We start from the raw sequence: 56,419 nt of genomic DNA on the forward strand, positions 1-56,419 counted from the left end.
GAAGAACAGCAATCTCCACTCTTAACTCCAATGTTAGCATCGGCAGCTCGCTTAAAACTGCCAGTTTTACCCATGGTGGGTCCATTTTACATTGGCATGTGGGTCATTTTTACATCGGCGCTAACAGATAAACAATGCAACGACTTCTGGAGCATATCGGCATCATGCCGTTCTTGCCCCAGATAACAGTCGTTTTATTTCAGGCAGGCATTACGTCGGTAATCAGAGATTGATGGTGCCGAATGAGAAGTCTACGTTTTTGAAAACGGTGATGATTTTGTTAATCAGTTTCATAGTGGCAGTCCCCAGAGAGTTATTAATAGTGTGATTCACGTCACACAAATAGGCTACACCTGGCCGCCAAATCGATCAAGTATTTTGTGATGTACCTCACAAAAATATTAAACCAGCGTTTTATTTTATCGCGAGTCGTTTTATCGAGCGGCTTTATCTTGGCAAACCCTGCGAAATTTCAACCTGCCTCCTTTTGTCCTTTATGGGCATGCCTGTTGTCGTCAGTTTGAGACATTTAACCTAATGATTTTAATCAATAAAAAAGACTTCTCATTAACCCGTCGTTTTAAGGCGACAGGATCTGTAGAGGGGCAAATAGCGGCGAACAGGCGGGAAAAATCAGAGGGGTTAATGAAGATAATTTTAAATCGTTTAAATTCAATATGATGATTTTATTTTTTGTTTGTTGGCACTCAGTAGTCAAAAGTTGGCACGCCAAGTGCAATATCTCTATCGTAGATGCTCATTCCACTTCTTATGTTCGCCTTAGGCCTCATAAACCCAGGAATGATGCAGAGCCGATTTTAGGGTGCCTATTGCCCACCTGAACGATGAAAGGGTTGCTTGCAACGGCTTCATCACACTCCGGGCAAAACGTTGAGTGAGGCACCACCCCAGTTGTCCTAGACCTGATTGCTTCTTTTATACACTTGTCTCGCGGCAAGTGTTTTTTTTTGCCCCAAGGAAAGTTTCAGGCAAAAAAAGGGCCCAGCACGGCATGCTGAGCCCTGACAAGCCAACCGGGGAGGTTACTCGCCGTTTTGCTTAAGCGTTAACATCAGCCCTTCACGGCGCATCTGTGTGGCTTCGTCGCTGCGGTGCAGCTTATCCAACGCATCTGCCAACCAGGCGTAGTCGTAGGCATCTGGCCGCTGTTGCAGTGCTGCATGGAACGCATCACTGGCTTGCTGCCATTCACCGTGCTTCATCAGTAACTGACCCAGCGTGCTGTTAAGCAACGGCGTCGCGCCATGCTGCTTGATCTGTTGGCGTAACGCTTTTTCCAACTGTTCCGGGTTGCCAGACTTGATACGTGGGATCAACAACACCAACCGTTCGTCGTATTGGCGCTTCAGACCGTCCAGCACAATGCTTTGTGCCAGTTCATGGTCATTACACTCAATAAGATGTTCCACCATCGCTACCTGTAGCGGGATTTCGTGGCGGATTTTACGGCTCTGATCTTTCCACCAGCGTTTTAATCCTTCACTGCCTTCATCGACCATGGCCTGATTCATCAGGCCGATATAGGCCTGTTGCTGTAAAGCCTGTAGCTCTTCTTCGCTGTGCAGGTTGATTTTGCTCATCGAAGGCAGAATTTCCAGCAGTGAGGCATAAGCTCCGGTGCGCAGATAGGCCTGCTCCGCCAGCCGCAGCACTTCCGGGTGACGCGGTGCCTGATTCAGCAAGCTATCGACGCCGTGCCGTGCCGCATGGGCTTCACCCTGAGCTAACTGAATACGCACGCGGGTAATGTCTACCGGCAACTGATCGGTATCGGCAGCCTCTGCGGCACGCTCCAGATACTGATTGGTGCGGAAGCCATCGCCACGTTGCTGCGCAGCTTCCGCCGCCAGCAGGTAGTTCACCACCGGTTGCTCGGCATGATCGGCATTGCGGGTCAGCAGTTTCTCTACCTGCTTGTAATCCCCTTCCGCCAGTTTGATCAGCGCCGCTTTGGTTTGTTTACGGGCGCGGCTGCGTTTGCGGCCAAGGAACCAGCCACGGGTGCGCGCGCCAGTGCGGAAGACGCGGCGCAGGATCCATTCGATGACAAACAGCGCCAGGAACAGCAGCACCGCCATAATCACCAGACCGGTGACGCTGGTTTCGACGTTGTAATTGTCGGTCTGGATCAGCACATAGCCTTGGTGCCCGGCCAGCATCGGCCCCAGCACCAGGCTGGCAATCAGCACCAGAAACAGGAATAACACGCGTAACATGGCTTATCCCTCCTGGTGAGTGGCAGGGGCCTGGGCCAACAGATTACGCACCCGGGTCTGCATCAGTTTTTCCAGCATCGGCTGGCTTTTCAGCTGGCCCGGTACGTCCATGGAGATCGATTGCTGGCTCAGGTTGTCCAACTCTTCCAGGAACGCCTTGGTAGCCGGATCGGTGGTATCGAAGTAGGCGCGTACCCAGGTCGAAACCGTTTCCAGCGACTGTTTATACACTTCGTTCTGATGGCGAGGGATAGCCTGTGCGGCAACCAGCAGGCGCGAACGGATATTCTCACGCAGGTAGACATCCTGATTCGGCGCCAGCAGCGGTTCGGCACTGCTATCGCGACGGCGGACGGTAATAAAGTCCGCCATAAAGTTGTGCCAGCTCTTGGTCAGGTTTTGACGCCATTCGCTCAACGAACTGGACAGCTCGCCGTCGTCTTCATCCATTGGCCGTTCATCACGGTTGTTATCCGCCAGACGCAGGTCGTCGACCTGATTGGACAGCTGGTTGACCTTCAGGATGATGCCGTCAAAATCTATCTGCGCCACGGCGGAAAGGGTACCGACATCTTCGGTGATGGCGCGGCGAATATCGATCAGGCTCGGATCGTTCATCTCTGCCAGGCTGGCGTCGGCGCTTTTCAGCAGCGCAGCCGCGGTGGTGACATCCTGATCGCTCCACAGTTTACGGCCTGCCATTTTCACCAGGAAGTCCGCCTGTGCCAGCAGCCAGGTTTTGGCATCGCTGCCGGAAATGGTGGCAACCTTATCTTGCAGTTCATTGAGCTGACGCACCAGCGAAGTTTGCTCGCGATCGGTGGCCTCCAGCGTTTTACCCTGCTGTTGCAGCAAGCCTTCCAGTGCGCTCTTTCCCTGCTGCTGGCTCTGCTTCAGTTCTGCCAACTGTTGTTGTAAAGCCTGGTTGGCGGCAATCAATGTCTGCGCCTGCTGGTGCGTGTGATAATAGCCGCCAGCACCCAGAGCGATGACGAGCACGATGGCAATCGCACCTAATACCGGGCCGGTGTTCTTGCCTTTCCGGTGGTCAGCGGCTGGCTGCTGGGGGCTCTCAACCGCTGGGTTTGATTCTTCAACCGCGGCGGATGGAGTGTTTTGTTCCGTCATAGTGGCACATCCCATAGTCAGGTTATTGTAGCGCGCGGATCAGCGCGTCATTATCTGCGTTTTCAGCTACCCGAATCGTGCTCCAACCCAGCTCCTGGGCAAGGGTAGCAAGACGTTCACTGACCACTATCAGGCGGCAACGTAACAGCCAGGAAGAGCGATAGTAATCAGGAACTAAAGTATAGAGCTGTTGTAACATTTCACCGCTGGTCACTACCAGCGTATCGATACCGGCGCGTTGCCAATGGGCACTTTGCTCACTGCCATCATAATGCACCGGGCTGCGTTGATAACATTCATAATAGCTTACCACTGCCCCTCGCTCAGCCAGCGTCTCGCCTAGCAGCTCGCGGCCGCCGTTACCTCGCATGACCAACGCTCGTTTACCGGTGAGCTGTTGCAACGCGGGTAGCAGCAAAAGCATTTCGCTGATTTCACGTTCACGCGGATAGTCTACCGGCAGGCTGCTGATGCGATGCATTGCCAGTGCGGTGGTGCGGCCAATAGCATAATAGGATAACTGGCCAGGCCATTGAAGCCCGGCACGATTGATGACCGAACTGGCATAGCTGACGGCGTGCTGCGACAGGGCAAACACCAGATCGCCCGCCTGCAACTCTGCCAGCCCCTGAGGTAAGCGGACAAGATCGTTACCGGGGGCGAAGTCGATCAGCGGCGCGTGAAAGGCAACCCGGCCAAGTGCGCGCAGGCGGCTCACCAGTTGTTCCCCGGCGGGAGAAGGGCGGGTTACCAGAATGGTCATGCCGGAGGATTTCCCTGATAAACGTCATGCAGGATCTCACGGGCACCGGCAGCCAACAGTTCTTCTGCCAGTTCTATACCCATTTGCTCAGCCTGTGCCGACGGGCCACGGCGTTCACCGCAGACCATCTGGCTGCCGTCGGGGGCACCGACCAGCGCACGTAACCACAGCTCATCGCCTGTCAGTTCGGCATAGCTGCCGATGGGAACCTGGCAGCCCCCTTCCAGGCGGGTGTTCATCGCCCGTTCTGCGCGGACACGAATTTCGGTTTCGCGATGGTTGAGAGGGGCCAGCAAAGCTCGGGTGACGTCATCGTCAAGGCGGCACTCGATACCGACTGCGCCCTGGCCGACGGCGGGCAAGGATTCTTCCGCGCTCAGCGGGCAGCGGATACGCTGTTCCAGACCCAGACGTTTTAGCCCGGCCACGGCCAGAATAATGGCGTCGTAATCGCCGTTATCCAGTTTACCCAACCTTGTGCCGACGTTGCCACGCAGATCGCGCACGATCAGATCCGGGCGACGGCGACGCAGCTGGCATTGACGGCGCAGGCTGGAGGTACCGACCACGCTGCCTAGCGGCAGTTGATCGAGCGAGGCAAAGTTATTGGAGACGAAAGCGTCACGCGGGTCGTCACGTTCACAGATGGTGACCAGCCCCAAGCCTGCGGGGAAGTCGACGGGGACGTCTTTCATCGAGTGCACGGCAATGTCTGCCCGGCCTTCCAGCAGAGCCAGCTCAAGTTCTTTGACGAACAGGCCCTTACCGCCAACCTTGGCCAGCGGCGTATCCAGAATGATGTCGCCGCGCGTGACCATAGGCACCAGTTCCACCTGCAGGCCAGGGTGGCTAGCCATCAGACGCTGCTGAACATAGTGTGCTTGCCATAGGGCAAGTGGGCTCTGACGGGTGGCAATTCGAATAATTTTGTCTAACATGCTGGTTACCGTTTTTATAATTCGCCGTCCATCCTACCACTGAGGATCAAAACTGTCAGTGCAAGAAGCCACAGGCGGAGAAAGGACAACGGAATCAAAGGGGCGTGAGGAGAAGTTGGCGGCAGTTCACACTGCGGGTAAATCATTTATAGAAGTGCTAGGATAAGTGTGTCGCTTTACCTCCTTTACGGTCAATCAGCAAGGTGTTAGATTGATCACGTTTCCAGCAATAAGTCGTCAAAAATTCTTCTAAACTAAAGACGCAGCGGGAATACGGGTTTTTTTCAAGCATCGGGATAATCAGGCGAGACGTCTTGTACCTCTACATCGAGACACTGAAACAAAGACTGGATGCGATCAACCAACTACGTGTCGATCGTGCCCTGGCGGCCATGAAGCCCGCGTTCCAACGGGTCTACAGTCTGCTGCCTACCTTATTGCACCACCATCATCCACTGATGCCGGGCTACCTCAACGGTAACGTTCCCCATGGCATCTGTATCTACACGCCTGATGAAACCCAACAAGCCTATCTCAATGATCTAGAAGACAAATGGGGTAGCCCGTTTGAAAAAATGGCCACGGGTGAACTGCCGATTACGGCGCTTTATTCCATGGGCAGCACCTCCTCGATCGGCCAGAGCTGCACTTCGGATCTGGATATCTGGGTCTGCCACCAATCTTGGCTAGACAACGAAGAACGCAGCCGCCTGCAGCAAAAATGCAGCCTGCTGGAGAAATGGGCGGCCTCGATGGGGGTGGAAGTCAGCTTCTTCCTGATCGACGAAAACCGTTTCCGCCATAACGAAAGCGGCAGCCTGGGCGGAGAAGACTGCGGCTCGACCCAACATATTCTGTTGCTCGATGAGTTCTACCGCACGGCCGTGCGTCTGGCAGGGAAACGTATCCTGTGGAACATGGTGCCGGGCGAAGAGGAAGCGCATTACGATGAATATGTGCTTTCGCTCTATTCCCAGGGGGTACTAACCCCGAATGAGTGGCTGGATCTCGGCGGATTGAGCACGCTCTCCGCTGAAGAGTACTTCGGTGCCAGCCTGTGGCAGCTGTATAAGAGCATTGATTCGCCCTACAAGGCGGTGCTGAAAACGCTGCTGCTTGAAGCCTATTCATGGGAATATCCGAAAACTCAGTTGCTGGCGATGGGGATCAAACATCGTCTGCACCAGGGGGAGATCGTCTGCTTTGGCCTTGATGCCTATTGCATGATGCTGGAGCGCGTCACCCACTATCTGACTGAAATCAACGATACCACCCGCCTTGACCTGGTTCGCCGCTGCTTCTATCTGAAGGTCTGCGAGAAGCTGTCGCAGTCCAACAACGCCACTATCGGCTGGCGGCGGGAAATCCTCAGCCAACTGGTCAGTGAGTGGGGCTGGGACGAAGAGCGGTTGGAGATCCTCGATAATCGGGCTAACTGGAAGATCGAACGGGTGCGCGAAGCCCACAACGAACTGCTGGATGCGATGATGCAAAGCTATCGCAACCTGATCCGCTTCGCTCGCCGCAACAACCTCAGCGTCAGTGCCAGCCCGCAGGATATCGGAGTGTTGACCCGTAAACTGTACGCGGCCTTTGAGGCACTGCCGGGTAAGGTGACGCTGGTGAACCCGCAGATTTCACCCGACCTGTCAGAAAACGACCTGACCTTTATTCACGTGCCGATTGGCCGCGCCAACCGCACCGGCTGGTATCTGTATAACCAGGCACCGGAGATGAGCTCGATCGTCAGCCATCAGCCGCTGGAATATAACCGCTATCTCAACAAGCTGGTGGCCTGGGCCTATTTCAACGGCCTGCTCACTTCGCGCACCCGCTTGCATATCAAGAGTGGCAATATCTGCGACACCGCCAAACTGCAGGAATTGGTTACCGACGTGTCGCACCATTTCCCGCTGCGCTTGGCCGCTCCGACGCCGAAAGCGCTCTACAGCCCGTGCGAAATCCGCCATCTGGCGATTATCGTCAACCTGGAAAACGACCCGACGGCGGCTTTCCGTAATCAGGTGGTGCATTTCGATTTCCGTAAGCTGGACGTGTTCAGCTTTGGCCAGCAGCAACAATGCCTGGTTGGCAGTATCGATCTGCTGTATCGCAACTCATGGAACGAAGTGCGTACCCTGCATTTCAGCGGTGAGCAGTCGGTGCTTGAAGCGTTGAAGACCATTCTGGGCAAGATGCATCAGGATGCGGCACCGCCGGAATCGGTGGAGGTGTTCTGTTACAGCCAGCACTTACGTGGCCTGATCCGTACCCGCATTCAACAACTGGTTTCCGAGTGTATCGAGCTGCGTCTTTCCAGCACTCGCCTGGAGCCGGGCCGGTTTAAAGCGGTGCGTGTGGCCGGGCAAACCTGGGGCCTGTTCTTCGAACGCCTGAGCGTGTCGGTGCAGAAGCTGGAAAACGCCGTGGAGTTCTACGGGGCGATCTCCAACAACAAACTGCATGGCCTGTCGATCAAGGTGGAAACCGATCAGGTGCATTTGCCACCGGTGGTTGATGGTTTTGCCAGCGAGGGGATCATCCAGTTCTTCTTTGAAGACACCACGGATGATAAAGGCTTCAACATTTACATTCTGGATGAGTCGAACCGGGTTGAGGTTTATCACCATTGTGAAGGGAGCAAAGAGGAGTTGGTGCGCGACGTCAGCCGCTTCTATTCCTCCTCACACGATCGCTTTACCTACGGCTCCAGCTTTATCAACTTCAACCTGCCGCAGTTCTATCAGATTGTGCATATCGATGGCCGTACCCAGGTGATCCCATTCCGCAGCAATGCGCTGTCGAACCTGTGTATCTCGGTCGCCGACGGCAATGCCGCACAGCCTCTGAAGCAACAGTTCCAGCTGCATTAATGCTTGAGGGCGCAGTTCATTGCTTGCGCCCCTCTGCAAAACTCAGCTAAAACTGACCGTCTCGCCGGACTGTGTGCTGGCCGCCTCACTCAGCAACTCATAAAATTCCCGGCCGCTGCGATCGCAATGCCAGCTCTCGTCACGATAGCTAAAGTGATAGCCACCGGCCTTGGTGGCCAGCCACACCTGGTGCAACGGCTCCTGACGGTTGATCACAATCTTGCTGCCGTTTTCGAAGCTTAGCGTCATCACCCCGCCGTTAGTTTCGTAATCGATATCCGCATCACCATCAAAATCGTCCAGGGTCTGTTCAATATTCAGCATCAGTTGGTCGGCCAACTGGTGAAACTCGCTATCGTTCATATTCGATTCCTATTGCTTTTCATGATCCACCTGCGATTATAGTGAGCTTGGACGCATGAATTACAGGCATTAATGCAAATGAAAAAACAACTACGCTATGCGCTGATGGCCGTTTTGCTGGCTGGGCTCTCTGGCTGTGGCCTGAAGGGCCCGCTGTATTTTCCACCGCAGGACAAACCGGCAGAGCAACCGGTAACCAGTGCTGGCACCGTTAGCAAAAACCAACAAGAACCCGCTGGCACTCAGCAGCAACCGTCGATGAGCAATCAGTAATGAGCCTTTATGGTGGTTGATGCCACCATAAATATCAGACGGTACGTCGTCCAGATAGCGGAGTATGATATGCAGTTCTCCAAAATGCACGGTTTAGGCAACGACTTTATGGTGGTCGATGCCGTTACACAGAACGTCTATTTTTCACCTGAGCTGATCCGCCGTCTGGCCGACCGGCATTTGGGCGTGGGTTTTGACCAGATGCTGGTGGTAGAACCGCCGTACGATCCCGAACTCGATTTCCATTACCGTATTTTCAATGCTGACGGTAGCGAAGTGGCCCAGTGTGGCAACGGCGCCCGCTGTTTTGCCCGCTTTGTGCGCTTGAAAGGCTTGACCAACAAACGTGATATCCGCGTCAGCACCCAGACCGGGCGTATGATCCTGAGCGTTACCGATGATGACCTGGTGTGCGTCAATATGGGTGAACCGAATTTCGATCCGCAGATCGTGCCGTTTCGCGCCACCAAAGCGGAAAAGACCTACATTATGCGCGCGGCGGAACATACGGTGCTGTGCGGCGTAGTCTCAATGGGTAACCCACACTGTGTGTTGCAGGTGGACGACGTGAAAACGGCCAAGGTGGAGCTGTTGGGACCGGTGCTGGAAGGACACGATCGCTTCCCGGAACGTGCCAACATCGGCTTTATGCAGGTTGTGAACCGTGAGCACATCAAACTGCGGGTTTATGAGCGTGGTGCCGGTGAAACGCAGGCCTGTGGCAGTGGTGCCTGTGCTGCCGTGGCGGTGGGCATTCAACAAGAGCTACTGGCGGAAGAGGTGCATGTCGAACTGCCTGGCGGTAGCCTGCATATTCGCTGGAAGGGGCCAGGGGAGCCGTTATTCATGACCGGCCCGGCCACCCATGTTTATGACGGATTTATTCACTTATGAAGCAGGTTGACGATCGGATAGCCATGGGCGTTGAGCTTGATGATGACACGGTGATGCAATTTCTGATGCAGAATCCGGACTTCTTTATGCGCAATGCACGGCTGGTTGAACAGATGCGAGTGCCTCACCCGGTGCGGGGCACGGTATCTTTGGTGGAGTGGCATCTGGCGCGTCAGCGCAACCAGATCACCCAGTTGGAAGAAGAGATCACCTTGTTGATGGAGCAGGCCAGTGCCAACGAATCGCTGTTTGGCCGCCTGCTGCATCTACAGGCTGACCTGGCCACCGCCAGCAGCCTGCAGGATATGCTCAACCGCTTGCAGCGTTGGGCGCGCGGGTTTGGGCTGGCAGGGGCGAATATCCGCCTGTTTGCCGATCGCTGGAATATTGGCGCACCGTCGGATTTCACCCATCTTGGCCTGACGCGCTCGGCGTTTGAGCCGCTGCGTATTCAACGCCTGGGCGATCGCTATCACTACCTCGGCAACCTCAATGGCCCAGAACTGCTGCTGTTGCTGCCGCAGGCCAAACAGGTTGGCTCCGTGGCGCTGTCATTGCTGGGGGATCAGGGCGATCTTGGCATGGTGATCTTCAGCAGCCGCGATACTCAACATTATCAACAGGGGATGGGTACCGTGATGCTCGGCCAGTTGGCGCGTATGTTGCCAAAACTGTTGGAACGCTGGATAGAACGCGCATGACCGGCGTAGCGGCCAACCTGCAACCGCCGGTGGACGCTTTCCTGCGTTATTTAAAGGTGGAGCGGCAACTCAGCCCACTGACTCAGATCAGCTATTCGCGCCAGCTGCAGGCGTTGATCGCCATGGCAATCGAGCTGGGCATCAGCGAATGGCCGATGCTGGATGCCGCCAGAGTGCGTCAGCTGGCAGCCCGCAGTAAGCGCGCCGGATTGCAGTCTTCCAGCCTGGCGCTGCGCCTCTCCGCATTACGCAGTTTTCTGGACTGGCTGGTTGGCCAAGGTGTGATAAGCGCCAACCCCGCCAAAGGCATCCGCACGCCGCGCAGTGGCCGTCATTTGCCGAAGAATATCGACGTCGACGAAATGAACCAACTGCTGAATATCGATCTCAACGATCCGCTAGCGGTTCGCGATCGTGCGATGCTGGAAGTGATGTACGGGGCCGGGCTGCGTCTGGCCGAGCTGGTGGGGTTGGATTGCCGCCATGTCGATCTGGGCGGCGGTGAGATCTGGGTGCTGGGGAAAGGCAGCAAAGAACGTAAATTGCCGATAGGCCTTACGGCGGTTACCTGGCTGGAGCACTGGCTGGCGCTGCGCGATCTGTTTGCACCGCAGGATGATGCCATGTTCCTCTCCAATCAGGGCAAGCGCATCTCGGCGCGCAACGTGCAAAAACGTTTTGCCGAGTGGGGCGTCAAGCAGGGCGTCAACAGCCATATCCATCCGCACAAGCTGCGCCACTCTTTTGCCACCCATATGCTGGAATCGAGCGGCGATCTGCGCGCGGTGCAGGAGTTGCTGGGGCACGCCAACCTGACTACCACGCAAATTTATACCCACCTCGACTTTCAACATCTGGCGAACGTGTACGATGCCGCGCATCCACGCGCCAAACGAGGGAAATCCTGATGCACTTTTACCGTCCGTTACGCCCACTGGCCGCGCTGACTTTCGATCTGGACGACACGCTGTATGACAACCGCCCGGTGATCAAGCAGACCGAGCATGAGTCGGTGGCCTTTTTGCAGAACTACCATCCGGGATTAAGCCACTTTCAGTCGGCGGACTTCCACCGTTTGCGGCAGGAACTGCGTGAACAGGATCCGGAGATTTACCACGACGTTACCCAATGGCGCTGGCGGGCGGTCCACTTGGCGTTGAGCCGTCAGGGGCTGCGCGATGCTGAAGCGTCCATCGGTGCCGATGCCGCCATGCAGAACTTTGCCCTGTGGCGTAGCCGGATCGATGTGCCAGAAGCCACTCACGCGACCTTGCGGGCGCTGGGGCAACGTTATCCGCTGGTGGCGATCACCAATGGTAATGCCGATCCGGCCCAGTGCGGGTTGGAGCAATACTTCCAGTTTGTGCTGCGCTCCGGGCCAGATGGCCGCGCCAAGCCGTATCAGGATATGTATCAACTGGCGGTCGAAAGGTTGGGCGTGGCACCGGAACAAATCCTGCACGTCGGGGATGACCTGACCACCGACGTTGCCGGGGCGCTGCGTTCGGGCCTGCAAGCCTGTTGGATCAACGACCGTCAGCGGAGCCTGATGCAGGTAGCTGACAGCCGCCTGCTACCACATATTGAGATTTCGCAGTTGGCATCGCTGACAGCATTGTTATAATCCCAGCAGAACTCTGTATAAATTCCCAGTGGAAAGCGCGTGGAAGCGGGTTTTCCCTTTACCAATCAATGGTGCCTATGGACGTTTCCGACCTGCTCGACAGCATGAATGATAAACAACGTGAAGCCGTGGCTGCGCCACGCAGCAACCTGTTGGTGCTGGCCGGTGCAGGCAGCGGCAAAACCCGGGTGCTGGTGCATCGCATTGCCTGGCTACTGGCGGTGGAGAACTGCTCGCCGTACTCCATCATGGCGGTGACCTTCACCAACAAGGCGGCGGCAGAGATGCGCCACCGTATCGAACACCTGATTGGTACCAGCCAGGGCGGCATGTGGATCGGCACCTTCCACGGCTTAGCACACCGCCTGCTGCGCGCTCATCATATGGACGCCAACCTGCCACAGGACTTCCAGATCCTGGATAGTGAAGACCAGCTGCGCCTCCTGAAACGTATAGTGCGGGCGCTGAACATTGACGAGAAGCAATGGCCGCCGCGCCAGGCGATGTGGTACATCAACGGCAAGAAAGACGACGGCCTACGCCCACAGCATATCGAAAGCTACGGCAACCCGGTGGAAGCCACCTGGTTACGGATCTATCAGGCTTATCAAGAGGCTTGCGATCGTGCAGGGCTGGTCGATTTTGCCGAATTGCTGCTGCGCGCCCATGAGCTATGGCTGAACAAGCCACATATCCTCAATCATTATCGTGAGCGCTTCACCAATATCCTGGTGGACGAATTCCAGGACACCAACCGCATCCAGTACGCCTGGATCCACATGCTGGCCGGGGGGAAGGCCAACGTGATGATCGTGGGGGATGATGACCAGTCAATCTACGGCTGGCGTGGTGCGCAGGTGGAAAACATCCAGCGTTTCCTGAAGGATTTCCCCGGTGCGGAAACGGTGCGTCTGGAGCAGAACTACCGTTCGACCAGCACCATCCTGAAGGCTGCCAACACCCTGATCGCCAATAACGACGGGCGCATGGGCAAAAACCTGTGGACCGAAGGTGCCGAAGGTGAGCCGATCTCGATTTACTGTGCGTTCAACGAGCTGGATGAAGCCCGCTTTGTGGTTAACCGCATCAAGGCCTGGCAGGACAACGGCGGCGCGCTGAACGACTGTGCCATCCTGTATCGCAGCAACGCCCAATCGCGTGTGCTGGAAGAGGCCTTGTTGCAAACCGCCATGCCATACCGCATTTACGGCGGCATGCGCTTCTTCGAACGTCAGGAGATCAAGGATGCCCTGGCCTATCTGCGGTTGATCGCCAATCGTAACGATGATGCGGCCTTTGAGCGCGTTGTGAATACCCCAACGCGCGGCATTGGCGATCGTACCCTCGACGTAGTGCGCCAGGCGGCACGAGACCGCCAACTGACGCTGTGGCAGGCTACGCGTGCGCTGCTGCAAGATAAGGTGCTGGCGGGCCGTGCAGCGTCCTCCCTGCAGCGTTTTCTGGAGCTGGTGGACTCACTGGCCCACGAAACCGCCGAAATGCCACTGCATGTGCAAACCGACCGGGTGATCCGCGATTCCGGGCTGTTCATCATGTATGAGCAGGAAAAGGGCGAGAAGGGCCAGGCGCGTATCGAAAACCTTGAGGAACTGGTCACGGCCACGCGCCAATACAGCTACCAGGATGAAGATCAGGATCTGATGCCGTTGCAGGCCTTCCTGTCCCATGCCGCGCTGGAAGCGGGGGAAGGGCAGGCAGATGCCTATCAGGACGCGGTGCAACTGATGACCCTGCACTCGGCTAAAGGGTTGGAGTTCCGCCAGGTGTTTATCGTCGGCATGGAAGAGGGGATGTTCCCAAGCCAGATGTCGCTGGACGAAGGTGGCCGCCTGGAAGAGGAGCGCCGCCTGGCCTATGTTGGCCTGACCCGTGCAATGCAAAAGCTGACGCTGACCTATGCGGAAACCCGCCGCCTGTATGGTAAAGAGGTGTATCACCGGCCATCACGCTTTATCGGTGAGATCCCGGAAGACTGTGTGGAAGAGGTGCGCCTGCGGGCCAGCGTCTCCCGCTCGGTAAGCCACCGCAGGATGGGGACGCCGATCAGTGAAAACGACACTGGTTACAAGCTTGGACAGCGCGTGCGCCATGCCAAATTTGGTGAGGGCACCATCGTCAACCTGGAAGGCAGCGGTGAACACAGCCGGTTGCAGATCGCGTTTCAGGGTGAAGGCATCAAGTGGCTGGTAGCAGCCTACGCCAAGCTGGAAACGGTGTAACATCCCCTCACCCCAACCCTCTCCCACAGGGAGAGGGAGCTCAAAGTCCCTGCTCTGTTGGAAGCAAGAAGATAATCTCAGCAAAAATTGAGTTTACCTTCACCTAAGGTGAGTCAACAAAAGTCCATGATGTATCACCGTTTTTTCAGTCCAACTCGATCGGTCCCCTCGCCCTTTGGGAGAGGGAGCTGATAGCCCCTGCTCTGTTGGAAGTAAGAAGATAATCTCAGCAAAAATTGAGTTTACCTTCATCTAAGGTGAGTCAACAAAAGTCCATGATGTATCACCGTTTTTTCAGTCCAACTCGATCGGTTCCCTGTGGGAGAAGGTGAGGGGGCAATAATTTAGTGAGTGAAACGATCGCCCACTTTGGCCGTCGCATACCAGCGCATCACTGCTTCGATCCCCTCGCCACCTTCCGGTGGAGCCCAGTGCATACAGTCTTCCTCGCCGAGCGCCTGATAAGGGCCCTGCTTCACTTCAAACACCACGCCACCCGGATCGACAGACAGCACGGCGTGCCAGGTAAACGCCGGCATCTCCAGCACCTTGGTTTCTTCGCCTAGCAGGGTACGTTGGGTGACCACGCCTTCGTCATTGAACTGCAACACTACGAAACGGCCACGCAGCGGGGTGAGTAACTCCCAGGTCTGCGGGTGGCGGTGTGGGCGAATATAGGTGCCAGGCTCCATGGCAATTGCCAGGCGCTGCACCGTATCGCTCAGCTCTTCATGTAAGGTACGGTGGGCACGCAGGCGTGGCAGTGTGGCTGCCTGTTCGCTCATGGTCGTCAAGTCGTGGGCGGTAATCTGTTTCATTTCGTCAATCCGCAATATTTCTGTGCGCTAATCTTAGCAAGATTCGTGGCTGCGGTCAGAGATCGCGACGCGGTTTTCCTTCAGGCGTGGTCCAGGTTGCGGGAGTGTTACAAACTGGCCTCAAGCGTGCTGAATTGTTGCGCGATTATCCACCCTAACCGGTTGACAGGCTTTTTCTTCTCGGCGTAACATGCGCGCACGAATATCAATGAGGACACACGCCTTGGACACACCCAGTAGATACTGGCTCACAGACCTGGACACCAGGTACAACTTCTAAGGCTATCCCATTGCGCTGATACCCTTCGTGGTTGTCGGCGACCCTCCCCAGCGTCGCTCCGAGTCAGATCTCTTCATGGTCTGGAACGAGCCGGTATTGCATACTTCCCTCGCTTTCTGTGCTTCAATGCGTTGTCTACCCCGTTACCATTAGGGAGTTTTGGCACATGCTAAGCGCTTTTAAATTAGATAACAGCCGCTTATCCCGTCTGGAGTTGGATGACTCAGATGATTTGACCTCGTCGCTGTGGGTTGACCTGGTCGAGCCGGAGGAGGGCGAACGCGAGCGCGTGCAAAATGAGTTGGGCCAAAGCCTGGCGACACGCCCCGAACTGGATGATATCGAAGCCTCGGCCCGTTTCTTCGAAGACGATGACGGCCTGCATATCCACTCCTTTTTCTACTACGAAGACGCCGAAGATCACGCGGGCAACTCTACCGTGGCATTCACCATCCGCGATGGCCGCCTGTATACCCTGCGTGAACGCGAACTGCCCGCTTTCCGGCTTTACCGAATGCGTGCGCGCAGCCTAAGAATGGTGGACGGCAACGCCTACGAGCTGCTGCTGGATCTGTTTGAAACCAAAATTGAGCAGTTGGCCGACGAGATTGAAAACGTCTACAGCGATCTGGAAAAGCTCAGCCGGGTGATTATGGAAGGACACCAGGGCGACGAATATGATGAAGCGCTTTCCACCCTGGCGGAACTGGAAGATATCGGCTGGAAGGTACGCCTGTGTCTGATGGATACCCAACGCGCGCTGAATTTCCTGGTGCGCAAGGCGCGTTTGCCAACCAGCCAGCTGGAGCAGGCGCGGGAAGTGCTGCGCGATATCGAATCCCTGCTGCCGCATAACGAATCGCTGTTCCAGAAGGTCAACTTCCTGATGCAGGCGGCGATGGGCTTTATCAACATCGAACAGAACCGCATCATCAAGATCTTCTCGGTGGTATCGGTAGTGTTCCTGCCGCCGACGCTGGTGGCCTCAAGCTATGGGATGAACTTTGAGTTTATGCCTGAGCTGCGTTGGTCCTTCGGCTACCCGGGGGCGATTGCACTGATGATCGTGGCAGGGCTGGCACCTTATCTCTACTTCAAACGCAAGAACTGGCTTTAAATCCGGCTCTCGTACGCTTCGGGTGGTGGTCTACACCACCGCCCCATTTTATCTTCAATGATCCCCGCTTTCGCCCGTTAAACCGGGGTAGAATATCCCCACTGCTTATCGGCTCGTAAGGCATGCGTCTTAATGGAGAAGTTTCCACGCGTCATTCAATGGCTGATCCTGCTGCTGGCTTCGCTGGTGTTGGGGTTTGGTCTACAGGCCTTCCATGTTCCTGCCGCCTTGTTGCTTGGGCCGATGATTGTCGGCGTCGCGATGGGGCTGCTCGGCGCTTCGGTGCGCATCCCTGGCCCCCTATTTATTGCTGCACAGGCGATCCTGGGTTGTATGATCGCCCAAAGCCTTTCGCCCAATATTCTTACCCCCCTGTTGGATGATTGGCCGCTGGTATTGCTGGTGCTGATCGCGACGTTGTTGGCGAGCGGCGTTTCCGGCTGGTGCCTGGTGCGTTTCAGTGGTCTGCCTGGCCCTACCGGTGCCTGGGGATCTTCCCCTGGCGGCGCATCGGCGATGGTGGCGATGGCGGGAGATTTCGGCGCAGATGTGCGGCTGGTGGCGTTTATGCAGTATCTGCGCGTGCTGTTTGTCGCGACGGCAGCAGCGGTCGTGGCGCGTATCGGCCTGGGAGATGAAGCTGGGCATGGGAGCGCCGCTCTGGAGTGGTTCCCCGCCCTCGACTGGCGCTTTGCCGGTACTTTGGCCGTAGCCGTTATCGGCTCCTGGTTAGGACCGCGCCTGCGCATTCCTTCCGGTGCGCTGATGTTGCCAATGATCGCGGGGGCGGCATTACATTCCACTGGCACCATGATGTTACAAGTGCCCGAATGGCTGCTGGCGCTGGCCTACACGCTGATTGGCTGGAGCGTCGGGCTGCGTTTTACCCGGGCCATCTTCCTGCTGGCATTGCGCACCTTGCCGCAGATGGTGGTCTCGATTGTCGCGCTGATGCTGTTTTGCAGCGGGCTGGGGTGGATGTTGACCCTGTTCCTGCCGGTCGATCTGTTGACGGCCTATCTGGCCACCAGCCCCGGCGGATTGGATACCGTGGCGATCATCGCCGCAGGCAGCCGGGTTGATATGACCTTTGTGATGGCGATGCAGACGCTGCGGCTGTTTACTATTTTGCTGACCGGCCCGGCGATGGCCAGATTCATCTCTAACCATGCCCAGCCGGTACAATCAACGTAGCTTTCGTTGCTGGTATAAGGCATCCAACAGGAACAACACCAACGCCGCCCAGATAAAGCCAAAGGTCACCAGCTTATCCTGGCCGATGGTCTCACCGTAGAAGGTGACTGCCAGCAGGAACATCAACGTTGGCCCGAGGTATTGGAAGAACCCGAGCGTCGACAGGCGCAGACGGGTGGCCGCTGCGGTAAAGAACAGCAGTGGCACGGTGGTGACCACCCCGGCGGCAACCAGCAGTAAATTCAGCGACCAGGGGTTGGCGCTCAGATGGCTGGTTGGGCTATCGGCAATCAGGAACAGGTAGATGGCGGCCACCGGCAGCAGCCACAGGGTTTCGATCAGCATGCCGGTTTGTGCATCAATGGCAATCTTCTTGCGCAGCAGGCCGTAGAAGGCAAAGCTGAAGGCCAGGCCAAGCCCGATGATCGGCAGCGAACCAAACTGCCACAGCTGTACCAACACCCCGGTAAAGGCCAAGGCTACGGCCACCCACTGCATACGGCGGAAACGCTCGCCCAGGAACAGCATCCCCAGCAGCACGTTCACCAGTGGATTGATGAAATAGCCCAGGCTGGCCTCCAGCATATGGTGGTTATTCACCGCCCAGATAAACAGCAGCCAGTTCCCTCCCACCAGCAGCGCGGTAACGGCCAGCAGCAGTAGCCGCTTGCGGTTTTTACAAGCGGCCCGCACCTGCGGCCAATTGCGGCCCAATGACACCAGCCCCAGCATAAAGAAGAACGACCAGATCACCCGGTGGGTGAGGATTTCATCGGCAGGGACCTGTTGGATCAGCTTGAAATAGGCGGGGGCGATACCCCAAATAAAATAGGCGGCCAGAGCAAAGAAAATGCCCTGCCGCGTCTGTTGTGCGTCCATGACGGTTACCGGGTGGGAAAAGGAGATGCGGTGATTTTACTGAAGATAACCGGCCGTGTCCCACAATTGTGTGGTGTATGGATCACAACCGGCTGGCACCCTTAGCCCACCAGGTAGGTGGCGGTGGCGCTGGCGATGTGTAAGCCATCGTGGTTATGCAGCTCAACGCGTGCCACCGCCACTTTATTACCGCTGCGCAGTACGCTGGCGGAAGCAACAAAATGCTCGCCGCGGCCTGGGCGCAGATAGTCGACGCGCAGATCGATCGTCCCCATGCGCGATAAACGGGACGCCAGCTCTTCCTCGATCAGCGGGTCCTGACGCATCAGCACGCTGCCCACGCACGCTAGCCCGGCGGCAACATCCAGTACGGAAGCGATCACGCCGCCATGCAGGATTTTCTGGGCGGCATTGCCCACCAGCTTAGGTTGGTTAGTAAAGCTCAATTCAACGTAGTCATCCTCAAAGCGGCGAAGCTCCAGCCCCAATTCACGGTTAAACGGCATGTGATAGACGAAGATTTCGCCTATTTTCTGGCGGGCGGCCTCGAGGGTCAAAGTTGTGTGTGACATAGTTCCTTTCTTTATTTGAGTTCGGCCAGCCGATGTACTGGTCAGTCCAGGTTAATGACTTGTGGATTTTATGCTTATCTTTTGTTGCTTTCCAGGCCTGGCAGATAAATGTATTCACTAGTGCGGTAAAACCAGCAATGTGTGTAAAATAGCCTGCTTTTATTTCCGGGTTTTTCCTTATCTTTCGAGAGTGAAAAAATTATGCGCGTTCTGTCTGGGATTGTGATGGCGATGCTGTTTGCGCCAGTAGTGGTGCAGGCCGATGAGGCCACCGAGCAAAAGAATCTGAATAAACCGGCGGTTCGTGGCAGCATCATCGGTAACATGCTGCAACACTATGATAATCCGTTCACTCTGTATCCTTATGAAACGAACTACCTGATTTATACCGATACCAGCGATCTGAACAAAGAAGCGATCAAATCCTATAGCTGGGCGGAAAATGCCCGCAAGGATGAGGTAAAGTTCCAGCTCAGCCTGGCCTTCCCGATCTGGCGTGGCATTGCCGGTGAGAACTCGGTATTGGGAGCATCGTACACCCAACGTTCCTGGTGGCAGTTCTCCAACCATGACGAGTCCTCACCGTTTCGTGAAACCAACTACGAACCGCAAATTTTTGTCGGCTGGGCTACGGCGTATAAGTTTGCCGGCTGGACGTTGCGTGATATCGAAGTGGGTCTGAATCATGAGTCCAATGGCCGTGAAGATCCTACCTCACGCAGCTGGAACCGTGGCTATGCACGCCTGATGGCGCAGAACGGCGACTGGCAGGTCGAGGTCAAACCCTGGTTCCGCTTCTCGGAAAGCGACAGCAACGACGATAACCCGGATATCACCAAGTATATGGGCTATTACCGTCTGACGGTGGGCTATGCCTTGGGGGAAAGCGTGTTCAGTGCCGAAGGCCAGTACAACTGGAATAGCGGTTATGGCGGCGCGCAGGTGGGCTGGAGCTACCCAATTACCAGCCATGTTCGTTTCTATACCCAGGTGTTCAGCGGCTACGGCGAATCGATGATTGATTACAACTTCAAGCAGACACGGCTGGGTGTTGGTGTCATGCTTAACGATATTATGTAGTTTAGGTAATAACGGTGTCAGTCAGGCACCGTGATAGCGATAAATGGGGAAGTGTGTGTCAACCGCAGCAGTGATAAACAGAGAGTTGCTGGCAGAGCAGGTATTACGCGATACCTTCGGCTATCAGCAGTTCCGTCCGGGTCAACAAACGATTATCAACGCAATTATCGGCGGCCAGGATTGCCTGGTGGTGATGCCGACCGGCGGGGGTAAATCGCTGTGCTATCAAATCCCGGCGCTGGTGATGGATGGACTGACGCTGGTGGTATCCCCACTGATTTCCTTGATGAAAGATCAGGTCGATCAGCTCCTGGCCTATGGCGTTTCCGCCGCCTGCTATAACTCGACGCAAACGCGCGAGCAGCAGCTTGAGGTGATGGCAGGTTGCCGCAGCGGCCAGATCAAGATGCTGTATATCGCGCCTGAACGGCTGATGATGGACAGCTTCCTCGAACTATTGGATCACTGCCCGCCGGTGATGCTGGCGGTGGACGAGGCGCACTGTATTTCCCAGTGGGGCCACGACTTCCGCCCGGAATACCGCGCACTGGGCCAGTTGAAGCAACGTTTCCCGACCATGCCGGTAGTGGCATTGACGGCCACCGCCGATGAAGCCACGCGGGGGGATATCGTTCGCCTGTTGGCGCTAGACGAGCCGCTAATCCAGATCAGCAGTTTCGACCGCCCCAATATCCGCTACACGCTGGTGGAGAAGTTCAAGCCGCTCGACCAACTTTGGCGCTTCGTGCAGGACCAGCGCGGTAAAAGCGGCATTATTTACTGCAACAGCCGCGCCAAGGTGGAAGACACCACCGCACGTCTGCAAAGCCGTGGGTTGAGCGTTGGGGCCTATCACGCCGGGCTGGACAACGAACGCCGCTCCCAGGTGCAGGAGGCTTTCCAGCGTGATGATTTGCAGGTGGTGGTGGCTACCGTCGCCTTCGGTATGGGCATCAACAAACCTAACGTGCGTTTTGTGGTGCACTTCGATATTCCGCGCAACATAGAGTCCTATTATCAGGAGACTGGCCGTGCAGGGCGTGATGGCCTGCCAGCGGAAGCGTTCCTGCTGTATGACCCGGCGGATATGGCCTGGTTACGCCGTTGCCTGGAAGAGAAACCGGCAGGGCAGCAGTTGGATATCGAACGCCATAAGCTCAACGCCATGGGGGCATTTGCCGAAGCGCAAACCTGTCGCCGCCTGGTGCTGCTGAACTACTTCGGTGAAGGCAAGCAGCAGGCCTGTGGCAACTGCGATATCTGCCTCGATCCGCCCAAGCGTTATGACGGCCTGGAGGATGCCCGTAAGGCACTCTCGGCGATTGGCCGCGTTGGGCAACGCTTCGGCATTGGCTATGTGGTGGAGGTGCTACGCGGCTCCAATAACCAGCGTATCCGCGAGTTTGGTCATGAAAAGCTGCCGGTGTACGGCATTGGCCGCGATCAGACCACCGAACACTGGACCAGCGTGCTGCGCCAACTGATCCATCTGGGCTTTATCACCCAGAACATAGCGATGCATTCGGCACTGCAACTGACCGAGGCCGCGCGCCCGGTGCTGCGTGGCGAAGTGGTGTTACAGCTGGCGGTGCCGCGTATTCAGAGCTTCAAGGTACGCAGCAGCGCCAATCAGAAATCCTACGGCGGCAATTACGATCGCAAGCTGTTTGCCAAACTGCGCAAGCTGCGTAAATCGATTGCCGACGAAGAGAACATCCCCCCGTACGTGGTGTTCAACGACGCAACGCTGCTGGAGATGGCCGAACAGATGCCGATCAGGGCCAGCGAGTTGTTGAGCGTCAACGGCGTGGGGCAGCGTAAGCTGGAACGTTTTGGTGCGCCATTTATGGCGCTGATCCGCGCTCACCTCGACGGTGACGACGAATAAGGATAATCACTCATGCTGATGTTGTTTTTAACGGTGGCGATGGTGCATTTGATTGCGCTGATGAGCCCAGGGCCGGACTTCTTTTTTGTATCGCAAACCGCAGCCAGCCGCTCCCGTCGCGAGGCGATGATGGGCGTGGTGGGGATTTCCCTCGGCGTCATGGTCTGGGCCGGTGTGGCGCTGCTGGGGTTGAACCTGATCCTGCAAAAGATGGCCTGGCTGCACCAGGTCATCATGGTGGGCGGTGGCCTGTATCTGTGCTGGATGGGCTGGCAACTGCTGCGCTCCGCCCGTGGCCAGAATGCGCAAACTGCTCCGGCAGCAGAAGTGAAGGTGGCGTTACCCAAGCCGGGCCGCAGCTTTATCCGTGGCTTGCTCACCAACCTTTCCAATCCCAAGGCCGTTATCTACTTCGGTAGCGTGTTCTCGCTGTTTGTCGGCGAGGATGTAGGTGCCGGAGCGCGCTGGGGACTGTTCGCTCTGATCACCGGTGAAACCTTTATCTGGTTCACCCTGGTGGCGATCATCTTTGCGTTACCCGCTATGCGCCGGGGCTATCAGCGGATGGCGAAGTGGATCGATGGCCTGGCCGGGGTGTTGTTCACCGGTTTTGGCCTGCATCTGATCTTCACGCGTTAATGATTACCGGGCCGACCCCTGCGGCCCGGTAGATCATGCCTTTCTAGCCGTTGCCAGTAATCCCGCCACCAGAATAAACAGCGAGCCAAAAATCCGGTTTAACAACTGCATTTGGCGCGGGGTCTTTAACCAACCGGCAATGCGGGTGGCCAGCGTGGCATACCCAATCATCACCAGAATATCGATCACCACCGTGGTGACGCCGAGAATGACATACTGCTCGGCCTGGGGCTGGTTGGGCATGATAAACTGCGGGAACAGGGCTGCCAGAAACACGATGCTCTTGGGGTTGGTCAGATTCACCAGTACGGCGCGGCGAAACAGACGGCGCCGTGGCATGGTGCCTGCCAGAGTGTGCAGATCCAACGCGCCTGCGGCACGCCACTGCTGGATACCCAGCCACACCAGATAGGCCGCACCAAACCATTTCAGCAGTTCAAAGGCCAGCAGCGATTGGGAGACTACCGCGCCGAGGCCAATCCCCACCAGCACGATATGGATACTCAGGCCAACCTGGAGGCCTGCAATTGACGCTGCCGCTCCGCGATAGCCGTGGCTGATGCCGGTACTCATGGTGTTGATGGCACCGGAGCCGGGGGAAAGGCTGAGGATAAGGGTTGTCAGCAGATAGGTTAACCACCAGTCTAAGGTCATCGCAATGCTCCCTGAATACACCAATTTGTCACCAATTTGTGCCACAATACGCTAGTATGATTTCCCGTGCCAGAGATCACATTTACCTCTCTGAACATCCCGTTAAAAGGTAGGCCATGTCGTCATTCACCCATGATCCCGCGCAATGGTTAAACCGTGAAAAGCAGTTTTCTGCCTTCGCGACTGGGCCACTGCTGGATTTTTGGCGGAGACGTGAGGAAGGGGAGTTCATCGGCGTCGGAGGCGTACCGATCCGCTTTGTGCGCTTAGCTTCCCCGCTACACCAGCGGGTGGTGGTGATAAGCCCCGGGCGCATCGAAAGCTATATCAAGTACCCCGAAGTGGCGTACGATCTGTTTCACTGCGGCTATGACGTGATGATCATCGATCATCGTGGTCAGGGGTTATCCGGGCGGATGCTGGCAGATACGCACCGGGGGCATGTGGTAAACTTTGCCGACTACGTAGACGATTTTGCCCAGTTTTATCATCAGCAGGTTAAACCCTTGGGTTACCGGCAGCACGTCGCGCTGGCACACTCTATGGGGGGCGCGATACTGGCGCAGTTTTTGGCACGTGAGCCACAGTCGTTCGCCGCCGTCGCACTCTGCGCGCCGATGTTGGGCATTTATCTGCCGATGCCGGGCTGGATGGCCAACGGTATTTTGAGCTGGACGGAAAAACGCCCAGGGCTGCGTGACTATTACGCGGTGGGCACCGGGCATTGGCGTCCTTTACCCTTTGTGGTCAATACGTTGACCCACAGCCGCGAGCGTTATCGCCGCAACCTGCGTTATTACGCCGATCATCCCGAACTGCGGGTAGGTGGGCCAACCTATCACTGGGTCAAGGAAAGTATTCAGGCCGGGCAGCAGATCATCGCCCAGGCTGCTAACATCACTACGCCGATTTTATTATTGCAGGCCGGTGAGGATCGGGTGGTCGACAACCGTTCCCAGCGCGCTTTTTGTCAGGCACTGTCAGACGCGGGGCACCCTTGTGAAGGGGGAAAACCGTGGGTTATCAAAGGCGCTCGCCATGAGATCCTGTTCGAACGGGACGCGATGCGCGCCGAGGCACTGAACGCAATCCTGCGTTTCTTTGCTCAGCACTTAGGCGGTACTGCTGCCGCCGAAAATTCCACTAGAGGTTAGAACATATCGCTATGTATCACGTCGTTGCTTCCGATTTAGATGGCACTCTGCTGTCCCCTGAGCACACCCTGACACCGTACGCCAAAGAAACGCTGCAGCTGCTGACGCAGCAGGGCGTGCACTTTGTTTTCGCTACCGGCCGCCACCATATCGACGTTTCCCAGATCCGCGATAATCTCGGCATCAGTGCTTTTATGATCACCTCCAACGGTGCGCGGGTACATAACACCGCCGGTGAGCTGATCTTCAGCCACAACCTGGATGAGGATATCGCCCGCGATCTGTACAACATGATGCACGACAACCAGGAGATCCTGACCAACGTCTACCGCAACGACGACTGGTTCATGAACCGTGAAAGCCCGGAGCAGGAAGCCTTTTTCCAGGAATCGATCTTTAAATACCAGTTGTTTGAGCCGGGCTTGCTGGAAACCGATGGCGTGTGCAAGGTGTATTTCACCTGCGACGATCATGAGAAACTGCTGCCGCTGGAAGATGCCATCAACGCACGCTGGGGCGATCGGGTCAACGTCAGCTTCTCGTTCCCAACCTGCCTGGAAGTGATGGCCGGTGGCGTCTCGAAAGGCCATGCGTTGGAAGAAGTCGCCAAGATCATCGGCTATTCGCTCAAAGAGTGCATCGCCTTTGGCGACGGCATGAACGATCTGGAAATGCTGTCAATGGCGGGGAAAGGCTGCATCATGCAGGATGCCCAGCAGCGTCTGAAAGACAAGCTGCCGGAGCTGGAAGTGATTGGCTCCAACGTTGACGACGCGGTGCCTCATTACCTGCGTAAAATGTACTCGATTTAACTGATAGGGGCGCAGTCTTCACCGGCTGCGCCCGCCGAGCGACTCAGCTCACATTCCGTGCCACAAAACGATTTACCATTGGGTTCAGTGCTATGCACCTGAGATGGAAAACGTCTGTGTTGGTACCGACGCCATCCGACCGATCTGTGCCGGCTGTTGATAGCCACGGCATAAAGCACGGCTTATAGCAGAGCACTTGCGTTATGGAAACAGGAAGGCAAATGCCCTCCAGGCGTAGTGCACCGTCAGGTGAACGACGTTTACAGTCTCCAAGGGGTAGCCTAAGGGAACGTTTTCCCTAGCCCGAATCAAATCATTTGGCTAAAGTTCATTTGAGCCATCAGTTTGTAATTGTCAGCATAATCTACCGGGATCGCCACCACCACCGGCCCCTCAATTTCCATAGCCTTACGCAACATATACCGCAAATCCTCCACTGATTGCACTGCAAATCCGACGGCGCCGCATGCCTCTGCATAGGCTTTGAAATCAATCGGGCCAAACTCTACACCAGACTTGCGTTGATATTTACTCACCTCCTGCATCTCCACCATGTTGTAGGCATTATCCACCCAAATCACATGCACAATATTGGCTTTCAGCCGCACTGCGGTTTCCAACTCCATGCTTGACTGCATAAATCCCCCATCGCCGGAGATGGATAACACTTTGTCTCCTGGCCGGACCAACGCCGCACCAATGGCCCACGGCAGGGCAACCCCCATGGTCTGCTGGCCATTGGAGATCAGGAGTTGGCGGGCACGGAAGCAATACAAATAGCGAGCGATCCAGATATGGAAGCTCCCCATATCCACACATAGCGTCACGTCATCGCTGACGATATCCTGCAGTTCCTTGACGATGCGCAACGGATGAATCGGCATGCCGCCACGGCCTGCAGCACGCTCTGCCAGCTCTGCGCGCTGCAGGCCGAGATCGGATAAGATCAGTTCCACTTCGGCAGGCATACTGAGCACATTGCTGAAACCTTCGGTCAGCAAATTGATAGTGGCGTTGATATTGCCGATCAGCTCCACATCTGGGCGGTAACAGGTATCAATTTCGGCCGGTTGTACATCGATATGTACCAGCATCAACCGCCTTTGGCTGTTCCACATGCAGGGGTCGTATTCGATCGGGCTATAACCCACACTGACCACCAGATCGGCCTTTTGCAACAGTTGGTCGGCAGGCTGATTGTTGAATAACCCGACGCGGCCAGCAAAGCGGGAAAAATCATTAACATCAATCACTCCGGCGGCCTGATAGGTTCCTACCACCGGCATATGCGTACGCTGTAACAAATGGCGTATTGCGGCACTGTTTTCTGGGCGGCTGGCTTGCAGCCCCAGTAACAGTACCGGACATTTCGCCTGCTGGATCAGTTTAAGCGCCTCATGAATGTCTTCGGTTGAAGCGGCCCCCAGACGGGGTGAGCGGCATCCGGTCAGCACCGGTGCCGTAACCGGTTCATTGATGATATCCATCGGCAAGCTGATAAACGCAGCCCCAGGACGGCCAAATTCAGCACTGCGAAACGCATTGGCCATGACTTCTGAAATGGCGGAACCGGTATGTACCTCGGCACAATATTTGGTGACTGGCCGGAACATGCTGACGGTATCCATGCTCTGGTGTGTTTGTTTCAGATTGTCAGCACGTTTCACCGCTCCGCCCAAGGCCACCACCGCATCCCCTTCGGAGGTTGCGGTGGCCAGCCCGGTGATCAGGTTAGAGCTGCCCGGCCCGGAGGTCACCAGTGCGACCCCTGCCTTGCCGGTCAAGCGGCCAACTGCCGCTGCCATAAACGCCGCGTTGGCTTCGTGACGTACCACCACGGTTTTTATCTCAGGTTCATCTTCCAACGCATCGAATACGCGGTCTATTTTAGCTCCGGGGATACCAAATACCTGTTTCACACCCTGCGCGTGCAGATTTTTAACCACCAAATCTGCCCCACACCGCCAGTGATTGTCTGAACCAACCATAATCCACCTCCTGAAAAAACGACGCCGATTAACCCTCGGCAGAACGAATGGCGCAATCCAAATCCTCTGGACAGAGGTCGGCGCACAGGAAATCCGCATCGTGCGGCAATTGAAGATTGAGACGAGCGATCACGCCAAACTGCAGACGGCCATGATCGAGTTGATAATCCAATACATGACCCCCACCGATGCGATCGTCGGTGATAAAGTGTTCGTGGTAACCCGCAACACTGATGCCCTGCATATAATCAGGTGAGCGGAATCCCACCAATGTGCCGCTGCGTTGCTGAAATGCAAAGGTCGGCTGCGCTTCGATCGCTTCCAGCATCGGTTTGTAGGGCCGCTCTTGCCGCGGTACGGTCCGAGTTTCCACGTGGCTGAACAGACCATCAACCCGTAGCGCACAGAACAGATTAGGTGAAGCTACCTGCTGGTCGATGCACCGGTGCAGGTCGGCTTTGCAGATCGGTTTTTCCATCTTTAGCGTCACGCTAGGCTGAAAAAAAGTGACCACCGCGAACGGCGTTCTTTGTTGCAGACTGGCCGCGCGGGCGCTGCCATCTGCACGCAACTGATGTACTTCCCGATCAAAAGCGATCAGTTCACCATCAAGATGGTTGAAGGTCCCTAGACCGAAATTACCGTGTGTGAGCAATTCGGCGATAGTGACATCCCCTTCGTAAACGCCACCAAGCAAGGCGCTCATCAATGAGGTCTGATAAATTTCCCCCTGACCACAATCCAGCGCTTGCCTGGCAAAACCTTGCGCCAACTGCTGCGCACATGAACAGCCGTGATTTTCATTCATTACCACCTCCTCCACCCGCACGGCATCTAAAGTGCTATGCGTTTAAATGCTCAAGAGCATGAGCAAACCTGCCGCTGCCAAAGTGCTCACTTAGAACCCTTCACTGGCAGCGGCAAAAAACAGTGATACAAACAGGCAACGTGCCGGACTCAAGCAGAGTCTAGATAAAACAAAGACCTTCTAATGATTTTAACCGTGACACATCACGTTTACGGTTAATGCGGTATTAATTTGAAAATAAATTCAGCAGATTAATTCACTATTCCATATCAAATTTTAAGGTTTATAAAAATAAACTAAGGCATTTTATCTTGATAATTTAATATTTTCAGCGCGATATCGCTGCTTTACTCTGGGGGTAGAGTAACGTTAACTCAGCCGGTAGAGAACCGAGTATTCATAAGAAATGCTTTTGCATATAATGCAAAGATGAATGACGCACGCTATGCCGAACATTTGCCGATCTTTCTCGATGTTGCCCAATTGGGTAGTTTCTCTGCCGCCGCACGCAAACTGGGCATGGTGCCTTCTTCATTGGTGCGGCATATCGATACGCTGGAAGGTGAACTTGGCGTCATGCTGTTTGTGCGCTCAACTCGCGGCCTGGTGCTGACCGAAGCTGGTGAAATGCTGAAAAAGCGCGCCTCACAGTTGCTGACGCAAATCATCGATATCCGCGCCGAACTGGCAGCGCAAAACGAGACTCCGCAAGGCGTGCTGCGTATCAGTTGCTTGCCCACTTTCGGTAAAACCTATCTGTTGCCGCTCTTACCGGTGCTAATCCAGCGTTATCCAAGGTTGGTAGTTGAGTTGGATCTCACCGAACGCCAGACCGATCCGAAACAAGAAATGCTGGACGCCGCCATCCGTATCGGCGAGCAGAAAGACAGTTCACTGTACGCAAACCGCATCGCTACACAGCGCTGGTTCATGTGTGCCAGCCCGGACTATATCGTTCGCAATGGGAAACCGGCCAACCTACAGGAGTTACGTGATCATCAGTTGATCGCCCGCTATCACAAACAGCAACCCGCTTGCTGGGCGCAAATCCTCAGTGAACCTCTGATGAATCAGTGCAAGATGGTGCTGCGCTGTGATGATTTCTCGGCACAACGCCAAGCGGCATTACTCGGATTAGGCATCACTTTCTTGCCTAACTGGGTGGTGGGGCCGGATATTCAGGCAGGAAGTTTGTTGCCCCTGCTGGCAGATCCACGCGGCGAGGAACAAGGGATCTATCTATTGCGCCCAGCAGCCAGAATTTCGGCCAAATTGAGCGTTTTTATGAGTTTGCTCACTGAGCGTATTGGTCAACCTCCAAGCTGGCAATGAAGTGGCTCGATCGAGCTTTTCAATCCCGGTTCAGCCTCTGGCATAGGCATTTATGTGGTTGCTTTGCTGTTACGGCAGACTTGGTTCTGATCCCCACCGGGTAACCCGGTGGGGAGTTGTCGTTACTTATGTTGCCCCTGCTTTTGCAGGAACTGTACACCCTTGTCCGGGAAGTCGGTAAACACGCCGTCAACGCCCGCCTGATTGTAAATCGCGTCGAACAGCTGGTTCACGTCGGTGACGTATTTCGGCAGCTTATCGGCACGAATGGTGTAAGGGTGCACCGCCATATTGCTGGCATGAGCGTCCTTGACCATATCGGTCAACACAATCTGGTTCGGCTTGGATTTCTCTTCGACGATCAGCATGTGATAATCAGGCCCGATGCCGTCGGCATACTGGGCGATCTTTTTCATCGCGCCCGGTTTGAACATCCAGTCGTAGTCATAGTTGACCCACTTGCCGTCGGCCTTCTGCTCGTAGGTTTCGTTCCAGTCGGTGTAGGCAATCAGCTGTACCAGCTTCAGATCCATCCCCATCTTGGGTTCCAACTGATCCTTGATGCGTTTCAGCTCGTTGGCATCAAAACACTGCAGATAGACGTTGTCGCTCTTGCTGGTGTAGCCGTATTGCTTGAGGACTTCCAGCACCTTGGTGGAGATGTCTTTTCCTTCCTGCTGATGGAACCAGGGGGCCTTGATTTCCGGGTAGAGGCCGATGTTCTTGCCGGTTGAATGGTTGAGACCCTGCACGAACTCGATCTCTTCCTGGAAGGTGTGGACGCGGAAGTCGGATTTGCCCATCGGGAAGCGGCCAGGGTAGCTTTGCACCTGCTTACCGTCTTTGATATCAAAGCCTTCGGTGAACTTCAGTGATTTGATCTCAGGCAGCGTAAAGTCGATGGCGTAGTAGCGGCCATCTTTACGCGCCCGGTCCGGGAAACGTTCGGCAACGTCGGTGACGCGATCCAGATAATGGTCGTGCAACACTACCAGCTCGTTGTCTTTGGTCATCACCAGATCTTGCTCAAGGAAGTCGGCACCCTGCGCGTAGGCCATTGCCTTGGCCGGTAACGTATGCTCCGGCAGATAGCCGCTGGCACCGCGGTGAGCGATAACGACTTTATCCGCAGCCTGGGCGGCACTGAGCATTGAAGTGGCAAGAATGATCCCTGTCAGCAGGGCTTTGGTTTGAGTCCGCATTCTGTGTAGCTCCATGTTGTAGAGGTAAGAAAAAGGCCGCACAAGCGCGGCCTTAGATTAACGATAAAGGGTAGGGGCGCTGCATACTGCGCCCGCTTAGCTTTTAGCCGCGTTTAGCCGCGATTTCTGCGTGGTGTTTCTTCTCGCTGATCATGGTCAGCACCAGCAGGATCACCGCACCGATGCTGCCGCCGATCATCACCATAAAGCCGCCGTCCCAACCGAAGTAGTCAACGGTATAGCCGACGATGGCGCTGGCTGCGACCGAGCCGCCCAGGTAACCGAACAGACCGGTAAAGCCGGCGGCGGTACCTGCCGCTTTCTTCGGTGCCAGTTCCAGCGCGTGCAGGCCGATCAGCATGACTGGGCCATAGATCAGGAAGCCGATGGTGATCATACAGGCCATATCGATGCCAGGGTTACCCACCGGGTTCAGCCAGTAAACGATGGTGGCGATGGTTACCAGCACCATGAAGAACACCCCGGTGGCACCACGGTTGCCTTTAAACACCTTGTCCGACATCCAGCCGCACAGCAGGGTGCCTGGAATACCAGCGTATTCGTACAGGAAGTAGGCCCAGGAGGACTTATCCAGTGCGAAGTGTTTCACTTCTTTCAGGTAGGTTGGTGACCAGTCCAGGATGCCGTAGCGCAGCAGATACACGAACACGTTGGCGATCGCGATGTACCACAGCAGTTTGTTTGGCAACACGTACTGCATGAAGATCTGCTTGGCTGTCAGCTCTTCTTCTGCTTCTTCGGTATAATCATCCGGATAGTCGTTTTTGTATTCTTCAATCGGTGGCAGACCAACAGATTGCGGGGTGTCACGCATCAAGGCGAAGGCGATCAGGGCCACCAGGATCGCACCGAAGGCAGGCATATACAGCGCCGCATGCCAGTCGTTAAACCAGGCCATACCCAGCAGGAACAGCAGTGGAGGCAGGCCGCCACCGACGTTGTGCGCACAGTTCCATACCGAAACGATACCGCCACGCTCTTTCTGCGACCACCAGTGCACCATGGTACGGCCACAAGGCGGCCAGCCCATACCTTGGAACCAACCACACAGGAACAGCAGCACGAACATCACGGCAATGCTGGAGGTTGCCCAAGGCACGAAGCCCATAAACAGCATGACGGCAGCGGCCAGTATCAGGCCGGCGGGTAGAAATACGCGCGGGTTGGAGCGGTCTGAAACCGACCCCATGATGAACTTGGAGAAACCGTAGGCGATGGAAATCCCTGACAGCGCGAAGCCCAGGTCACCACGGCTGAAGCCCTGATCGATCAGATATGGCATCGCCAGGGTGAAGTTTTTACGCACCAGATAGTAGGCGGCGTAACCGAAAAAGATCCCCATAAAAATCTGCCAGCGCAGCTTACGGTAGAGCGGGTCTACCTTGTCGACTGGCACACGAGAAATGTGTGCGGCTGGCTTAAAAATACTCAACATGAGCGCCTCCGATGGCTTTATCTGTTTATTGCCTCAACAGGAAACGGCTGTCCTGAAGATGAGCTTGCGGATACCTGAAGTGTTGTTAAATGTTCCATAACGAGCGCAATGCTAGAGAAAACCCCCCGGTCTCACCGTGATGGATGGCTCATTTGTTACACTTTTATGAAACTGTGGCGAATTTTGAGTGATCGGTTAACATTTTGGAATGGCTAAATAGCACAAATACGTGATGTTTGTCACATTCATGGCTTTTTATGGCCATATTATTTTCGTTTTCTGTTCGTTATTGTTCCTTATCAAACAAAAACCCTACTGACTGTGGCTAAATAAAGCCATAACTACAGGCTCAGGGGGCGTGATGAGCAACAACTCACCAATCACCGAAACGGACGTGATCATCATTGGCGGCGGCGCTACCGGCGCGGGGATTGCCCGTGACTGTGCGCGGCGCGGTCTGCGTTGCGTTTTACTGGAAAGGCATGACATCGCCACTGGCGCTACTGGCCGCAACCACGGGTTGTTGCACAGCGGAGCGCGCTATTCGGTCACCGACGGCGAATCTGCACGCGAATGTATTGAAGAAAACCGCATTCTCAAGCGTATTGCCCACCACTGCATCGAACGTACCGACGGCCTGTTCATTACCTTGCCTCAGGACTCATTGGCCTTTCAGCAGCAGTTTATTGCCGCCTGTCGCAGCGCCGGGATCGAGGCCGAAGCCATTGACCCCGCGCTGGCATTACGCCTGGAGCCTGCGGCTAACCCGGCGCTGATCGGCGCAGTGCGGGTGCCGGATGGCACCGTCGATCCTTTCCGCTTAACGGCGGCCAACATGCTTGATGCGCGTGAACATGGCGCACAAATTCTCACCTATCATCAGGTTACCGGTTTGTTGCGTACTGGCGATCGCGTGACGGGCGTGCGCGTTTTCGATCACAAGGCCGCACAACAGTACGATATTCATGCTCAGGTGGTGGTCAACGCCGCCGGGATCTGGGGCCAGCAAATTGCCGAGTATGCCGATCTGCGCATCCGCATGTTCCCTGCCAAAGGGGCATTGCTGATCCTGGGCCATCGCATCAATAACATGGTGATTAACCGCTGCCGCAAACCGGCGGATGCCGACATTCTGGTGCCTGGCGACACCATCTCGCTGATTGGCACCACCTCTACCCATATCGATTACGACCAGATCGACAACATGGTCGTGACGCCACAGGAAGTGGATATATTAATCCGAGAAGGCACTCTGCTGGCGCCGAAATTGGCGCAAACGCGCATTCTGCGTGCCTATGCGGGCGTGCGGCCACTGGTCGCCAGCGACGACGATCCCTCCGGGCGTAACGTCAGCCGTGGCATCGTGCTGCTCGATCATGCGGCGCGCGATGGGTTGGAAGGCTTTATCACCATTACCGGCGGCAAATTGATGACTTACCGGCTGATGGCCGAATGGACCACCGACCTGGTCTGCGCCAAGCTGGGCATCGACAGCCCTTGCACCACGGCGGAAGCGGCGTTGCCCGGTTCCCGTCAGAGCGCCGAAGAAACGGTGCGCAGCGTGGTTTCACTGCCTGCCAGCATCCGGGGGTCGGCGGTGTACCGCCATGGCGATCGCGCCAGCCTGGTCCCTTCTGGTAACCGGCTGGACAACAGCCTGGTGTGTGAGTGTGAAGCAGTGACCGCCGGTGAGGTGCGATATGCGGTGGATTCTCTGACCGTCAACAATCTGGTCGATCTGCGCCGCCGTACCCGCGTGGGTATGGGGACCTGCCAGGGTGAGCTGTGCGCCTGCCGTGCCGCAGGTTTGTTGACGCGGTTTAACGTGGTAACGCCGCAGCAATCCATCACCCAACTGTCCCATTTCCTCAATGAACGCTGGAAAGGCGTGCGGCCTATCGCCTGGGGCGATGCCCTGCGGGAGAGCGAATTCACCAGTTGGGTATATCAAGGGTTATGTGGGTTAGATGCGCAAGGCGACCCTAAGCAGGAGGCGGATGATGCAATTTGATGCGGTGGTGATTGGTGGTGGCTTGGCTGGGATGAGCTGTGCTATCCGTTTAGCCGAGCATGGCAAACGCTGCGCGGTAGTCAGTTCCGGCCAAAGCGCGCTCTATTTTTCTTCCGGCTCGCTCGATCTGTTGGCCCATTTGCCCGATGGTACGCCGGTGGCATCGCCTCTGTCTGCCTTGCCCGAACTGGCGCAACAGGCTCCGCAGCATCCGTATAGCCTGATGGGAGCCACACAGGTGGCCGCGCTGGCAACGGAGGCTGAGCAATTGCTACAGCGTTGCGGGTGGCAGATGCAGGGTGATAGCAGCCAAAACCATCTACGCGTGACCCCTCTCGGGACCCGCCGTGCCACTTGGCTCAGCCCCCTAGCGATCCCTGTCTCTCTCTTGGGCAGCAAGTTGCCGTGGCAGAATATCGCCGTGCTGGGGATTGAAGGCTTCCTGGATTTCCAACCGCAGATGGCGGCCAGCTCATTGATGCAAGAGCAGGGTCTCAAGGCTGAGGTGGCATTTTTGCATCTGCCTGTTTTGGATCGTCTACGTAATAATCCCAGCGAGTTCCGCGCGGTGAATATCGCCCGCGTGCTGGATCTGCCAGAACATCTGACTCAGTTGGCGGAGGAGATCACGCGCCAGGCAGGAGAGGCTGAGGCCATCCTCCTGCCAGCCTGCCTGGGGTTAGAGGATGATGAACCGTTGATGACGTTGCGCCGGTTGGTCGGTAAGCCCGTTTATCTGTTACCCACGCTGCCGCCTTCCGTGCTCGGCATGCGGCTGCATCAGGCCTTGCGCCAGCGTTTGCAGCAACTGGGTGGGGTGTTTATGCCGGGGGATAGCGTGCTGCGTGCCAGCTTCGACGGGCAGCGCGTCACCGGTCTGTATACCCGCAATCACACCGATATTCCGCTGCGCGCGCAGCAGGTGATACTGGCCAGCGGCAGCTTCTTCAGCAACGGCCTGGTGGCTAGTTTTGACGGCATTCGTGAGCCGGTATTTGGCCTCGACGTTTACAGCAAAACCGAACGCGCCGACTGGAGCGATGCCAATCTGTTTGCTCCGCAGCCGTACCTGCAATTTGGGGTTCAGACCGATACCGCGCTACGGGCGTTAAAACAGGGGGAGGCGATGACCAATCTGTATGCTATCGGTGCCGTGGCTGGCGGTTACGATCCGTTGCAGCAGGGCTGTGGCGCCGGGGTTTCGCTGCTCGGCGCGCTGCACGTTGCCCAACAGATCCTGGCACAGGAGGTTTCAGCATGAGCCTGTTACCAGACAACAGCTTCGAGAGCTGCATCAAATGCACCGTCTGCACCACCTATTGCCCGGTTGCCAAGGCTAACCCGCTCTATCCGGGGCCAAAGCAGGCCGGGCCTGATGGGGAGCGCCTGCGGCTGAAAGATCCGGCGCTTTACGACGAAGCGCTGAAGTATTGCACTAACTGCAAGCGCTGCGAAGTGGCTTGCCCCTCCGACGTTAAAATCGGCGATATTATCCAACGCGCACGGGCCAATTTCAGCCAAAGCAAACCGACGCTGCGCGATGCCATCCTCAGCCACACTGACATCATGGGCACGCTCTCGACGCCGTTTGCCCCTATCGTTAACGCGACTACCGGCCTGAAGCCGGTACGCAAGCTGTTGGACAAGGCGTTGAAGATCGACCATCGGCGTGAGCTGCCGAAATACTCGTTTGGCACCTTCCGCCGTTGGTACCGCCAGCAGGCGGAACAGCAGCAGCGCTATGCCGAGCAGGTGGCGTTTTTCCACGGTTGCTTTGTTAACTACAACCATCCACAGCTTGGCAAAGACCTGATCAAGGTGTTTAACGCCATGGATATCGGCGTGCAGCTGCTCAAGCGGGAGAAATGCTGCGGCGTACCGCTGATCGCCAACGGCTTTATTGCACAGGCGAAGAAGCAGGCTAAAGTGAATGCGGAATCGCTGCATGATGCGGTCCTGACCAAAGGCATACCGGTGGTGGCTACTTCGTCGAGCTGCACGTTTACCCTGCGTGATGAGTACCCGCATTTGCTGGAGGTGGACACCTCGGCGGTGCGTGAACGGGTGGAGCTGGCTACACGTTATCTCTATCGTCTGCTCAGCCAAGGGCGCACCTTGCCGCTCAAACATACGCCGCTGCGGGTGGCTTACCACACGCCGTGTCATATGGAGAAAATGGGCTGGACGGCCTATACGCTGGAGTTATTGCGGCAGATCCCAGGGCTGGAACTGGTGGTGCTGGACTCGCAGTGCTGCGGTATCGCCGGGACTTACGGCTTCAAGTCGGAAAACTATGAAACCTCGCAAGGCATTGGTGCCTCGCTATTTCGCCAGATTGAAGCCAGCGGAGTGGATATGGTGATCACCGATTGTGAAACCTGCAAATGGCAGATCGAGATGTCCACCAGCAAGCGCTGTGAACATCCGATCACCCTGTTAGCACAGGCATTGGCGTAACAGATTAAACGGGCCAGCATGCTGGCCCAGTGCGATTACTGCTTGATCTTCACCGTATTGAACACGCCAGCCGCTACGCTTTGAGACTGCTGCTGGTTATCCGCTGGCAGTGTGATTTGCAGGGTCAGTTGCTTACCGTCTGGCAGCATAGCGAGCAGCACGCCAGAGTAGGCTTTTTGGCCTGCCACGGTGATCACGGTATCCAGTTGGCGCATTGGCGTGCCGTTAATTTCAACCGCTTTATTGGTAATGACCTGCAGGTTGGCATCGCGGGAGTGTTGCTGCTCTTCCATGCGTTTGGCCAGGGTATCCAGATCGCCCGCTGCCTTGTCGGCAACGATCACGATCACCGCACGCTGGTTGGTGCTGTCGGCATAGATGTGCACGTTAGTTGGTTGGTTGGTCAGCTTATCGCTCTGATCGGCCAAACCGTTAGGCAGGGTAAAGGTCAGCTTGCCATCCAATAAACTCACCTGTTGTCCGCTTGGGACGCTGGCTGCTGCGCTGCCTGCGGGGGCATTAGTGTCTTTGGTGGCGCTATCACAGGCCGCCAGGCCAAGCACTAGCAGGCCGATACCCATCAATTTTGTTACTTTACGCATCTGGTGTTCCTTATTCCTTTGCAGATAGAGTTGGTTGACCGTATGGCTAGATGTCACAGGTTTTTTTTAAGTAATAGACGATACTCGTCTACTTCGCCTTTCTTTTCTAGAGTGAAAATCTGATATTCGTGGCTAATGAGCATTATTAGCATGGCGCGGAACTGGTTGCGGGTTTTTACCCACAGCTGCTGATAGCCTTGCGAACGCGCCCAACGCTCCTGCTCCGCCAGCATGGTTTGGGCGATACCCTGGCGGCGAAAATCAGGTAAAACTGCGCCCAGCCAGCTGTAGAACTCCCCCGGCGCGGTTTGATAGCCGAGTTTAAAACCGGCTGCCTGGCCATCAATTTCGGTAATCAAGCCGTGAGAAGGGTTATCCCCGATGCGTTGCTGCAAATCTTTCAGGCTGTGCAGACTGCCAAATTCTGGAATGCAGAGGTAAAGAGAGTAGATCTCTTCAAGTGTAGCTTGGCGAGTGGTTAAGCGCATGGGCAGCCTCCGTTAAATCAGGCTGCCCAGTATAAACCAGAAGGCGGGTTAACTCAGTTGCAACCGGTTGGCGGGTTGGCGTTCCGCCAGACGTTTGAGCAGCATATTGAGCAGCACCCCGTACATCGGCAGGAAGAATACCAGGCAGATCAGCACTTTGAAGCTGTAATCTACCAGCGCGATTTCCACCCAGTTGGCGGCCATAAAGGGATCGCTGCTTTTGTAGAAGGCGATAAAGAAGAAGGCCAGGGTATCGCTGATATTGCCAAGGAACATGGCCGCGGCGGGGGCAACCCACCAGGCACTGCGTTGACGTAGGCGGTTGAACACCTGCACGTCCAGGATCTGGCCCAGTACGTAGGCCATAAAGCTGGCGGCGGCGATACGCGCTACAAACAGGTTGAAGCTGGTCAAGGCGGCAAAGCCCTGCCATTCACCCTGGAAAGTGACGGTGGAGATCACATAGGAGATAAACAGCGCCGGGACCATCACGGCAAGGATAATCCTGCGTGCCAGCGGAGCACCGAAGATCCGTACGGTCAGGTCAGTGGCCAGGAAGATAAACGGAAAAGTGAAGGCACCCCAGGTGGTGTGAAAGCCGAAAATGCTGATCGGCAACTGCACCAGGTAGTTGCTGGAAGTAATGATGGCGATGTGAAATAGCGATAGCCAAACCAACGCGATTAAGCGTTGTCGATCGGTAAACGAATACATAATGTAGCCTTTTTGAGTGTGGGGTGAGGGAACCCATTGTTAACTGCGCGGCGACATGGTACGCGTTTGGGCATTCAATGCAATGGTTAAATTTAACGCAAACGTTAACGTATCTTGCGCAGAAAAACTACCGGCGTAAACTAGCGGGTAATCAGATCCGGCGAGGGTTCGCCGATCGTTTTAGATCGAGAGAGATGTATGACTGACATTTTTGCCCAGGCAGACCAGACGCTAGACGCGCTGGGGCTGCGCTGTCCGGAACCGGTCATGATGGTGCGCAAAACCGTGCGCCATATGGATAACGGTAAAACCTTGCTGATCATTGCCGACGATCCGGCCACCACCCGCGACATCCCGGGTTTTTGCCGCTTTATGGAACATACGCTGGTGGCCCAGGAAACCGAGCAGGCCCCATATCGTTACCTGCTGCGTAAGGGCCTGGCAGAATAATCCTTTGGCTGTCAGGCCCATTTCCATAACGGGCCTGACAGATGTTCTACTATGTACGTTTCTTCAGCAGCCGTAAGGCGTTGGCGGTCACCAGCGCGGTTGCTCCAGAGTCTGCCAATACGGCCAGCCACAGGCCAGTCATCCCCAGTAGGGTGGTGACCAGGAAAATCGCTTTCAGCCCAAGCGCAATGGTAATGTTCTGGCGAATATTAGCGTGGGTAGCGCGGGAGATGCGGATCATCTCGGCAACGCCGGTCAACCGGTTGTGTGTCAGCGCGGCATCCGCCGTTTCCAATGCCACGTCGGTACCGCTCCCCATCGCAATGCCAATGCTGGCGGCCTTCATCGCCGGGGCATCGTTGATACCGTCGCCGATCATGGCGGTAGGTTGCAACTTGCTCAGCTCGGTTACCGCGTTCACTTTGTCTTCCGGCATTAACCCGGCGCGGTAATCGATCCCCAATTCATTGGCAATGGCGGCCGCAGCGCGCGGGTTATCACCTGTGAGCATCACGCCACGAACGCCTAATTGCGTCAACTCGGCAATCGCCTGTTTAGCGTCGCTACGCAAGGTGTCACGCAACGCCAGCAAACCGATAGGCTGCCCGTCCTCTAGCACCACCACTGCGGTTTTACCCGCCGTTTCCAGCGTCTCTACCTGGCTGCGCCATTCGCTGCTCAACTGGTTTTCCGTCAACTTGCCCGGTGCGCTGATCAGGATAGTTTTACCGTCAACCTTCCCTTCAACCCCGATACCCGCCAGAGCCCGGCGGCCTTCGGCCAGTGGCAATGCAGTCCCGTTCTCCGCTGCACGCTTGACGATCGCCTGTGCCAGTGGATGATGTGAGCCCGTCTCGACAGCCGCTGCAATGGCCAGCAGTTGCTGTTCGCTGAGGCCGTCTGCAGGCAGCACGTCGGTCACCGTCGGTTTGCCTTCGGTCAGCGTACCGGTTTTGTCGAACGCGATGGTTTGCACTTGGCCCAATTGTTCTAATGCCGCACCACCTTTAATCAGCGCGCCACGGCGCGTGGCCGCCGCAAGGCCAGAGGTGATGGCCGCTGGCGTGGAGATGACCAAGGCACACGGACAACCGATCAGCAGCAAGGTCAGACCCCGATAGATCCACATTTCCCAAGGCTCGGCAAACAGCAGCGGTGGCACCAGGATCACCGCCACGGCCAGCAGCATGATCGCCGGAGTGTAGTAACGGCTGAAGCGATCGAGGAAGCGCTCAATCGGTGCGCGGCGCTCTTCGGCCTCTTCAATCAGCTGCAGGATACGGTCGATGGCATTTTTACCCGGCTCGGAAGTGACCTTCATCTGCGCGGCCTGATCGACGGACAGGCTGCCAGCGGCCACTTTCTGACCCTGTTGGCGCTCTACCGGCACGGATTCACCGGTTAAAGCGCTTTCGTCAAAGCTGGCGAACGGGTTTAGCAACTCGGCATCGGCAGGCAAGCGGCCACCGGGCGCGATCTCTATTACGTCACCGGGGTGCAGGCTGGCTACAGGCACGCGTTTACGTACGCTGCCCTGGATAAGCAGAGCATCTTCCGGCACCAGTTCCATCAACGCTTTCACGCCACGGCGTGCACGATTGGCCGCGTAGGATTCCAGCAGTTCTCCCACCATAAACAACAGCAGCACCATGGCCGCTTCGGCGGTGGCACCGATAAACAGCGCACCGATGGCGGCAACGCTCATCAAGGTTTCTATGGCAAACGGTGTGCCTGAACGGATCAGGCGCAAGGCTTTGCTGGCAATCGGCACCAGGCCGACCAAGGTGGTGGCAATAAAGGCAATTTCGCCCAGCCGTGGGTTGAAGAAGTCGAGAACCCAACTGAGCACCATCAGTGCGGAGAGCAGCAGCAGAGGGCCGTACTCACCAAACCGGGAGGTTTTGGGTTCATCGCCTATTGCCGCCGGGTTACTCCCCAACAGGGTAAAGCCAGCCTGTTTTACCGCGTCCTGGATCCGCATGCTGACGTCGGATTGGGCATCCACCACCAGTTTTTCCGTGGCAAACAGCACGCGAGCGCTGTCGACGCCGGGGATCGACGTTACGGCATTTTCGATTTTCTTGGCACAGCTCGGGCAATCCATGCCGGTGACTTTCCAACTGAAACGCTGGCTGCCGGAAGGGGGAACGGCAGCCAGCCTGTCGCTTTCCTCATCCGGGTCGTCGGGGCCATCGCTACTGCAGCAACTGGCACCGTGATCGTGGGCCGCGTGATGGTCATGGGCAGCGGTTGCTCCCACCGGGTTTTTTTCATTGCTACAGCCATGCTGGGTTTTGGCGTGGTCATGACTACAGCCGCAGCCGTGATCGTGATTATGTTCTTGATGCTGATGCTCTTGGTGATTATGTGGTTTATGAGTCTGCATAGCGCCCCCTTCAGGCAATCCAATATCCTCTCAACAAGCACTCTACACCTTGGAGCTGGCTCCAGAGTCAAGTGCGATATGAGAATTATTGTTAATTGAGGGGGAGGCTACGGATCCGGTTGCCCGAATCCGTAGCCTGTCATTACAGATATAGCGAGCGGACGATGAGGAAATGCCCGGAGAAGTAGCAGAAAGCGACCACGGCATCTGCCGCACGGAAGGTAAAGCGGTAGCGGTTCAGCAGCCAGACGATATTCGCCAACAGCAGCAGCGAGGTACCCGCCAGCAATGAGAAGCCAAAGTCGGTACTGCGCAGGAAATATTGTTCCCCCGCCAGCCACACCATCAGCAGCGTCATAGCGACCAGCGTGGCGATCGGCCAGCGCATCTCTTCCAACCGGCTCCAGATGATGGCCAGCAGCAGTGCGCCAATCACCAGCAGCACCAGCGGCAAAGGCCAGAACAGGCTGAAGGTCATCTGGCTGGCAAAGCTCAGGGTATACAGCAGGTGTGAGAGGAAGAAAGCACCGATGGCGTACAGCACCCGCTCGCGCGGCAGCAGTAACAAGGCATCACCCGCCAGCGTAGCCAACAGGCCCAAAACGATCAGGTAACCCGCAGGGCCCAATACCGGAGCCTGCCAGGCCAATAACAGCAACAGCAGTAAGGTGACTGGTTTAAATACCCAGCGTTGCCAGCGCGGGCCGCGATAGGAGGCATCAACGAACAACCAACCGGAAAAAAATACGGCAAGGAACGGCCAACTCATATGTCTTCCTTATTTATTATGGGAGCCGGGATAACCAACTCCAGGTTGTCACTTTCTCAGTGTAAGCAGCGCGCGTGGGTTCGACAATGCTTTCTTCCGAATGCTATGTTTACGCGGTTTTAGGCGTGAATGAAATCCGCCGGATAAAAGAGGAAAACCGTCAATGAGTAAGCCACCGTTGTTCTTTGTTGCCGTGATCGCGCTGATCGCGGTGCTGGCGACCCGCCAATACCTCAACAAACGCCGCCAGGATGCGGATAATGACCGTCAGCCGGTGCGTACATTGCAGGTGGAAGTCAGCGCCAAGCGGGAGTTCCCCTCGCCGAATCGTCGTTCGCGGCAGCGGGAAAATATCGTGGTGGAAGATATGCGTTACGAAGTGTACTTCCGTCCGTTGACGGGCGGCAGCGAGATCAAAATACCGTTGCCGCAGCAGCAATATAATCAGATAGATAAAGGCGCTCAGGGCACGCTGAGCCTGCAGGGCACCCGCTTTATCTCCTTCACGGCACAGAAATCGTAGGGGCGCCGCATGCTGCGCCCGCTAAAAGGCTATTTTTTCTTCAGCGGCGGCTGTTTTTTCTGCCAGTCCAACAGCTCAAACACGCCAAAAATAAAGATCTTGGTTTCCAGCCAGCGGCTGATGGGCTGGTCTTTCGGCTGGGTGGATTTCAGTAGCACCAGCTGTAGCCCGTGCATAACCACCATAAAGAACAAGGCTACGTTGATGAAGTAGGTCAGTGGTTTGGGGTACGGGTGGAACAGGTTGGTGAGCAGAAAGCCCCACACGCACAGCATCAGCAGACGGCCCAGGTTAATCAGCATGTTCGGTTTTCTCTTCAAGGGTGCGGAGGTAAAGGCGATAGGCTACCTGGCCGGCGACCTTCTCGCGGTGCAGTGTCCAGGTCGCAGGAACATCGGTGGCGGCGCTTTCGGCTTCGGCCTCGACGTAAATCCAGGCCTCGTTCGCTAACCAACCCTGTTGTTCCAACAGCGTGACGGTATCGGCCAGCAACCCTTTGCGGAACGGGGGATCGAGAAACACCACGTCAAAAGGTTGCCCGTTACCTGCCAACCAGTTCAAAGCGTTGGTATTCACCACGCTGCCATTGCCTTGCAACAGCGCCAGGTTTTTCCCCAGCTGTTGGGCTACTGGCCGCTCGTATTCCAGCAGCGTGGCGCTTTCGGCATAGCGCGATAAGGCTTCCAATCCCAACGCACCGCTACCCGCGAAGCAGTCCAGGCAGCGAGCCCCACGGATCACCGGGGCTAACCAGTTGAACAAGGTTTCGCGTACGCGGTCGGTGGTTGGCCGTAGCCCCTCACTGTTGGGCACCGGCAGTTTGCGCCCGCGCCATTGGCCGCCGATGATGCGGATCTGGCCAGCGGAGGCCGTCTGCGGTTTTTTGAGCGCGCCGCGCGGTGGTTGTTTTGCCATAAAGAGTCTTAATCAGTTGCGAAGTTAACGAAAAGTTACCGCCATTCTATACCGGATTGCGGATAAGTTGCAGCCTGGAGGCGGTGAGAGCGTTAAAACTACCGCGATGAAAGCATTGCCGATGCGTGTTGCTGTGCCAGGGAAAGTGATAGACTCGGCGAATTAATTTTTCGCATTTGCAAGCCATTGGTACGGAGTAGGGTCAGAACATGGCAAAAGATAAAAAACGTGGGTTTTTCTCCTGGCTGGGCTTCGGCCAGAAGGAAGAAGAGCAGCAACAACCTGAATCTGCCGTAGAACAGGCGGAACAGCAGGCCGCAGAAACCCCGGCTGCCCCCAAACTGGACGATAAGCTTCCTACCCAGGGATCTGCTCCAGCCGCCACCAAAGATACTCCAGGGGAGTGGGATAGCAGCCTGAGCGGCGAGCCTATCACCGAAAATATCCTGCCGCTGGACGAACACCATGCTGAGCCGGTGGCGATCGAAGAAGTCACCGTAGCGCAACAGCCTGAGGCGCAAGTAGAAGAACCCGAGCTGATTGAAGCGCCAGCCGAGATTATTGAACCTGAGCCAGAGGTGATTGAAGCGGTAATCGAAGCGTCTGCTGAAATTATCGAACCTGAGCCAGAGGTGATTGAAGAGGTTATCGAGCCTGAGCTGGAAGCGGAACCCGAACAGCCTGAGCTACTGGCTCCGGCGGTAACGCAAGAGCAAGAGCGCCCTAGCAAAGAAGGCTTCTTCGCCCGTCTTAAACGCAGCCTACTGAAAACAAAACAGAATCTGGGTTCCGGCTTTATCGGCCTGTTCCGTGGCAAGAAGATCGACGACGATTTGTTCGAAGAGCTGGAAGAACAGCTGTTAATCGCCGACGTTGGTGTAGAAACCACTCGTAAAATCATTGAGTCTCTTACTCTGCACGCCAGCCGTAAGCAATTGAAAGATGCCGAATCGCTGTATGGCAAACTGAAAGAAGAGATGGCGGAAATTCTCGCCAAGGTGGATCAGCCACTGGATGTCGGTGGCAAAACGCCATTCGTGATCCTGATGGTTGGCGTCAACGGGGTGGGTAAAACCACCACCATCGGCAAGCTGGCGCGTCAGTTCCAGGCCGAAGGTAAATCGGTGATGCTGGCCGCGGGCGACACTTTCCGCGCCGCAGCGGTTGAGCAGTTGCAGGTCTGGGGCGAACGTAACCGCATTCCGGTCATCGCTCAGCATACCGGTGCCGATTCCGCTTCGGTGATCTTCGACGCGGTGCAGGCGGCCAAAGCCCGCAATATCGATGTGCTGATTGCCGACACCGCTGGTCGCCTGCAGAACAAGGCGCACCTGATGGAAGAGCTGAAGAAGATCGTGCGGGTGATGAAAAAACTGGACGAGCAGGCCCCCCATGAGGTTATGCTGACTCTGGATGCCAGCACCGGACAAAATGCGGTTAACCAGGCGAAATTATTTAATGAAGCCGTGGGCCTGACCGGCATAACGCTGACTAAACTGGACGGTACCGCCAAAGGCGGGGTGATCTTCTCCATTGCCGATCAGTTTACTATCCCGATCCGTTACATCGGCGTTGGTGAAGGCATCGAAGATTTGCGGCCGTTTAAGGCTGATGACTTTATTGAGGCACTTTTTGCCCGAGAGGATTGATACGGATGATTCGCTTTGAACAGGTCAGTAAAGCTTATCTGGGCGGACGGCAAGCCCTGCAGGGGGTAGATTTTCATCTGCGTCCGGCGGAGATGGCGTTTCTGACCGGCCATTCCGGCGCGGGGAAAAGTACCCTGCTGAAACTGATTTGTGGGATTGAGCGGCCAAGCGCCGGTCATATCTGGTTTGGCGGGCATGACATCAGCCGGTTGAAAAACCGCGAGGTGCCTTTCCTGCGCCGCCAGATCGGCATGATTTTCCAGGATCACCATCTGCTGCTGGATCGTACGGTGTATGACAACGTGGCGATGCCGCTGGTCATCGCTGGAGCCAGTACCGAAGATATCCGTCGCCGCGTTTCGGCTGCGTTGGACAAGGTCGGGCTGCTGGATAAAGCGAAGAACTTCCCCATTCAGCTTTCCGGTGGTGAGCAGCAGCGCGTTGGCATTGCCCGCGCGGTGGTGAACAAGCCAGCGGTGCTGTTGGCGGATGAACCGACCGGTAACCTGGATGACGCCCTGTCGGAAGGGATCCTGCGCCTGTTTGAAGAATTTAACCGCGTTGGGGTGACGGTGCTGATGGCAACCCACGACACCGGGCTGATCGCCCGGCGCAATTACCGCATCCTGACGCTGAGCCAGGGCCGTATGGTAGGGGGGGCACAGCATGGCGAATAATGCAAAAACCGCCAAGAGCAAGGCACTGCGTGGTGGCTGGCGTGAACAGTGGCGCTATGCCTGGATGAACGCCATTGCCGATATGCTGCGCCAACCGCTGGCAACGCTGCTGACCGTGATGGTCATCGCCATCTCCCTGACGCTGCCGAGCGTTTGCTACATCGTCTGGAAGAACGTCAGTACCGCTGCAACACAGTGGTACCCAACGCCACAGTTGACGGTGTATCTGGATAAATCCCTCGACGATGATGCGGCGGTCAAAGTGCTGGATGCCATCAAGGCCGAGGCCGGGGTGGAGAAGGTGAACTACCTGTCGCGTGAAGAGGCGCGGGGCGAGTTCCGCAACTGGTCTGGTTTTGGTGGCGCGCTGGATATGCTGGAAGAAAACCCGCTGCCAGCCGTGGCGATTGTCACGCCGCAGATGAGTTTCCAGAGTTCCGATACGCTTACTACTCTACGCGATCGCGTGGCGGCGGTGCAGGGCGTGGATGAAGTCAGGATGGACGACAGCTGGTTTGCCCGCCTGGCGGCGCTGACCGGGTTGGTGGGCCAGGTGGCCTTGATGATCGGCATACTGATGGTGGTGGCGGTATTCCTGGTGATTGGTAACAGCGTGCGTCTGAGCATCTTCAGCCGTCGCGATACCATCAACGTGATGAAGCTGATCGGTGCCACCGACGGCTTTATCCTGCGGCCATTCCTCAACGGTGGTGCAATGCTTGGCTTCTTCGGCGCACTGTTGTCGCTGGCCCTGTCTGGCGCGCTGGTGTGGAAGCTGGAGTCGGTAGTGACCAACGTGGCGAAGGTGTTTGGCACCACCTTTACCCTGCATGGCCTGGGTTGGGATGAGGCGCTGTTGCTGCTGCTGATCTCGGCGATGATCGGCTGGATTGCCGCCTGGTTGGCCACCGTGCAACATTTACGCCGATTTACACCACAATAGTGAATTTTTGGTATACTCTTCTCCTGCTGCGGCCCGGTTGCCGTGCTGCGGGAGAAGAGCTGCCAGACCTCAACATCTCCGATCTCTTCTCAAACGCACAAATTCCCAATCAACCTGAGCTTGCATGACGTATTGTCGTGTGCACTGTGTGTGAAAAACGGTGAACTTTTGGGGTTGAGCACGGTCCAAATCTGCAGCAAATGTTTAGGTGCCCGGCGTGTGGACCCGCTTTTGCAACAGCAACTGCCGCAAGATCAATAGCTCCCCGCCGTGAAATCACCTGCATGACCAGTTTTATCAAGAGAGGGTTTTGAATGACCAAAGAAATGCGCACTTTAGCCTTAGTCCCACAGGGCAGCTTGGAAGCCTACCTGCGGGCAGCCAACACCTATCCGATGCTGACGGCAGAGGAAGAGCGGGAACTGGCTGAACGGCTGCATTATCAGGGCGATCTGGAAGCAGCTAAGCAGCTCATCCTGTCTCACCTGCGCTTTGTCGCTCATATTGCCCGTAACTATTCAGGGTACGGTTTGCCGGTGGCAGATCTTATCCAGGAAGGGAATATCGGCCTGATGAAGGCCGTGCGTCGCTTCAACCCAGAGGTTGGCGTACGTCTGGTGTCCTTTGCGGTGCATTGGATCAAGGCAGAAATTCACGAATACGTGCTGCGCAACTGGCGTATCGTCAAAGTGGCGACCACCAAGGCGCAGCGCAAGCTGTTCTTCAACCTGCGTAAAACCAAGCAGCGTCTGGGCTGGTTCAATCAGGACGAAGTGGAGCTGGTTGCGCGCGAGCTGGGTGTCACCAGCAAAGACGTGCGTGAGATGGAGTCGCGTATGGCGGCACAGGACATGACCTTTGACCCAACGCCGGAAGACGAAGGGCGTGACGGCCATGCCATGGCCCCAATGCTCTATCTGCAGGATAAAAGCTCGGACTTTGCCGAAGGGATCGAAGAAGATAATTGGGAAAGCAACGCCGCAGACAAACTGGCCTACGCGCTGGAAGGTCTGGACGAGCGCAGCCAGCATATCATTCGCGCCCGCTGGTTGGACGACGACAACAAGTCCACCCTGCAGGAGCTGGCCGATCAGTACGGCGTTTCCGCCGAGCGTGTGCGCCAGTTGGAAAAGAACGCCATGAAGAAACTGAAGATGGCGATCGAAGCCTGATACTGATAGCGCTTAACGTTCGAAAAGCCCGGCTCGCCGGGCTTTTCTGTTTTTGTAGTTAGTTGGCTGTGGGATCAAACTCCGGTGCCGGGCAGTCATAGCCAAATTTGGTACCCCACTCAAACTGGGTGCCATTCTTGATATAACGCTGATACAGCGCGCGACCGGTCTTGGCGTCGCGGGCTATCACCCAACCAGCGGCATTACACAGCACGGCAGCGTAGGCCTGGCTTTTCGGCGGTAGCAGGTCGGCGGCCTTTTGCGCCAGATCCACCGCCTGCCAGCGGTAATGCAGGAAACGGTTATCCGCATCTGGCAACGATTTCTTGGCCCGTGCCGCTTCCGCCGCGCTGATCCAACTCTTGTCTTTGCTATCCTTGGTGTTGAACGCATCCCCCAGATAGGAATACCCCGCGCCATAAATATTGTAATCCGGCGTCATTTCATAGCCGGTGAAATCCAACCCCTGCGAGCGCAACAGCGCCGCCGCCTGATAGTAGCTTTTGGCGCGTGCGTTCTTATCTGCCGATTTATCCTTCGCCGCTTTCATCAGGTTGGCAAAGTCCTGCGCCGCTTGGCGGTAGTTTGGAATGGCAAAGTAGTTCACCGCTTCCTCATAGCGACCTACGCGCATCATGCGCCGTGCCAGCAATTCACGCAGTTGAACCTCTTGGGTGATCCGCTCGCCATTGTATTCATCGGGTTTGACCGGCTTGAGTGGCGTGGTGGGGGCTGGTGCATGCTTATCCACAAAGCCTTTCAGTTCATCGACCGTTAGCACCCGCTCGGCGATATCCGCCACGTCTGCCCAGTAGTTTTCTTTGCCGCGGTACATCAGATCCATCGCTTGCAGATAGTCGCCACGGTTCAGCGCCAGAATGGCCTGCTCGCCGGCAACACGGCAATCCGGCACGATCATTTCGGCTGCGAAGTCTTCGTTACGCTGCTCCCCCCAGCTTTCATCGGTAGGGAATGCAGCTGCGGCTTTGGCATAGGCGGCGGTTGCGGCTTTCACATCACCATCACGCAGGGCCATTTTGGCACGTAACCACCAGGCTAAACCGCCATCTCCCGCATTTTTCAGCAGGTTGGCCGCCATGGCATATTGCCCGGAACGATAGGCCAGCGCCGCCAGCCGGTCGCTACCGGTGAAACCATTTTTAACCGAGTCATTGAGCAACGTCAGGGTCTGATCGACAAGCTGCTTGGCGCTGGTCTCGCCGTTAATGATACCGGACATCTCCAGATTACTGCTGCGGGCGAACAGCTCAATGGTGACCAATTGCTGCACCAACGGATCGTGAATAGCCTGTTTTAACGCCTCTACATGCTGCGGGTTGAGCAGATAGGAGGAGATATATTGCAGCGAGAGACCGCCATCGGGATCGCCTTGGGCGGCCTGCTGAGCATATAGCTGTGCTGCCGGAGCGATTTCCCCGAGCCACAAATGAATACGTGCTTGTTGGCCCAGGCTACTCAGTGCCAGTTGATCGGGATCGGCGGTGCCACTTTTCACCTGGTCGATCACCTGTTGGAAGGCAGCCAAGGCCTGCTCAAGCTGCGCTTTCTCCGGATGTTTCACCACCGGCTCGCTACCGGATTCACTTTCCGGCGTGCCATGATCGTCCATCAGCAGGCGGCCGAGCGAGTATTGCGCCCGTAACCCCCATGCTTCCTGCTCGGCGGCTGGCAACGCCAACACCTGCTGGAAATATTGCGACGCCCGCGGATCTTTTGCGGCAAAGGCGACCGCCCCCAGCGTATATAAGCGCGCGGCATTAGATAGCCCTTGCGCATTCACCGCGTCGGCTTCTTCAACGGTGTGGGTAGCACGCATCTGGCTAATGGCCTGCTGTGCGGGTGAAAGCGGCATCGGTTTTGGCGGTGTCACCGGGGCCATGGGCGGAGCCTGCCAGCGTGGCAGCTGTGGGTCTACCGGTACCAGACGGGTGGCTTCGAAAGCGAAGTTACCCTCAGGCATATACAGCAGGGTGCCGTTGCGATTAACCAGCAGGCGGTTGGGGAAGTCTGGCCCGCAGGCCTGGCCGCTCAGCGGCACCATCAATGCTGCAGCGATCAGTGATGCTAACGGGAGCGCACGGCGACGGTGCCCTGCAGTGTGCAATTCAAGGTATGACATGGGTGCCTCCTGGCGTGATCTGTTGGCAGCGTAGCCAGCCCAAGGGGCGTGATTGCCCTGCTCGGAGCTGATCGCCGCTAATGCGGATAAAGCGTTGGGATTCCGATGGCGTTGCCAACTGGTAATGACCTACTGCGTCGGCGGCCAGGCAACCTTCGGCCTGAATGTGGATCTCACGCGGTAACGGAGCATCCACCGGACCCTGATTCTCAATCATCAAATCATACAGCCCATTTTGCTGTGGCTGCGGCAAAAATTTTACCTGCCAGTGGGTGAGCAATGGCTGGTGCTGGATCACCGCCCGTAGCGTCGCCATCGACCAGGCGCGGCGATCGTTTTCCAGCGGCAGGCGGAACCAGATAATGCCGCGCAGATGTGGCAGTGGGCGTTGTGCGAGCTGCTGCAAGAAATCGGCAACCTGCTGCGGAGCCACAGTCAGTTCCTGGACCTTGCCCGCCACGCGCTGCGAGGCTTCGCTCTCAACCAGGGCCCCCTGGGCATCGAACCCTAGCAGAGCCATGCCGTAGGCTGGCAAGGCAATACGGAAGGGTTTAGGGCTAAGGCGAGCGTACTGGCGTGTCCACTCCTGCGCCAACCGGCCGTCGAATAAACCTTGGGTGGGGGAGAGCACCGCATGCACCTGAAGCACCGAGCTGTCTACCTGTTGCAGTACGCCGGGCAGCGCTGGGGATCCGATCCAGGCGGGCAGGGCGGTGATGCCTAGCTGTAATGAAGAGGGCAGCCGTTGGCGCAGTTGGTGCAGAAATTGTTGATATTTGGGCAGCCGCGCGGTGGCGGCGTCATGGTCGATCTCCACACCAATCACCGGTAAACCAGCCGCCTGCCAGCGTTGCAGCTGTTGCTGCAGACGTGCATAGATGGTGGCCTCATCCAACTGCATCAATTGCCCGTCTATCCGCACTACCAACCATAGCGGGCGGCCATCTTGTTTCAGCATGGCGGTATTGACCGTGATGTCCCGGAAACCCTCACGGGGATGCACCTGCAGACCCAACACGCGCAGGGTAGTAAACAGGTCACGGCTGGCAGCCAGCGCCTCGGCATGCTGAGGTGTCCACACCCTTTGCCAAACGTAGGCCTGCTGATCCCAAGGTTGATGAAGATTCATGGCCTGGTAGCGCCCTACAAACCAGGCCATGACGGCGAGCAGCGTAATGACGATCAGAGCTAGCCAACGTTTCATTTTTGCCAGCAATCGCCCTGAGCCTGGAATCCGCAGGCACGCATAAAGTTGCCGACTTCGCCACGTTCACGTGCGGCCAACCCGGTAGTATCCAGTTGCCAATGTTGCACCTGTGGCAATTGGCGTTGGGCATCTTCCATCAGATACAGCCCCACGCCACGGCGGCGTGTCACTTCGCGCACCAGCAGGTCGTGCAATTGAGCTCTCTGGCCCGCTATCTCGATTTTTACCGCCCCCAGCAGCCGCTCGTTAAAGCGGGCGGCAAACAGTGCTTTACCCTCCTCCAGCCAGCTTAGCCACTGCTCAGGCTGTTGATGTGGCCAGATTTTACCAAGGTCGATAAGGTCTTGAGGGGACAAACTGGTCAAGCGTTCAATGGTCAGTTTCATGCCGGATTTCCGCACCGATAAGGGATGCCGACAGTGTAATGGATCTTGCTCAGTGCGTTGTGTAAGTTTTTCTATACGAGGTCTGCGCGAAATGTTTTTTGCTGCTGGCATTTTCCGAGTAAACGGTTAGTTAATGGCATGTTAACCAGCACATCGCGCTGTTCCTTACGCTAAACGGCGCAGATTTAATCCGGATTTTATGCTGTTTACACCGCTTGTTTCTGACCTTGGGAGTTGCTTTGCAGAAGAAAACTCCTGTTTAATGACATGAAAAATAAAGTCTTATTAGAAAATATTGTCGCGAATCTACCTAAATCATTATTACTTATAGATAAAAGCGATTTACCGGCGTTTTGCCAGCCACGGTCAGTTGGCCGTTACTTGCAATCTGCCGGGTAGAAACAATGATTAGGTGTGACAAATACAACAGAAACACTCACAACGACAGATGGGGATTATGCGGATGAAATTAACAAAGGGTAAAGCGCTGCTGGCCGGTTGTATCGCGATGGCTATCGGCCATGTCGCTGTGGCAAAAGACATCAAGATTGCTGTAGTGGGTGCCATGTCCGGGCCGGTGGCGCAGTATGGTGATATGGAGTTTACCGGTGCACGTCAGGCGATTGCCGATATCAACGCCAAAGGCGGTATCAAGGGCGATAAGCTGGTGGCGGTAGAGTATGACGATGCCTGTGACCCAAAACAGGCGGTCGCGGTAGCCAACAAGGTCATCAATGACGGCATTCGTTACGTGATCGGCCACTTGTGCTCTTCTTCAACCCAGCCAGCCTCCGACATCTATGAAGATGAAGGCGTGATCATGATCACCCCGGCGGCGACCAACGCCGATCTGACCACCCGTGGTTACAAGATGATCCTGCGCACCACTGGCCTGGATTCCGATCAGGGCCCAACGGCCGCCAGCTACATCCTCAACGAGATTAAACCCAAGCGCATCGCCGTGGTCCACGACAAGCAGCAATACGGTGAAGGCCTGGCGCGTTCAGTGCGTGACAGCCTGAAAAAACAGGGTACCGATGTTGTGATGTTTGAAGGCATCACCGCTGGCGATAAAGATTTCTCTACCCTGGTAGCTCGTCTGAAGAAAGAAAACGTCGACTTCGTCTACTTCGGCGGTTACTACCCAGAGATGGGCCAGATCCTGCGTCAGGCCAAACAGGCGGGCTTGACTACCCGCTTCATGGGGCCGGAAGGTGTGGGTAACTCCTCGCTGTCCAACATCGCCGGTGCTGCGTCTGAAGGCATGCTGGTGACGCTGCCAAAACGTTACGATCAGGTGCCAGCCAACCAACCGGTGGTTGATGCATTAAAAGCCAAGAAGCTGGATCCGACTGGGCCATTTGTCTGGACCACCTATGCAGCACTGCAATCGCTGGTCACCGGGATGGAGCGCAGCGGGAGCCAGGAACCGGCAGATATCGTCAAAGATCTGAAAACCGGCCAACCGGTGGCAACCGTGATGGGGCCACTGAGCTGGGATGACAAAGGCGATCTGAAAGGCTTCGAGTTCGGGGTGTTTGAATGGCATGCCGACGGCTCATCAACGCCGATTAAATAAGCCCGTTTAAGGTGGCCTCTGCGTTTTTTGGGCGTGGAGGCCACCTTGACAGCAAAATCTACAAACCGGGAATTCCCGGCGCCTGCAACGCCAGCAGGCCGTTGGGCCGCTCTTTGTCGGCCAGTACAACACCTTAGAAGGTCAGAGTATGTCAGAGCAGTTTCTCTATTTTCTGCAGCAGATGTTCAACGGCGTGACGCTGGGCAGCACCTATGCATTGATCGCCATCGGTTACACCATGGTCTACGGCATTATCGGCATGATCAACTTCGCCCACGGCGAGGTCTATATGATCGGCAGCTATGTCTCCTTTATCGTGATCGCCGCCCTGATGATGATCGGCATCGACGTGGGTTGGCTGCTGATCGGCGCAGCGTTCCTGGTGTCGATCGTAATTGCCAGCGCCTATGGCTGGAGCATCGAGCGGGTGGCCTACAAACCGGTGCGCAACTCCAAGCGCCTGATTGCGCTGATTTCCGCCATCGGGATGTCGATATTCCTGCAAAACTACGTCAGCCTGACGCAGGGGTCGCGTGATGTGGCGCTGCCAAGCCTGGTCACCGGCCAATGGGTGCTGGGTGAGAGCAACGGCTTTGCCGCGACCATCAGCACCATGCAGCTCATCATCTGGGTCGTCACTTTCCTGGCGATGCTGGCGCTGACGATGTTTATCCGTTATTCGCGTATGGGCCGCGCTTGCCGTGCCTGTGCGGAAGATTTGAAGATGGCCAGCCTGCTGGGCATCAATACCGACCGGGTGATTTCGCTCACCTTCGTGATCGGGGCAGTGATGGCGGCGGTGGCTGGCGTGCTGCTCGGCCAGTTCTACGGCGTGATCAACCCTTACATCGGCTTTATGGCCGGGATGAAAGCCTTCACCGCGGCGGTACTGGGCGGGATTGGCAGCATTCCTGGGGCGATGATCGGCGGGCTGGTGCTGGGCGTGGCTGAAGCGCTCACCTCCGCCTATCTGAGCACCGAATACAAAGATGCGGTGTCCTTCGCCTTGCTGATTGTGGTGTTGCTGGTGATGCCAACCGGCATCCTTGGGCGTCCGGAGGTTGAGAAAGTATGAAACTCGGTCTGCTTAACGCCTGTATTGCCACGGTCGTGCTGTTTGTCATGGCCTCCTTCCTGATGGGGATGCAACTGAGCCTCGACGGTACCAAGCTGGTGGTGCACGGTGCTGCCGAAGTGCGCTGGATGTGGATTGGTATCGGTTGTGTGGTGGTGTTCTTCTTCCAACTGCTGCGTCCGCTGATGCAGCATGGGATGAAGAAAATCTCCGGCCCGGCGTTCGTCTTACCCAGCTTTGACGGCTCCACCATGCGCCAGAAGGTGCTGGCAGCGGCGATCATCATTGCCGCCGTCGTCTGGCCGTTCCTGGTGTCGCGCGGCACGGTGGATATCGCCACCCTGACGCTGATCTACGTGATGCTGGGGCTGGGCCTGAACGTGGTGGTCGGCCTTTCCGGCCTGTTGGTGCTGGGCTACGGCGGCTTTTACGCCATCGGTGCCTATACCTACGCATTACTGAACCATTATTACGGGCTGGGATTCTGGGAAAGCTTGCCGCTGGCGGGGATTGTCACCGCCATCTTCGGCTTCCTGCTTGGTTTCCCGGTATTACGCCTGCGGGGAGACTATCTGGCGATCGTCACGCTGGGCTTTGGTGAAATCGTCCGCATCCTGCTGTTGAACAACACCGAAATTACCGGCGGGCCAAACGGCATCAGCCAGATCCCGAAACCCACCTTCTTTGGTCTGGAGTTTAACCGCAGTGCCCGCGACGGCGGCTGGGATACCTTCCATAACTTCTTTGGCCTGAAATATGATCCCAGTGACCGCATAGTGTTCCTCTACCTGGTAGCGCTGCTTCTGGTGATATTGACGCTGTTTGTGATTAACCGCCTGCTGCGCATGCCGCTGGGCCGTGCCTGGGAAGCATTGCGCGAAGATGAAATCGCCTGCCGTTCACTGGGCTTGAGCCCGACCAAAATCAAACTGACCGCCTTCACCATCAGTGCCGCCTTTGCCGGTTTTGCCGGCACGCTGTTTGCCGCACGTCAGGGGTTTGTCAGCCCGGAATCCTTCACCTTTGTGGAATCGGCCTTTGTGCTGGCGATCGTGGTGTTGGGCGGCATGGGCTCACAGTTTGCGGTGATCCTGGCGGCGATCCTGCTGGTAGTATCCCGTGAGATGATGCGCGATCTGAATGAATACAGTATGTTGCTGCTGGGGGCGCTGATGGTCTTGATGATGATTTGGCGGCCGCAGGGGCTGCTGCCGATGAAACGCCCGCAGTTGAAGCTGAAAGTGGCTGATATCAAAGCCGTGAAGGGGGAGCAGGCATGAGTACTCAACCTTTACTGGCGGTCGCCGGGCTTTCGATGCGTTTTGGTGGTTTGCTGGCGGTAAACAACGTCGCGCTGGAACTGCATCAAGGTGAGATTGTTTCGTTGATTGGCCCGAACGGCGCAGGCAAGACCACGGTGTTCAACTGCCTGACCGGGTTCTATCGCCCAACCAGTGGCACCATCAAACTGCGCGATCGCCATCTGGAAGGGCTTTCCGGCCAGACCATTGCCCGCATGGGTGTGGTGCGCACCTTCCAGCACGTGCGGCTGTTCCGCGAAATGACGGTGATTGAAAACCTGCTGGTGGCCCAACATCAGCATCTGAAAAGCGGCGTGTTTGCCGGTTTGCTGAAAACCCCGGCGTTCCGCCGTGCAGAAGCCGATGCGCTTGAGCGTGCGGCAGTGTGGCTGGAGCGTGTGGGCCTGTTGGAGATGGCTAACCGTTCGGCGGGTAATCTGGCCTATGGCCAGCAGCGTCGGCTGGAGATCGCCCGTTGCATGGTAACGCGCCCGGAACTATTGATGCTGGATGAACCGGCGGCGGGCCTGAACCCGAAAGAAACCGATGAACTGGATCATCTGATCGTCGAGCTGCGTGACCAGCACCAGGTGTCGGTGCTGTTGATTGAGCACGATATGAAACTGGTGATGGGGATTTCCGATCGCATCTACGTGGTGAATCAGGGAACGCCGTTGGCGCAAGGCTCACCGGCAGAAATCCGCAATAACCCGGACGTGATCCGGGCCTATCTGGGCGAATAAGCATATGTTGTCATTTAATCAGGTTTCCGCCCATTACGGCAAAATTCAGGCGCTGCACCAGGTCAGCCTGAACATTCAACAGGGGGAGATTGTCACCCTGATCGGCGCCAACGGTGCCGGTAAAACCACCCTGCTCGGCACGCTATGCGGCGACCCAAGGGCCAGTGAAGGGTCCATCACCTTGATGGATCAGGACATCACCCAGTGGCAGACAGCGCGCATCATGCGCGAGGCCGTGGCGATCGTACCGGAAGGGCGGCGGGTGTTCTCACGCATGACGGTGGAAGAGAACCTGGCGATGGGCGGTTTTTTTGCCGACCGCGAG

Annotated in this window: 53 protein-coding genes (1 of these 53 cut by a window edge); 30 read left to right on the forward strand and 23 right to left on the reverse strand. The window is 56.4% G+C overall.

Annotated features, from left to right (window positions below):
- Window positions 1-1,043 precede the first annotated feature (1,043 nt).
- The 4 genes from hemY to hemC are packed head-to-tail and all read right to left on the reverse strand — an operon-like array spanning window position 1,044 to window position 5,066.
- Window positions 1,044-2,237: a protoheme IX biogenesis protein HemY gene (gene hemY, locus ACMV5H_RS15585; RefSeq protein WP_414822068.1), complete on the reverse strand. Its 1,194-nt coding sequence runs from the start codon at window positions 2,235-2,237 to the stop codon at window positions 1,044-1,046.
- Between the two features lie 3 nt (window positions 2,238-2,240).
- Window positions 2,241-3,365: a uroporphyrinogen-III C-methyltransferase gene (gene hemX / locus ACMV5H_RS15590; RefSeq protein WP_021807757.1), complete on the reverse strand. Its 1,125-nt coding sequence runs from the start codon at window positions 3,363-3,365 to the stop codon at window positions 2,241-2,243.
- Window positions 3,366-3,387: 22 nt separating this feature from the next.
- Entirely contained in the window at window positions 3,388-4,128 is a 741-nt protein-coding gene (gene hemD, locus ACMV5H_RS15595; RefSeq protein ID WP_414822069.1) for a uroporphyrinogen-III synthase, read from the reverse strand.
- Window positions 4,125-5,066, reverse strand: a complete 942-nt coding sequence (gene hemC / locus ACMV5H_RS15600; RefSeq protein WP_021807759.1) for a hydroxymethylbilane synthase — start codon at window positions 5,064-5,066, stop codon at window positions 4,125-4,127. The genes hemD and hemC overlap by 4 nt, the downstream gene beginning before the upstream one ends.
- Before the next feature lie 314 nt (window positions 5,067-5,380).
- Here hemC and ACMV5H_RS15605 point away from each other — a divergent pair, with 314 nt between their 5' ends.
- Window positions 5,381-7,939 (forward strand): class I adenylate cyclase, encoded by a 2,559-nt coding sequence (locus ACMV5H_RS15605; RefSeq protein WP_021181540.1) that lies wholly within the window; start codon window positions 5,381-5,383, stop codon window positions 7,937-7,939.
- 42 nt (window positions 7,940-7,981) lie between these two features.
- On the opposite strand, the gene cyaY is transcribed toward ACMV5H_RS15605, so the two are convergent.
- A complete protein-coding gene (gene cyaY / locus ACMV5H_RS15610) occupies window positions 7,982-8,302 on the reverse strand; it encodes an iron donor protein CyaY (protein WP_021807760.1) in 321 nt (106 codons plus the stop codon).
- Window positions 8,303-8,380: 78 nt separating this feature from the next.
- Here cyaY and lptM point away from each other — a divergent pair, with 78 nt between their 5' ends.
- The 6 genes from lptM (at window position 8,381) to uvrD (ending at window position 14,034) form a co-directional block, all read left to right on the forward strand.
- A complete protein-coding gene (lptM, locus tag ACMV5H_RS15615) occupies window positions 8,381-8,575 on the forward strand; it encodes an LPS translocon maturation chaperone LptM (protein WP_301178823.1) in 195 nt (64 codons plus the stop codon).
- Between the two features lie 69 nt (window positions 8,576-8,644).
- The gene (gene dapF, locus ACMV5H_RS15620) at window positions 8,645-9,469 is read left to right on the forward strand and encodes a diaminopimelate epimerase (RefSeq protein WP_021807762.1); all 825 of its coding nucleotides are present in this window, start codon (window positions 8,645-8,647) and stop codon (window positions 9,467-9,469) included.
- Complete coding sequence (locus tag ACMV5H_RS15625) at window positions 9,466-10,170, forward strand: DUF484 domain-containing protein (RefSeq protein ID WP_021807763.1); 705 nt, start codon at window positions 9,466-9,468, stop codon at window positions 10,168-10,170. Before dapF ends, ACMV5H_RS15625 begins: the two co-directional genes overlap by 4 nt.
- Window positions 10,167-11,078 (forward strand): tyrosine recombinase XerC, encoded by a 912-nt coding sequence (gene xerC / locus ACMV5H_RS15630; protein WP_414822070.1) that lies wholly within the window; start codon window positions 10,167-10,169, stop codon window positions 11,076-11,078. The genes ACMV5H_RS15625 and xerC overlap by 4 nt, the downstream gene beginning before the upstream one ends.
- Window positions 11,078-11,794 (forward strand): 5-amino-6-(5-phospho-D-ribitylamino)uracil phosphatase YigB, encoded by a 717-nt coding sequence (gene yigB / locus ACMV5H_RS15635; RefSeq protein WP_021807765.1) that lies wholly within the window; start codon window positions 11,078-11,080, stop codon window positions 11,792-11,794. Before xerC ends, yigB begins: the two co-directional genes overlap by 1 nt.
- 77 nt (window positions 11,795-11,871) lie before the next feature.
- A complete protein-coding gene (gene uvrD, locus ACMV5H_RS15640) occupies window positions 11,872-14,034 on the forward strand; it encodes a DNA helicase II (protein WP_021181533.1) in 2,163 nt (720 codons plus the stop codon).
- Between the two features lie 344 nt (window positions 14,035-14,378).
- Here uvrD and ACMV5H_RS15645 read toward each other — a convergent pair whose 3' ends face one another.
- Window positions 14,379-14,852: a WbuC family cupin fold metalloprotein gene (locus ACMV5H_RS15645; RefSeq protein WP_021807766.1), complete on the reverse strand. Its 474-nt coding sequence runs from the start codon at window positions 14,850-14,852 to the stop codon at window positions 14,379-14,381.
- Between the two features lie 208 nt (window positions 14,853-15,060).
- Between ACMV5H_RS15645 and ysgD the strand changes: the two genes are divergently transcribed.
- The 3 genes from ysgD (at window position 15,061) to ACMV5H_RS15660 (ending at window position 17,443) form a co-directional block, all read left to right on the forward strand.
- The gene (ysgD, locus tag ACMV5H_RS15650; protein WP_363136375.1) at window positions 15,061-15,132 is read left to right on the forward strand and encodes a YsgD/CorL family protein; all 72 of its coding nucleotides are present in this window, start codon (window positions 15,061-15,063) and stop codon (window positions 15,130-15,132) included.
- A gap of 166 nt (window positions 15,133-15,298) precedes the next feature.
- Complete coding sequence (gene corA, locus ACMV5H_RS15655) at window positions 15,299-16,249, forward strand: magnesium/cobalt transporter CorA (protein ID WP_021807767.1); 951 nt, start codon at window positions 15,299-15,301, stop codon at window positions 16,247-16,249.
- Between the two features lie 132 nt (window positions 16,250-16,381).
- Window positions 16,382-17,443, forward strand: coding sequence for an AbrB family transcriptional regulator (locus tag ACMV5H_RS15660; protein WP_209524014.1), 1,062 nt, complete (start codon window positions 16,382-16,384; stop codon window positions 17,441-17,443).
- Here the strand turns inward: ACMV5H_RS15660 and rarD are convergent.
- On the reverse strand, window positions 17,435-18,322 hold the full coding sequence (rarD, locus tag ACMV5H_RS15665) for an EamA family transporter RarD (RefSeq protein WP_021807769.1): 888 nt from the start codon (window positions 18,320-18,322) through the stop codon (window positions 17,435-17,437). The two genes, ACMV5H_RS15660 and rarD, sit on opposite strands and share 9 nt — an antisense overlap.
- Before the next feature lie 101 nt (window positions 18,323-18,423).
- Complete coding sequence (locus ACMV5H_RS15670) at window positions 18,424-18,894, reverse strand: thioesterase family protein (protein WP_021807770.1); 471 nt, start codon at window positions 18,892-18,894, stop codon at window positions 18,424-18,426.
- A 201-nt stretch (window positions 18,895-19,095) separates the two neighbouring features.
- Here ACMV5H_RS15670 and pldA point away from each other — a divergent pair, with 201 nt between their 5' ends.
- Genes pldA through rhtC form a run of 3 tightly spaced genes read left to right on the forward strand, consistent with a single transcriptional unit; the run spans window position 19,096 to window position 22,501 of the window.
- Window positions 19,096-19,974, forward strand: a complete 879-nt coding sequence (gene pldA / locus ACMV5H_RS15675) for a phospholipase A (protein WP_021807771.1) — start codon at window positions 19,096-19,098, stop codon at window positions 19,972-19,974.
- Between the two features lie 55 nt (window positions 19,975-20,029).
- Window positions 20,030-21,862 (forward strand): ATP-dependent DNA helicase RecQ, encoded by a 1,833-nt coding sequence (gene recQ, locus ACMV5H_RS15680; RefSeq protein ID WP_414822071.1) that lies wholly within the window; start codon window positions 20,030-20,032, stop codon window positions 21,860-21,862.
- Between the two features lie 12 nt (window positions 21,863-21,874).
- Window positions 21,875-22,501: a threonine export protein RhtC gene (gene rhtC, locus ACMV5H_RS15685; protein ID WP_021807772.1), complete on the forward strand. Its 627-nt coding sequence runs from the start codon at window positions 21,875-21,877 to the stop codon at window positions 22,499-22,501.
- Between the two features lie 33 nt (window positions 22,502-22,534).
- Here the strand turns inward: rhtC and rhtB are convergent, their stop codons facing one another.
- On the reverse strand, window positions 22,535-23,155 hold the full coding sequence (gene rhtB / locus ACMV5H_RS15690; protein ID WP_021181524.1) for a homoserine/homoserine lactone efflux protein: 621 nt from the start codon (window positions 23,153-23,155) through the stop codon (window positions 22,535-22,537).
- A 116-nt stretch (window positions 23,156-23,271) separates the two neighbouring features.
- On the opposite strand from rhtB, the gene pldB reads away from it, so the two are divergent.
- Together pldB and yigL are read left to right on the forward strand one after the other, a co-directional pair.
- Window positions 23,272-24,309, forward strand: coding sequence for a lysophospholipase L2 (gene pldB / locus ACMV5H_RS15695; RefSeq protein ID WP_094982260.1), 1,038 nt, complete (start codon window positions 23,272-23,274; stop codon window positions 24,307-24,309).
- Window positions 24,310-24,320: 11 nt separating this feature from the next.
- A complete protein-coding gene (gene yigL / locus ACMV5H_RS15700; RefSeq protein ID WP_021181522.1) occupies window positions 24,321-25,121 on the forward strand; it encodes a sugar/pyridoxal phosphate phosphatase YigL in 801 nt (266 codons plus the stop codon).
- A 308-nt stretch (window positions 25,122-25,429) separates the two neighbouring features.
- Here yigL and alsS read toward each other — a convergent pair whose 3' ends face one another.
- Both alsS and budA read right to left on the reverse strand, forming a co-directional pair.
- Window positions 25,430-27,109, reverse strand: a complete 1,680-nt coding sequence (gene alsS / locus ACMV5H_RS15705) for an acetolactate synthase AlsS (RefSeq protein ID WP_186486931.1) — start codon at window positions 27,107-27,109, stop codon at window positions 25,430-25,432.
- Window positions 27,110-27,137: 28 nt separating this feature from the next.
- Window positions 27,138-27,917, reverse strand: coding sequence for an acetolactate decarboxylase (gene budA, locus ACMV5H_RS15710; protein ID WP_021807775.1), 780 nt, complete (start codon window positions 27,915-27,917; stop codon window positions 27,138-27,140).
- 429 nt (window positions 27,918-28,346) lie between these two features.
- Between budA and ACMV5H_RS15715 the strand changes: the two genes are divergently transcribed.
- On the forward strand, window positions 28,347-29,249 hold the full coding sequence (locus tag ACMV5H_RS15715) for a LysR family transcriptional regulator (RefSeq protein WP_021807776.1): 903 nt from the start codon (window positions 28,347-28,349) through the stop codon (window positions 29,247-29,249).
- A 122-nt stretch (window positions 29,250-29,371) separates the two neighbouring features.
- Here ACMV5H_RS15715 and glpQ read toward each other — a convergent pair whose 3' ends face one another.
- Both glpQ and glpT read right to left on the reverse strand, forming a co-directional pair.
- On the reverse strand, window positions 29,372-30,451 hold the full coding sequence (gene glpQ / locus ACMV5H_RS15720; protein WP_021807777.1) for a glycerophosphodiester phosphodiesterase: 1,080 nt from the start codon (window positions 30,449-30,451) through the stop codon (window positions 29,372-29,374).
- A 103-nt stretch (window positions 30,452-30,554) separates the two neighbouring features.
- Complete coding sequence (gene glpT / locus ACMV5H_RS15725) at window positions 30,555-31,907, reverse strand: glycerol-3-phosphate transporter (RefSeq protein WP_021181519.1); 1,353 nt, start codon at window positions 31,905-31,907, stop codon at window positions 30,555-30,557.
- Between the two features lie 361 nt (window positions 31,908-32,268).
- Between glpT and glpA the strand changes: the two genes are divergently transcribed.
- Genes glpA through glpC form a run of 3 tightly spaced genes read left to right on the forward strand, consistent with a single transcriptional unit; the run spans window position 32,269 to window position 36,375 of the window.
- Window positions 32,269-33,918: an anaerobic glycerol-3-phosphate dehydrogenase subunit A gene (gene glpA, locus ACMV5H_RS15730; protein ID WP_021807778.1), complete on the forward strand. Its 1,650-nt coding sequence runs from the start codon at window positions 32,269-32,271 to the stop codon at window positions 33,916-33,918.
- Window positions 33,908-35,179 carry a glycerol-3-phosphate dehydrogenase subunit GlpB gene (gene glpB, locus ACMV5H_RS15735; protein WP_414822088.1) on the forward strand — a complete coding sequence of 424 codons (1,272 nt, stop codon included), beginning with the start codon at window positions 33,908-33,910 and terminating at the stop codon, window positions 35,177-35,179. Before glpA ends, glpB begins: the two co-directional genes overlap by 11 nt.
- The gene (gene glpC, locus ACMV5H_RS15740; protein ID WP_209524011.1) at window positions 35,176-36,375 is read left to right on the forward strand and encodes an anaerobic glycerol-3-phosphate dehydrogenase subunit GlpC; all 1,200 of its coding nucleotides are present in this window, start codon (window positions 35,176-35,178) and stop codon (window positions 36,373-36,375) included. Before glpB ends, glpC begins: the two co-directional genes overlap by 4 nt.
- Window positions 36,376-36,410: 35 nt before the next feature.
- On the opposite strand, the gene ACMV5H_RS15745 is transcribed toward glpC, so the two are convergent.
- The 3 genes from ACMV5H_RS15745 to ACMV5H_RS15755 are packed head-to-tail and all read right to left on the reverse strand — an operon-like array spanning window position 36,411 to window position 38,179.
- The gene (locus ACMV5H_RS15745; protein WP_021807781.1) at window positions 36,411-36,977 is read right to left on the reverse strand and encodes a DcrB family lipoprotein; all 567 of its coding nucleotides are present in this window, start codon (window positions 36,975-36,977) and stop codon (window positions 36,411-36,413) included.
- 53 nt (window positions 36,978-37,030) lie between these two features.
- The gene (locus ACMV5H_RS15750) at window positions 37,031-37,465 is read right to left on the reverse strand and encodes a GNAT family N-acetyltransferase (RefSeq protein WP_179249271.1); all 435 of its coding nucleotides are present in this window, start codon (window positions 37,463-37,465) and stop codon (window positions 37,031-37,033) included.
- A gap of 48 nt (window positions 37,466-37,513) precedes the next feature.
- Window positions 37,514-38,179, reverse strand: coding sequence for a 7-cyano-7-deazaguanine/7-aminomethyl-7-deazaguanine transporter (locus ACMV5H_RS15755; protein WP_021181513.1), 666 nt, complete (start codon window positions 38,177-38,179; stop codon window positions 37,514-37,516).
- Window positions 38,180-38,377: 198 nt separating this feature from the next.
- Here ACMV5H_RS15755 and tusA point away from each other — a divergent pair, with 198 nt between their 5' ends.
- Window positions 38,378-38,629 carry a sulfurtransferase TusA gene (gene tusA / locus ACMV5H_RS15760; RefSeq protein ID WP_021181512.1) on the forward strand — a complete coding sequence of 84 codons (252 nt, stop codon included), beginning with the start codon at window positions 38,378-38,380 and terminating at the stop codon, window positions 38,627-38,629.
- A gap of 49 nt (window positions 38,630-38,678) precedes the next feature.
- Here the strand turns inward: tusA and ACMV5H_RS15765 are convergent, their stop codons facing one another.
- Together ACMV5H_RS15765 and ACMV5H_RS15770 are read right to left on the reverse strand one after the other, a co-directional pair.
- On the reverse strand, window positions 38,679-41,015 hold the full coding sequence (locus ACMV5H_RS15765; RefSeq protein ID WP_414822072.1) for a zinc/cadmium/mercury/lead-transporting ATPase: 2,337 nt from the start codon (window positions 41,013-41,015) through the stop codon (window positions 38,679-38,681).
- A gap of 142 nt (window positions 41,016-41,157) precedes the next feature.
- Complete coding sequence (locus tag ACMV5H_RS15770; RefSeq protein ID WP_021181510.1) at window positions 41,158-41,784, reverse strand: lysoplasmalogenase; 627 nt, start codon at window positions 41,782-41,784, stop codon at window positions 41,158-41,160.
- 163 nt (window positions 41,785-41,947) lie between these two features.
- Here ACMV5H_RS15770 and ACMV5H_RS15775 point away from each other — a divergent pair, with 163 nt between their 5' ends.
- Window positions 41,948-42,307, forward strand: coding sequence for a DUF2500 domain-containing protein (locus ACMV5H_RS15775; protein ID WP_021181509.1), 360 nt, complete (start codon window positions 41,948-41,950; stop codon window positions 42,305-42,307).
- 29 nt (window positions 42,308-42,336) lie between these two features.
- Here ACMV5H_RS15775 and ACMV5H_RS15780 read toward each other — a convergent pair whose 3' ends face one another.
- The gene (locus ACMV5H_RS15780; RefSeq protein WP_021181508.1) at window positions 42,337-42,609 is read right to left on the reverse strand and encodes a DUF1145 family protein; all 273 of its coding nucleotides are present in this window, start codon (window positions 42,607-42,609) and stop codon (window positions 42,337-42,339) included.
- The gene (gene rsmD, locus ACMV5H_RS15785) at window positions 42,599-43,222 is read right to left on the reverse strand and encodes a 16S rRNA (guanine(966)-N(2))-methyltransferase (protein ID WP_179249269.1); all 624 of its coding nucleotides are present in this window, start codon (window positions 43,220-43,222) and stop codon (window positions 42,599-42,601) included. Before rsmD ends, ACMV5H_RS15780 begins: the two co-directional genes overlap by 11 nt.
- Window positions 43,223-43,431: 209 nt before the next feature.
- Between rsmD and ftsY the strand changes: the two genes are divergently transcribed.
- The 4 genes from ftsY (at window position 43,432) to rpoH (ending at window position 47,663) form a co-directional block, all read left to right on the forward strand.
- Window positions 43,432-44,871 (forward strand): signal recognition particle-docking protein FtsY, encoded by a 1,440-nt coding sequence (gene ftsY, locus ACMV5H_RS15790; protein ID WP_414822073.1) that lies wholly within the window; start codon window positions 43,432-43,434, stop codon window positions 44,869-44,871.
- 5 nt (window positions 44,872-44,876) lie between these two features.
- Window positions 44,877-45,548, forward strand: a complete 672-nt coding sequence (gene ftsE, locus ACMV5H_RS15795) for a cell division ATP-binding protein FtsE (protein ID WP_021181505.1) — start codon at window positions 44,877-44,879, stop codon at window positions 45,546-45,548.
- Window positions 45,538-46,491: a permease-like cell division protein FtsX gene (ftsX, locus tag ACMV5H_RS15800; RefSeq protein WP_021181504.1), complete on the forward strand. Its 954-nt coding sequence runs from the start codon at window positions 45,538-45,540 to the stop codon at window positions 46,489-46,491. Before ftsE ends, ftsX begins: the two co-directional genes overlap by 11 nt.
- A gap of 314 nt (window positions 46,492-46,805) precedes the next feature.
- Window positions 46,806-47,663, forward strand: a complete 858-nt coding sequence (gene rpoH, locus ACMV5H_RS15805) for an RNA polymerase sigma factor RpoH (protein ID WP_021181503.1) — start codon at window positions 46,806-46,808, stop codon at window positions 47,661-47,663.
- Between the two features lie 58 nt (window positions 47,664-47,721).
- Here rpoH and ACMV5H_RS15810 read toward each other — a convergent pair whose 3' ends face one another.
- The 3 genes from ACMV5H_RS15810 to panM are packed head-to-tail and all read right to left on the reverse strand — an operon-like array spanning window position 47,722 to window position 51,396.
- Window positions 47,722-49,803 (reverse strand): hypothetical protein, encoded by a 2,082-nt coding sequence (locus ACMV5H_RS15810; RefSeq protein WP_414822074.1) that lies wholly within the window; start codon window positions 49,801-49,803, stop codon window positions 47,722-47,724.
- The gene (locus ACMV5H_RS15815; RefSeq protein WP_414822075.1) at window positions 49,790-51,007 is read right to left on the reverse strand and encodes a DUF3142 domain-containing protein; all 1,218 of its coding nucleotides are present in this window, start codon (window positions 51,005-51,007) and stop codon (window positions 49,790-49,792) included. Before ACMV5H_RS15815 ends, ACMV5H_RS15810 begins: the two co-directional genes overlap by 14 nt.
- Window positions 51,004-51,396 (reverse strand): aspartate 1-decarboxylase autocleavage activator PanM, encoded by a 393-nt coding sequence (gene panM / locus ACMV5H_RS15820; protein ID WP_059199090.1) that lies wholly within the window; start codon window positions 51,394-51,396, stop codon window positions 51,004-51,006. The genes ACMV5H_RS15815 and panM overlap by 4 nt, the downstream gene beginning before the upstream one ends.
- 463 nt (window positions 51,397-51,859) lie before the next feature.
- Between panM and ACMV5H_RS15825 the strand changes: the two genes are divergently transcribed.
- The 5 genes from ACMV5H_RS15825 to livF form a co-directional block, all read left to right on the forward strand.
- On the forward strand, window positions 51,860-52,975 hold the full coding sequence (locus tag ACMV5H_RS15825; RefSeq protein ID WP_037376583.1) for a branched-chain amino acid ABC transporter substrate-binding protein: 1,116 nt from the start codon (window positions 51,860-51,862) through the stop codon (window positions 52,973-52,975).
- 148 nt (window positions 52,976-53,123) lie between these two features.
- On the forward strand, window positions 53,124-54,050 hold the full coding sequence (gene livH / locus ACMV5H_RS15830; RefSeq protein ID WP_021181499.1) for a high-affinity branched-chain amino acid ABC transporter permease LivH: 927 nt from the start codon (window positions 53,124-53,126) through the stop codon (window positions 54,048-54,050).
- A complete protein-coding gene (locus ACMV5H_RS15835; protein WP_024529578.1) occupies window positions 54,047-55,330 on the forward strand; it encodes a high-affinity branched-chain amino acid ABC transporter permease LivM in 1,284 nt (427 codons plus the stop codon). Before livH ends, ACMV5H_RS15835 begins: the two co-directional genes overlap by 4 nt.
- Window positions 55,327-56,094, forward strand: coding sequence for a high-affinity branched-chain amino acid ABC transporter ATP-binding protein LivG (gene livG / locus ACMV5H_RS15840; protein WP_025120109.1), 768 nt, complete (start codon window positions 55,327-55,329; stop codon window positions 56,092-56,094). Before ACMV5H_RS15835 ends, livG begins: the two co-directional genes overlap by 4 nt.
- 4 nt (window positions 56,095-56,098) lie before the next feature.
- A protein-coding gene (gene livF, locus ACMV5H_RS15845; protein WP_021807790.1) for a high-affinity branched-chain amino acid ABC transporter ATP-binding protein LivF crosses the window boundary here: on the forward strand, window positions 56,099-56,419 show its 5' end (the start). Its footprint extends 381 nt past the window's final position; only the first 321 of its 702 coding nucleotides appear in the window; it begins with the start codon at window positions 56,099-56,101; the stop codon falls past the right edge of the window.

The organism is Serratia sp. N21D137 (genome assembly GCF_047530005.1).
GTDB classification, from domain to species: domain Bacteria; phylum Pseudomonadota; class Gammaproteobacteria; order Enterobacterales; family Enterobacteriaceae; genus Chania; species Chania fonticola_B.

Excerpts from the sequence above, each read along its gene's own strand:
- rarD (WP_021807769.1), bottom strand. The coding sequence starts at position 18,322 with ATGGACGCACAACAGACGCGGCAGGGCATTTTCTTTGCTCTGGCCGCC.
- ACMV5H_RS15835 (WP_024529578.1), top strand. The coding sequence starts at position 54,047 with ATGAAACTCGGTCTGCTTAACGCCTGTATTGCCACGGTCGTGCTGTTT.
- rsmD (WP_179249269.1), bottom strand. The coding sequence starts at position 43,222 with ATGGCAAAACAACCACCGCGCGGCGCGCTCAAAAAACCGCAGACGGCC.
- lptM (WP_301178823.1), top strand. The coding sequence starts at position 8,381 with ATGAAAAAACAACTACGCTATGCGCTGATGGCCGTTTTGCTGGCTGGG.
- ACMV5H_RS15780 (WP_021181508.1), bottom strand. The coding sequence starts at position 42,609 with ATGCTGATTAACCTGGGCCGTCTGCTGATGCTGTGCGTGTGGGGCTTT.
- panM (WP_059199090.1), bottom strand. The coding sequence starts at position 51,396 with ATGAAACTGACCATTGAACGCTTGACCAGTTTGTCCCCTCAAGACCTT.
- ACMV5H_RS15660 (WP_209524014.1), top strand. The coding sequence starts at position 16,382 with ATGGAGAAGTTTCCACGCGTCATTCAATGGCTGATCCTGCTGCTGGCT.
- glpA (WP_021807778.1), top strand. The coding sequence starts at position 32,269 with ATGAGCAACAACTCACCAATCACCGAAACGGACGTGATCATCATTGGC.
- tusA (WP_021181512.1), top strand. The coding sequence starts at position 38,378 with ATGACTGACATTTTTGCCCAGGCAGACCAGACGCTAGACGCGCTGGGG.
- ACMV5H_RS15775 (WP_021181509.1), top strand. The coding sequence starts at position 41,948 with ATGAGTAAGCCACCGTTGTTCTTTGTTGCCGTGATCGCGCTGATCGCG.
- rpoH (WP_021181503.1), top strand. The coding sequence starts at position 46,806 with ATGACCAAAGAAATGCGCACTTTAGCCTTAGTCCCACAGGGCAGCTTG.
- budA (WP_021807775.1), bottom strand. The coding sequence starts at position 27,917 with ATGAATGAAAATCACGGCTGTTCATGTGCGCAGCAGTTGGCGCAAGGT.
- hemD (WP_414822069.1), bottom strand. The coding sequence starts at position 4,128 with ATGACCATTCTGGTAACCCGCCCTTCTCCCGCCGGGGAACAACTGGTG.
- ACMV5H_RS15765 (WP_414822072.1), bottom strand. The coding sequence starts at position 41,015 with ATGCAGACTCATAAACCACATAATCACCAAGAGCATCAGCATCAAGAA.
- rhtC (WP_021807772.1), top strand. The coding sequence starts at position 21,875 with ATGCTGATGTTGTTTTTAACGGTGGCGATGGTGCATTTGATTGCGCTG.
- hemC (WP_021807759.1), bottom strand. The coding sequence starts at position 5,066 with ATGTTAGACAAAATTATTCGAATTGCCACCCGTCAGAGCCCACTTGCC.
- ACMV5H_RS15755 (WP_021181513.1), bottom strand. The coding sequence starts at position 38,179 with ATGTATTCGTTTACCGATCGACAACGCTTAATCGCGTTGGTTTGGCTA.
- ftsY (WP_414822073.1), top strand. The coding sequence starts at position 43,432 with ATGGCAAAAGATAAAAAACGTGGGTTTTTCTCCTGGCTGGGCTTCGGC.
- xerC (WP_414822070.1), top strand. The coding sequence starts at position 10,167 with ATGACCGGCGTAGCGGCCAACCTGCAACCGCCGGTGGACGCTTTCCTG.
- hemY (WP_414822068.1), bottom strand. The coding sequence starts at position 2,237 with ATGTTACGCGTGTTATTCCTGTTTCTGGTGCTGATTGCCAGCCTGGTG.
- rhtB (WP_021181524.1), bottom strand. The coding sequence starts at position 23,155 with ATGACCTTAGACTGGTGGTTAACCTATCTGCTGACAACCCTTATCCTC.
- dapF (WP_021807762.1), top strand. The coding sequence starts at position 8,645 with ATGCAGTTCTCCAAAATGCACGGTTTAGGCAACGACTTTATGGTGGTC.
- alsS (WP_186486931.1), bottom strand. The coding sequence starts at position 27,109 with ATGGTTGGTTCAGACAATCACTGGCGGTGTGGGGCAGATTTGGTGGTT.
- ACMV5H_RS15825 (WP_037376583.1), top strand. The coding sequence starts at position 51,860 with ATGAAATTAACAAAGGGTAAAGCGCTGCTGGCCGGTTGTATCGCGATG.
- pldB (WP_094982260.1), top strand. The coding sequence starts at position 23,272 with ATGTCGTCATTCACCCATGATCCCGCGCAATGGTTAAACCGTGAAAAG.
- ACMV5H_RS15750 (WP_179249271.1), bottom strand. The coding sequence starts at position 37,465 with ATGCGCTTAACCACTCGCCAAGCTACACTTGAAGAGATCTACTCTCTT.
- ACMV5H_RS15815 (WP_414822075.1), bottom strand. The coding sequence starts at position 51,007 with ATGAAACGTTGGCTAGCTCTGATCGTCATTACGCTGCTCGCCGTCATG.
- ACMV5H_RS15745 (WP_021807781.1), bottom strand. The coding sequence starts at position 36,977 with ATGCGTAAAGTAACAAAATTGATGGGTATCGGCCTGCTAGTGCTTGGC.
- uvrD (WP_021181533.1), top strand. The coding sequence starts at position 11,872 with ATGGACGTTTCCGACCTGCTCGACAGCATGAATGATAAACAACGTGAA.
- ftsE (WP_021181505.1), top strand. The coding sequence starts at position 44,877 with ATGATTCGCTTTGAACAGGTCAGTAAAGCTTATCTGGGCGGACGGCAA.
- cyaY (WP_021807760.1), bottom strand. The coding sequence starts at position 8,302 with ATGAACGATAGCGAGTTTCACCAGTTGGCCGACCAACTGATGCTGAAT.
- glpC (WP_209524011.1), top strand. The coding sequence starts at position 35,176 with ATGAGCCTGTTACCAGACAACAGCTTCGAGAGCTGCATCAAATGCACC.
- ACMV5H_RS15670 (WP_021807770.1), bottom strand. The coding sequence starts at position 18,894 with ATGTCACACACAACTTTGACCCTCGAGGCCGCCCGCCAGAAAATAGGC.
- glpT (WP_021181519.1), bottom strand. The coding sequence starts at position 31,907 with ATGTTGAGTATTTTTAAGCCAGCCGCACACATTTCTCGTGTGCCAGTC.
- pldA (WP_021807771.1), top strand. The coding sequence starts at position 19,096 with ATGCGCGTTCTGTCTGGGATTGTGATGGCGATGCTGTTTGCGCCAGTA.
- hemX (WP_021807757.1), bottom strand. The coding sequence starts at position 3,365 with ATGACGGAACAAAACACTCCATCCGCCGCGGTTGAAGAATCAAACCCA.
- corA (WP_021807767.1), top strand. The coding sequence starts at position 15,299 with ATGCTAAGCGCTTTTAAATTAGATAACAGCCGCTTATCCCGTCTGGAG.
- yigL (WP_021181522.1), top strand. The coding sequence starts at position 24,321 with ATGTATCACGTCGTTGCTTCCGATTTAGATGGCACTCTGCTGTCCCCT.
- livH (WP_021181499.1), top strand. The coding sequence starts at position 53,124 with ATGTCAGAGCAGTTTCTCTATTTTCTGCAGCAGATGTTCAACGGCGTG.
- livG (WP_025120109.1), top strand. The coding sequence starts at position 55,327 with ATGAGTACTCAACCTTTACTGGCGGTCGCCGGGCTTTCGATGCGTTTT.
- ACMV5H_RS15810 (WP_414822074.1), bottom strand. The coding sequence starts at position 49,803 with ATGTCATACCTTGAATTGCACACTGCAGGGCACCGTCGCCGTGCGCTC.
- yigB (WP_021807765.1), top strand. The coding sequence starts at position 11,078 with ATGCACTTTTACCGTCCGTTACGCCCACTGGCCGCGCTGACTTTCGAT.
- glpQ (WP_021807777.1), bottom strand. The coding sequence starts at position 30,451 with ATGCGGACTCAAACCAAAGCCCTGCTGACAGGGATCATTCTTGCCACT.
- ftsX (WP_021181504.1), top strand. The coding sequence starts at position 45,538 with ATGGCGAATAATGCAAAAACCGCCAAGAGCAAGGCACTGCGTGGTGGC.
- ACMV5H_RS15715 (WP_021807776.1), top strand. The coding sequence starts at position 28,347 with ATGAATGACGCACGCTATGCCGAACATTTGCCGATCTTTCTCGATGTT.
- glpB (WP_414822088.1), top strand. The coding sequence starts at position 33,908 with ATGCAATTTGATGCGGTGGTGATTGGTGGTGGCTTGGCTGGGATGAGC.
- ACMV5H_RS15770 (WP_021181510.1), bottom strand. The coding sequence starts at position 41,784 with ATGAGTTGGCCGTTCCTTGCCGTATTTTTTTCCGGTTGGTTGTTCGTT.
- ACMV5H_RS15625 (WP_021807763.1), top strand. The coding sequence starts at position 9,466 with ATGAAGCAGGTTGACGATCGGATAGCCATGGGCGTTGAGCTTGATGAT.
- ACMV5H_RS15645 (WP_021807766.1), bottom strand. The coding sequence starts at position 14,852 with ATGAAACAGATTACCGCCCACGACTTGACGACCATGAGCGAACAGGCA.